Genomic DNA, 57,671 nt, shown 5'->3' on the forward strand with positions numbered 1-57,671 from the left:
CGCTGGTAGGCAAAGCCTACCAGCGGGATTTTTATAATAATTAACACATTTGCCAATTGGCTAATTATTTCTATCTTTGCCCTTCATCAATAGCAAACAACGTGTTATCACTTCGCCCCTATTATCACCCTATACAATCCGTTATTCCTGCAGAAGAAAAAGAGGTTACCTATACCGAGTTTCTTCCGTGTGAGGCTTTGCGTTCGTTTATCTATTGCTATTGGGAACTGAAATCTCCTCCACGTAACACGCCTTTCTGCTACCGAGTAGTTGCCGATGGTTGTATAGACCTATTTTTTGATTGTAACGCCCCGCAGATGAGTTCCGTTATGGGCTATTGCAATACATACATAGAGTTTCCCATAACGGGGACTTTTCATTATGTAGGAGTACGCTTTTTGCCCAGTGCTTTTCCGCTACTTTTTGGTCAAGATGCTTTTGAAATCAGCGCACAAGAAATCCCTTTGCGCGAGGTAGTACCTGCACTGGCTACTTTTATAGCTCAGCAGTTGGAAACTCCCCTTTCGTTAGCTACCATAGCACAGCATTTGGACAACTATTTTCTCCGTCACCTATCACAACGCCCTTTGCAGATGGACAACCGCTTTTTCTCAGCACTTTTGCAGATATTGCAAAGCAAAGGCAGCCTACACATCAGTGAGTTGGATACCGGCATCAGCACCCGACAGTTGCGCCGCCTTTTCGACTACTACATAGGCGATAGTCCTAAGACTTTTAGCAACATTGTGCGCTTTCAGCATATACTAAGTACAAAAGCCTACCACAACCATTCTTTTTTAGACACTTATTACGACCAAGCCCACTTTATCAAATCGTTTAAAACATTCTATGGAGATACCCCGAGTAAGGTGTTAGGCTGAAGAATGTCCGTTTTTTACAATCGTATTCCCTGCCCTTGTGGTACTTTTGCCCCCAAATAACAAATACATTATCAGAATGAAATTAAACGCAGGTATTATCACCGAGAAATTAGCCGAGAGCAAGGCTTTCTACACCCAAGTATTGCAATTTGGTGTTACTTTTGAAAACGACTTTTATTTGCTGTTGCACACCCCTAATCAGGAGGCAGAAATCAGTTTTTTGTTGCCTAATCACCCTTCACAACAACCTCTTTTCCAAAAACCTTTTACCCAACAGGGTGTATACCTCACCATTGAAGTAGAGAATGTAGACGATTATTACTGCAAGTTAAAAGAGCAGGGCGTACCCATTGCCATAGACTTACGCGAAGAGCCTTGGGGCGATCGCCATTTTGCTATTATAGATCCCAACGGCATCGGTATAGATATCGTAACCTATTGCGCACCTGAATAAAAATAAAAATCCCCTCTGAAAGAGAAATCTACCGGCTGGGGATTTTTTAATTAGCTAATTATTCACTACCTTTGCACTCATCATTCGTCATTCGTCATTCGTCATTTGTCGTTCGTCATTTGTAATTCGCCATTTGGTTAGGAATTAAACTCGATAAAATCGAACAATCCTCTAAAAATTAGCCTATGAGAACATTCCTATTCTTAATCTTTATACTTAGCTATTCTCAAAATATGTTTAGTCAAACTAAGACAGATATAGACACCATCTACAAACAAGATTTCGAGGACTTTTCTCTACAATTAGTCAGAGATGACAGTGGAGAGAAGCAGGCAGAATTCCGTACTTTATTTATAAATAAAAAAGCGAGTATTTCTACAAAAATCTTTATTTCTACTTATAAAAAAGACCTTCATTGGATTTTTGGAAAATCAATAGGAGAAGGAGCATATTATACTTATAATATTATAAAAGGATTTCATTTAGAAAATAGGCTACTTGTTTTCTATTCTTGTTGGGGAGTAGTAACCGCTGTAAGTTTTGATTTAACTACAATGACACATAAAACTTACTATATCGGTTTTTATCCTCATACGGGAGCTTTTGCAAATCTTGTACATAGTATGGTAGCAAAAGAATTTAGAAATATTTTCTATTTTCATATACAAGCAGGACAACAATACGGAGGAAAAGCTAATATATTAGGATATTTTGACCCGAAAACTAATGAAATGTACAATTATATTCCTCGCGATACCCTTGGAATAAAAGTTTCTGACATTGATAAATCTTTTGAAACTCTTAAAGAAGATAAAGAAACTTCAGTTTTTATAAGAAAATTACTCATAAGGCTCAAATTAGCCCCTGATAATGTAGCAATTTCTTATCTTTTTAGGTCTGAATATCAAAATTTCACTTATTTTTTCTATATCAAGGACAATTCATCTGTAGAGATTCTAAGATATGATATCGAAAAAAAGGAATGGTTTGTGGGTGGCTATAATGCCTCTCCTTCACTAACATCTGAAAAGCCATAAAACCTTTAGAAAACATACAAACCCCCTCCCCGCTGAAAGAGAAATCTACCAGCGGGGAGTTTTTATATCCCCAACTTATAGTGATACCTACACCTTAAAAAAATATTTATAAAATAATATATAGTAAGTTTGCTTATTATATAAAAACATATTACCTTTGCGCCCGAACAAAGAAGTAAATTTAAATTATATATGAAAGTTTTAATTATCAACGGGCATCCTACTATGGAGACGTCTAACGCCAATAAGGCTATTTTAGAAGAGGTAAAACGCTTGCTCCCTGAGGCTGAAGTAAGTAACTTGCAAGCTCTCTATCCTAACTATCAAATTGATGTAACAGCGGAACAAGCTAAACTTGTAAAAGCAGATGTAATTGTATGGCAATTCCCCGTGAATTGGTATTCGCTTCCTGCTTTGCTGAAAAAATGGTTAGACAACGTATTTTCACACGGCTTTGCTTATGGCGACAACAAGCTGATGGGCAAAAAACTCATCCTTTCTTTCACTACCGGAGCACCTGAAGAGGCTTACCAACACGGTGGCGCACAGAACTATCCGTTTACTGATTTTCTCAATATTCACCGCCAAACTGCCAATCACTGCAAACTGCTATTCCAAGAGCCTGTAATCTCTTACGGAATGAAGTACATCCCAGAAGTAATGCCCGAAGAAGTGCTTACAACCCTACAACAAAGAGCCAAAGATCACGCCGCTCGATTGGTTGCGCAAATCAAAGAATTAAGCTAATTTTGCAATTGATAAAAATCGCCGTGTGGCAGTGTGTCACACGGTTTTTATTCCATTTATAAATGAAAAACAGACCTATCAAATATTGGATTATCGTGGCGAGCAAAGACCACGTACAAATGGGCGTTGCGGGAGGCTTTGCCCAAGCCTGCCACGGAAAGGCTCAGCCTTTGAAACGTATGCAAGAGGGAGACGGTATTCTCTATTACTCTTCCAAACGCTATTTCGGAAAAGAAGACAAATGCCAAGCCTTCACGGCTATTGGCAGAGTGAAAGACGAGGAAGTCTATGCCTTTCAGATGAGTGAAAACTTCTGTCCGTTTAGGAGAAATATTACTTTTGTAGACTGCGAAGAAACACCCATAGCCGACCTTATCGAGCTATTAAACTTTATCCCCAACAAAAAGGCGTGGGGATATCCTTTTCGCTTTGGTATTTTGGAAATATCCGAGAACGATTTTAAACTCATAGCCTCTAAAATGTTACACAATGACCTCTCAGCCCTCAATTTTTAGTTTAAGAGCCGAAGAAAGCTCAGGGCTTTTACTTTGGCAGGTAAGTATGTTATGGCAACGCGGAATCAAAAAAGTGTTGCAACCTTTCGACCTCACACACCCCCAGTTTGTACTCTTGGCGAGTGCCCAGTGGTTCGCCCAACAAGGAAAGGAAATCACACAGGTGTCTTTGGCAAATTTCACCAAGATAGACCCAATGACTACCTCGCAAGTGGTGCGCACTTTGCAGAGCAAAGACCTCATCACAAGGGAAGAACACAAGACCGACACCCGCGCCAAAGTAGTTGCTATCACCGATAAAGGTGCCGAACTCATCGCGCAAGCTGTCGCTAAGGTCGAGGCTTTCGACGATGAATTTTTCAGTATTTTGGCAACCGAACAGCCCTCGTTCAACGTTCAACTGCACAAACTTTTAACGAATTAGCAGAATCGTTTTGCTCCTTGCTATCCTTAATATAGATTTTTGTTTGGGTATTAATAGAGTGAATGCTTTGAAGAAGGAAGCGGAGAATAATTGAGCAATTAGCAAATTAGAAAATTTGGAAATTAATAATTGTGTTTTATTCCGTTAGGAAAGTTCCTTTTTCAAGCACAATTTTATTTCCCCATTGGGTAAGGGCATCGAGTATGGGCAAAAAAGATTTTCCTAAGTCGGTGAGTGAATAGATAGCCACCAAAGGAGGTTTTTCGCCATAGACAACTTTAGAAATAAGCCCGTCGTTTTCCAATTGTTTTAGTTGGATACTCAGCGTAGTTTCGGTTACCGAATAGAGGTCTTTTTTCAGTTCGCTAAATCGCTTTTCACCTTCTTTAAGGTGATACAAAATCACGGCTTTCCATTTTCCTCCTATCAAATCCATCGCTACGGCAATGGTACAAGGATAGGTCTTTTCTCCTAAGCGAACGCTGGGGGCTGTACACTCTATTTTTGTTTCCATAATAGTTGAAATTATAAAGTATCTATTTAGATAGTTATTGCCAGATTGAAAGTTGTACTATAATTTTGCGCCAAAATTAAAAAATAATTTCAATATGGCATTAGTAATTTTAGCACACCCCCATTTTGACCAATCGATAGCCAATAAGGCTATCATAGAGGAGCTTTCTCGTAGCGATATAGATTTTGAAATCAGAAATTTATCAGCGCTATACCCTACCTTTCAAATAGATGTAAAAGCAGAGCAAGAAGCCTTACTCAAGCATCAAGAGGTTATCTTTCAATATCCTTTTTATTGGTATAATATGCCAGCGATACTCAAGCATTGGTTTGATGAGGTTTTCACGTATCAGTTTGCTTATGGTTCACAAGGAGATAAGCTCAAAGGGAAATATTTTATCCCAAGTTTTACCGTTGGGGCACCCGAAAGTGAATATCACACTTTGGGAGAACACCATTTCAAAGTATACGAGTTCTCTAAGAACTTAGCGCAAACGGCTTATTATGCGCAGATGAAGTATGTAGAGCCTCTATATTTTCACGGAACATCAGTAAATGCAGGTTATACCAAAGAGGATATAGAAGCAAAAGCCAAAGCGCAAGCCCAGCGATTGTTAGCATTTCTTTCTTCGCTGAAATAACACGCAAATTAGGATAAAAAAACACCCTCCCCACTGATAGGAAATACTACGAGTGGGGAGGGTTTTTATTAGTTATTCTTAATTTTCTCTATAGTTTTCGTATAGAACGTAGTAATATTAAGTCCGTATTGGGTATATTCACCTTTTTCTATAAACTTTTCGCCTGAGAAATAGATTTCTTGGGTATAAGTGGCGTTGTTTTTGGGAGTTTGTTCCTCTATTTCAAAAACGAGCTTATCAGCATCTATATATTTTCTTTTCTTGTCAAGTGAAAAAGGTAGTTGGGGTTCGTTAGTATCTACTCTTCCTAACATTTGAAGACCTTTATCATCGTATGCTGCATATAAAGTACTATAAACAGTAGTATCGGCTTCGTTGATGATAGTGCCTCCATTCATTTTTAGGCTCTTTTTGTATTTGTCCTTAGTGCTTATCATAAACACTTCCGTATCTATAAAATAATCCCCTAATTGGTCGTCTAAAAAATCTAAAATAGTAGCGATATCCCTCTTTTTGAATATTTTCTTCTTTAGAAAATGGCTGTATTCATCACTGAGTATATAACTATCTCTATTTACACGTATGATATTGGGATTTTCAAAATGAAATAGGAGTGTATCCGTACGATTTTTATCACCTATAAGGAGTTGTAGCTTATCTGTAGCTATTTTTTTCGTAGTGAGGAAGTAGGAAAAGGCATCTTTTTGCGCTATATCCTTTGGGGTATCTTTTTTATGGACAAATAAAGTATCCTTTCTACGGTTGAAGTGCAAAAAGGTATAGTATTCACGGCTTTCCTTTCTGTCGGGGAGCAGTGAATCGGTTTGATTGTCTATGGCATAGCTTTCGTATTGTGTTCTAACTAATACTGCTTTTTGCGCCAATAACATATTTTGACCCCAAAGGAGGACTAATAATAAAGGGAGTAGTCTTTTCATTTTATTTGCTAATTTTCCATTACATTGGTAACCTACTGCAATTTTTATAGAACAAAGGTGCTTCTATACCTTTTTTCTTACCTTCTTCATACACGCACTTGCATACATATAATAAGTCGGGGAGATTGTTGTGGAGAGTCATTATTTTTTGGGTGAGGATATTGTTGGCAAACATTCTTTTCATCAAAGGTGCTGAAAGAAAAGTAGGCAATTTGTAAGGTAGTAACTCGTTGTTGTAGTGTTTTAGTACCACCCCTCGTGAGGCTACTATCTTCACCGTTTCACGTACCGATTTTACAGCTTGCTTCAGTAGTTTGGCAGACTGCATTAGCTTCTCGGCTGCCTCAGTAGTTTGTGCATTATTGCTATAATTTTCCATTGTAGTACTTGCTACCGAAATAACTCCCGCATTAATAGCCAGATGCAACCATATCCATTCGAGCATATCGTAAGGGTGTTCTAAGGCTATGTGGCAATCGCTAAATAGCTTTAATAAATCGTCATAATTATCAATAGTAGTTTTTGCTTTGCTCTCCAGCATAAAATGGTCAAACAAACAAGCATTAAGGGTTTCACCTTCTAAGTTGCCTCCTGCTACAGGATAACCTAATACATAAGGACGATTGCCTAAGAGTTTTTCCAGATAATTCTTATCTTCCCAAATACCACAAGCAATGAGCAGTGTTCCTGTAATATGCTCTCTATTGAGTTCTTCTATCACACTTTCCAATTTTCCAGAAGGTACCGCAATAAAGATAAAATCATACTCTTTTTCTGTGGCGTGCTCAATAGAATAGCTATCGGTATACGAAAGTCCTTTCTTGTGTCCACGTCCGTCCAAGATATGAACGTTTAAAGTGTGTATGTTATTCTTTTTACTGTCTTTTCTAAGGTAATGTGTTACTGTGTGTCCTGCTTTAGAAAACACATAGCCGTAAATAGAGCCTATAACGCCTATGCCTATTACTAAGATTTTCATAGTGTCTTTTTTATCTAAGGACAAAGGTATAAAATTATTATCATCCCCTTCTATTTCCTCAAAATACCTATCCAAATGGCATCCTATTTCCATATCTTCATCTGAAGTATTACGCAATACCATAAAATGACAATTTTTCTCGGCATTAACGAATACAAAATTGTGTTCGCCGAAGTACGCTTGGTATCCCTCATCTACTAACGACCAAACTTCACCCGCTTTAAAGCTGAAAATATCATTTTTTACCCGATAGCTCTTTCCTACTTGCAATTCCATAATAATATGTTTTTTTTTAAGGCACAAAGATAATAATAATTAGTCAATTTGCTAATTAGCTAAATAGCAAATTATTTACTACCTTTGCCGAGTAAACACTCAGCAAAAAAGAAAAGGATATGAGCGATTTTAAACTAACACTTTTGAGAAAATGGGAATTTGACAATGAATTCTCATTTGTTTATGCTTCAATTTTACTACCCGATGGCACTGCCGTAATCCTAACTTCCGATCATACCGATTGGCATAAATATTACGTCCTTGTCCTTTCAACCGAAGGCATCAAAAAGATTCCTATTGAATACAACCCAATGTCAAACAGAGATTATCCTGTGCTCTTCAGATATAAAGAAGGGTTTGCCATCATCATTTCGGCAAAAGAAGTGCGGTATTACTCAGAGGTACATTCGTCACCAGCACTCATTCCGATAAAAAATAAATCATTACTCAGATATAACATTGTACCAGAGAAGGCAGAACAGCGGTATTTTCAAAATATATCGGATAGCCAAATAATTCCCGTTTGCTTTGAAAATGAAGTTTATTACGGCAATGCAAGATGTTTCGCCCTTTTAGAATTTGATGATACTGCCAAAACTGCCAAATGGAAATCTTTTTCAAAAATAGATAAAAAAGCATTTACGCATCATGACGACAGATGGGCAGACACTCCAAAGATAGACAGTCTTAAAATATTGGATAAAAAAATCTATGCCTTCATTCCGGGTGAAAGCGCTTCATCGGTTAATAAATGGGGAATGGATTATTATGCGCTCGCACAAATCTCTGCCGAAGGGAAGGTAATCGAGAAAGTTATTGAATCGGACAATTTGCATACCGATCATAAAAAACACGGTGTTAATGGCTGTTTCACGGAATCTGAATATGTGATACTAACACCTATTTTTAAAACCGATGAATGGAAGGGCAATCAAAAAGTCTTTTCGCTCACCACACGCGAATATGGCAATATTTTCTTACCTAAAGGAATGACAAAACACAAACTCCAAAATATCACAGGTAACCTTTGCTTGACCTCTCTTTTCGACAGAGGTTTAAAAGAAATATCTTTGTGCAATTACAATAACTCATAAAACACCTTAGGCATTTTATGTCTCAAAAAATCAAAGTTTTTAATAAATTATTAGCCCATTACGGCAAGCAATATTGGTGGAATGACCCCAATCGCATTACCGACTGGATATCGATGATTCTCATTCAGCAAACTACCCAAGAGAATACCGAAAAAGCCCTTGCTAACTTAGAGGGTAACTTATCAGTAGAAGCTTTACACGCTATGGAACTGAACACTTTACAGGAATATATACGTCCGGCAGGCTTCTACAAGCAAAAAAGCACTTACATCAAAGCCCTGATGGAATGGTATGTGTCGCACGGAGCTTCCTTACAAAAGTTTGAAGCTATCCCTACTGAGGAACTTCGCAAAGAATTGCTCTCTATCAAAGGTGTGGGCGAAGAAACTGCCGATGCTATGTTGTTGTACATCTTTGAGCGAAAGGTATTCATAGCCGACCAGTACGCTATACGACTTTTGAACCGCCTGAACCTCTCTTCAGCACAGACTTACAAAGCCCTCCGCGAAGAGTGTATGCCCTTAGTGGCTAAAATTCCCTTAGAAACCTGCCAAGAATGGCACGCTGTGATTGATGTGCACGGCAAGGCTTACCGCAAAGGTTTTACCGATGAACAGTGGTTATTAGAATAATAAATAAAAAATGATGAGCAAAATATGGAAAAATATCATTGCCCAAACACAAGAAGAGGTAAGGGCAACTTTTCAAGAATTATACGCTTCTGTAGATTTCGGAGCTTATATAGCCCCGCAAGATTACTTTGTGTCTTACATCTTTAAAACAGAGGAAGAATTGAGCAAAGCAAAGGAAACAGGCTTACTGCAAAAGATAAACGAGTATCACCAAAAACTATTGCGTGAGCAACAATACCCTGAGGAAGGTATAAAGGACTGTACTTTTGCCTCTCAGGAAGATTGCGACAAGGAATGGAACGGAAATTGGTATTATTATTACAAGTAAAATATGAATCTGCTAACAAAAAAACTCTCTAAAAAAGGACAGAAAAAGGAACAGCTTTTCGGCGAAAAGTTTTTGAAAATAGGACGTATAATCCTAATTGTATTTTTGTGTTTCTATCTGTTAGAACTTCTATGGTTAGCCAGAAACTTTACCCTTAGCAAGGAGCTTATAGACGAGATTATTATCCCTATCCTTCCTTTAGCAGTCTTAATAGGGCTATATAGCTTTTTTTACAGATGGGTGATGGATAAGCGTATGCGATACAGCCAATATACAAGAGGTGAATTACCTCCTACCATCAAGGTAAAAGCACTGAAAGACAAAACCTTTCAATGGATAAAATTTCTGTCGATTGTAGTTTTTTATATAATGATGTTCTGGCTAATAAGTGGCCAAATTATAAGTGAGCATAGAGAAGGGGTAGCCAAATATTTCTATTTACTTATAGGATTTGCTGTTTTAATATTCATTATAGTGCTTTTTGGCGAAGATCTTATAAAAAACACTCATAATACTTTCTATGCCATAGAGATAAAAAACGAGGCTCTTTCCATTTTTTATAAAGAAGAACTTACCCAAACTATCGATTTAAATTCCATTCACCATATCCATTTTTTCCTCGAAAAAGTGAGAAGAGGAAAAGATTCTGATAGAATACACCCTCGTATGCAGATTTACACCTCAAGAACAAACAGAGTGTTGCACATCAAATTGAGTATTGACAACTATCTTTTACTAAAAGCCTATTTTTCTCATAAGCATTTCAAAGTGACAGACGAATATAATCTGTCTTTTTAATTACAATGTCTAACATTCTTCAATTTATAAAAAACTAAAGGCTACCCTTTCGGACAGCCTCATCTTTTTCACTTTTTGTCTTCTTAATCTAAACATCTTTCAAAATATAAATAAGGGTGGGCTTTAATTGTTTCATACCAATCACTATCGTATACTACAATCAATTTATTGTTATTTTTATAACTTGAGATAAGAACGTGATTATCTACTTCTTTCCAAACAAGTATTCCATCTTCTGCACCTACAATACCTTTTCTATATTCTCCTAAGTAACATTTCCACTTTTTAAATGGCAACATCTCGTCCATAATTACTATAAATTCTTCTATAGTATCGGGTAGATAAAACGTAGCTGGATTGGGATCTTTTACATCATCGGCAGCACATACACTATCTCTGCTTAGGTATACCTTTATCTGCTTATTTTCCATTTGATGGTTCTTTACTTATTTTTTCACTCTCTTTGGGACTCACAAAGATAAAAATAATTTATCAATTGGCGATAATTTAAACATAATACTGATTCGCCATACTCTTCAATTTCTTTAAAATACCTATCCAAAGGACATCCTATTCCCATATCTTCATCGGAAGTATTTCGCAAGATCATAAATTGACAATTTTTCTCGGCATTAACGAATACAAAATATTGTTCACCGTAGTAAATTTGGTATCCTTCTCTTACTAACGACCAAACTTCACCCGCTTTAAAGTTGAAAATATCATTTTTACCCAATAGTTCTTTCCTACTTGTAATTCCATAATAATATGTTTTTTATGGCACAAAAATAATAATAATTTGTTAATTATCAATTATCAATTGTTTTGTACTAAAGGTGTGGGCGAGGAAACGGCCGATGCAATGTTGTTGTACATTTTTGAGCGAAAGGTGTTCATAGCCGACTAGTACGCTATACGACTTTTGAACCGCCTGAACCTTTCTACCGCACAAACCTATAAAGCCCTTCACGAAGAGTGTATGCCCTTAGTAGCTAAAATTTCCTTAGAAACCTGTCAAGAATGGCACGCTGTGATTGATGTACACGACAAGGCTTACCGCAAAGGTTTTACCAATGAACAATGGCTGTTAGAATAATTTCCTAATTTATTAATTGTTAATTGCTAATTGTTTTGTATCTTTGCCTCATAAAACTATAAAAAATAAAGTTATGTCGTATTTTTATTCATTTACAAAATCAGTAAAGCATTGGTATATTCCGCTTATTTTGGGAATATTGCTTATTATTTGTGGTATTGCGGTATTTGCAGCTCCTTTTAGAGCCTATACTACCCTATCGCTTCTCTTTGCCCTCTCGTTCTTAATGTCGGGATTATTAGACATATTTTTTGCCTTGCAAAATCGACAAGCCTTAGGAGGTTGGGGTTGGTATTTAGCAAGCGGAATTGTATCGCTACTTATGGGGGCATATTTGTTCGCTAACCCTGTTGTATCTGCTTTTATCTTGCCTTTTATAGTAGGATTTACATTGTTGTTTCGCTCATTTCAATTGTTAGGCTTCTCGTTTGAAGTAAAAGAAGCTGGTGTTTTGAATTGGGGTAACTTGGCACTATTGAGTACTTTAGGAATTATCGTGTCATTCTTGCTTATTGCTAATCCTATTTTCACCGGCATTTCGTTAATGGTGCTTATCGCACTGACTTTTATTTTCAGTGGAGTAGCTTCTATTGTATTATCATTTAACTTAAAGAAGATAAAAGGCTCTTCCGAAAAGCTTTCAGATGAACTTAAAAGTAAGATTGAAAACCTCAAACGCGAAATAAAAGACGCTTTAAGCGATAAGTAATACGTATGTTGTACACTATCCTTATCCTCGTTGTAGTAATAGGCATTGGGGCTGTTATAATTTTCAACCTACCAAGTTTTAGCAAAGCACCATCAGGCGAACGCTTGGCACGCATACAACAATCACCCAACTACCGCGAGGGTAAGTTTCAAAACTTAGAAACTACCCCGCAGTTTACTTCTAATGACAATATACTCAAAACTGCCTATCATTACTTCTTTCCCGATGTACAAGACCTCAGTCCAAGCACGCCCATCCCTGCAGTACAAACCGATTTACAGTCCCTGCCTAATAATGCGATGGTATGGCTGGGGCATTCTTCTTATTTGCTAAACGTAAACGACACCCGCGTACTTGTAGACCCTGTATTTCATTCTGCCTCTCCTTTTTCGTTTATGGTAAAACCTTTTAAGGCGACTTACAACTACTCATCTGCCGATATGCCCGATACTATTGAGGTGCTCATACTTACCCACGACCATTGGGATCATCTTGATTATACAGCGATGAAAGAACTGAAAAACCGTATTCAACACGTAGTTTGTCCGCTGGGTGTAGGGGCGCATTTAGAGTATTGGGGGTTTGACCCTGCTAAAATCACCGAGATGGATTGGCAGGACACAATCACTGTAGCAAATCTCAAATTCACTTGCTTGCCTACGCGTCATTTTTCAGGTCGCGGACTTAAGAGAGCACCCACTTTATGGGGTTCGTTTATGCTCGAAACGGGTACTTATACCATCTACATCGGCGGTGATAGTGGCTATGGCAAGCACATTGCCGAAATAGGCAAACGCTTCCCTCATATCGATTTAGCCCTAATGGAAAACGGACAGTACAACCCTAATTGGCGTTATATTCACTTCTTGCCCGAAGACTTGCGCAAAGCCTTGAACGAAATAGGCGCCAAGCGTTATTTCACAGGTCATAACTCTAAATTCGCCTTGGCGCAACACCCTTGGTATGAGCCTATGCGCAATGTTCAAGCTTATGCCAAAGAAGATAACCTAAATATCATCACTCCTAAAATAGGTGAAGTTATACATATCAACCAGCCCGATGAAACCTTTGACGTATGGTTTAATTAGCAGATTATGATGCTTAAACTTCTTCAATTTATAAAAAACTGGACGCTCCCCCTTTCAATGGGTATAGGAGCAGTAGCGTATTTGGTATTTTATTACGTACCAGCATTAGAAGGAGCTTCACAATGGCTTGCTCCCATATTCGATGCTATTTTGCCGCTTTTTATGTTCCTCATTTTGTACGTAACCTTTTGCAAGGTCGATTTCAAAAGGTTAGCACTTGTACCTTGGCATTGGTGGATGATAGCAGTGCAGTGTGTTTTGGTAGGAAGTATCACGGGGGCAATTCTCTTCTTTGGCATCCACGGTAAAGAACTGATACTCTTGGAAAGCGTATTGGCGTGCATTATAAGCCCTTGTGCGGCAGCAGCAGCGGTAGTAACTCTCAAACTCGGTGGTAATTTAGAGCAGATGACTACTTATACTTTTGTATCCAACTTGCTTTGTGCACTACTCATACCTGTGTGTTTCCCGCTGATAGAACCCGCTTCTCAAATGACCTTTTGGAGTGCTTTTTCGCTGATAATGCAGAAAGTATGCCTCGTATTAGTCGTACCGATGCTATTGGCATTGCTTACCAAAACCCTCCCCCTACTCCACCGCTTTCACCAATGGCTCATCCACATCCCCGACCTATCTTTTTATCTATGGGGTTGCTCACTGATGATCGTTACCGGCACTACACTAAAGAACATTTTTCACGCGGAAACAAGCGTATTATTTCTGTTGCTCATAGGCTTTTTAGGCTTGGCATTGTGCTTACTACAATACGCTATAGGGTGGCGTATAGGTAATTTTTTCAACTCTTCGATAGAGGCAGGACAAGCCTTAGGACAGAAGAACACCGCCTTTGCTATCTGGATAGCAGCCACTTACCTGCATCCGCTTTCTACCGTAGGCCCAGGTTGTTATATCCTTTGGCAAAATATCATCAACTCTATTGAAATATGGAAAAAAGGAAAGTATAACGCATAAAAAATCAATTAACAATTAACAAATTAGTAAATTAGCAATCACCCGTGCGGTTCATACCGGCTTGTCTCCCTTCGGGGGGACGGGGGCTAAATCGACAAATTGGCAAATCGGCAAATTATTTTTATCTTTGCAGCAAATTAACAAATAGTAATATGAAAATAGAAGATATTAAAGGTGATTTTAGTTATAAAGAAAATCCAAATTTGAGATATAGCAACGAGAACTATATCTTGGTAATCAAAGATGAGGACAACCCCGATAAATCGGTGCGCCCATTGTTATATGTAGATAAAAGAGCGGGAAAAGTAGAAAATATCGACCGTTATGATATGGATAAAATTCAGGTGCCTATCAACCACTTCAAACCTGAACAAAGTTTTGATAGATTCGATAACTTGTACCAAATCCTAAAAATTTCGTACGGTACTATCGTCGCTACCAACTACGACGACGATAAATATCCTAAATGCAAAACCTTCGCTAACAACCTCAATTTTACTTCTAAAGAGGAAATTATAGAAATTTTAGAAGGTGAAATATTAGAATCTCAAGCTAAAATAAAGGTAAAAACCCCCTTTACTTCCCTCATTTCCGATGTATACGCGCGCTACAGTCAGCCTCTTTTTATAGAAACCGAAGAAAAAATCGTTGGACCCTTTATCATTGCAAGTCAAGATGAAGACAATACCTTTTCTGTACAAAAATACTTCAAAAAAGAATATCCTTTTGGCGAATACCAAATTACCGACAATAGTTATATAGAATTTCAGAATTTTGGGTTTACCCGAAAAGTACATATCATCGGCTTTAGTAAGTTTGAATTTATCAAGGAAATAGACTTTAAAGACGACAAGGAAATACTCAACGACTTTGCCGAACGCATCAAGCATAACCCTGCCCTGCTCAACAAACGCAAACAGCAAGAAATGCTCGACCTCATCGAAACAATGCGCCAAAACAAAGCCATTGAAACTTATCTCAAGGAAAACCGCCGCGTGTACGACATCTTGGAAAAAGCCAATGAAAAACTTATTAGCGACTATAAAATCAGTGAAATATTCCCCGAAAAAGTACGCTTAAACGAGATTATCGAAAACCTCACCGAGCGCGAAAGAGAACTGAAAAGCCAAGTGAGCAGTCAGGAAAAACGCCTGCAAGAATTACAAGAAAAGGTAGACGACACTCAAAACGAGCTCGAAAACCTCACTAAAATTAAAGAAGAGAAGTTCGCCAAAGAAAAAATCGCCTTAGAACAGGAAGTAAAAGCTCTTACCGAGAAAAAAGCCAATCTCGCTGCCGAAATTGAAAGCGAAACCCAGCAAATTTCTCAACAATTAGTAGCTTTACGCAAAGAAAAAGACGATTTAACGGCTTTTGTTGATAAATTGTTGCTCGAGAACAAACACGCTCAACGCGACGCCCAGCAGGAACTCGTCAACCTCTTCAAACACAAAAAGTATTTCGACTTTTTGAGCGGTCGCAACCTCTCTCTCTACGAGGAAACACAACAAAGAACCTTTACCGACTTCAGTATCACCGATGCTTTCGATACTTATGCCGCTTTCAGAGATAAAATAAAGGAAATTCTCTCTAAAAACGGACGTGCTTTCGAAACGCATTTCATCGACAATCTGCTCATCGCTATACACCAAAATACACTCACCATTTTAGCGGGCTTACCTGGTACAGGAAAAACGAGTTTAGCGCGCTTGCTCACCCAAATATTAGCCCCTCAAGAGCGCGTTACCGAAGTATCGGTGAGCCGTGGCTGGTCATCACCTAAAGACCTTATCGGCTTCCAAAACCCGCTTACCGATAAGTTCCACTCTGCCCCCACCGGCGTATACGAACTCTTGGAGCAACTCAACTACGAGGTAGAACAACACTCGTTCTTCAGCGCTCCTTTGGCTTTCATCATCTTAGACGAAGCCAACCTCAGCCCTATAGAGCACTATTGGTCAAACTTCTATAACCTTACCGATACCATCGCTCAAGAAGGCGACTACCTCTCTATCCAGTTGGGTAACAACCACACACTCAAGTATGCGAACAACCTCCGCTTCATCGCTACTATCAACTACGATTATACCACCGAACCACTTTCACCGCGTGTAATCGATAGAACGAACATTATCCAGCTACCCGAACTCAACCAAAGCGTTCACTTTATCACCAAAGAAGAAGTAGAAACCTTGCGCATTTCGTTCCAAAAATGCATTGAGTTTTTCCACCTTCTCGATTTCCAAAAGAATGATAAAGAAGTGATTAGCTTCAGCGACGACGAGAACGACAAAGTATTTCGAGAAATTAAAGAACTATTCAAAAAACTGCGCTTGCCTATCAGCTATCGCGTGGAAATGGGCATCAAAAAGTATTGCAGTATGGCAAAACACATCGCTGGGCTCAACGAGTATGTACTCTTAGACTATTGCATTGCACAACGCCTCTTGCCGATGATCAACGTACAAGGTGAAAACCTTAAAGTTTATATCGACCGACTTTCGCAATTGCTGAACGAGAACAAGATGAAAATATCGGAAAAGATATTGGATAAAATGATTGAAATAGGCGAAAACAACGAAATTTTAGGAGGTAACTACAGCTATTTCCTCACCTTGTCGTATGCTTAGAGTTTACGAAATACAAAACGACGAACGCCGTGAAGTACTCTTGGAGGACGGTGTGTACAACGTGCAGGAATTGGGGGTTTACGAAATGGTTTTCTTCCCCGAAAACAACGACGACCTGAATCCTAATATCGAAGGCACTCCCTTGCCCTCAGAGTACTTGCGCTTGGATAGAACAAAAATCGTACTGATGCCCCAACGCTATTTTGAAGATTATTTTGGGGGTACTCAACTCACAATAGGCGGAAAAACATACCCCTTCAATGTGCGTATCAGTAAGTTGAGACTTTCGGAAATAGAAGGACTCTTCACCTATTTATGGCAAAAAGAAGACCGCCTTTTCGATGTGTTCTACTCCAAAAACAGTGTAGAAGTAAAGAACAAACCTAACGAAGTGGGGCAGATGAACAAATTCATCACTTTGATAACTCACTTTGTAACGGTATTCGAAAAACTGTTACCTTACTTTGAAAAGCAACCTCATTTCGTACTGAGAAAGAAAACTACCGTCTTGCCTTTCAATTCTAACAAAGTGAGTGCTAACACTGTACAGTGGATTATCAACAATTTAGACGAAGTGCAGTTCGACGATGCTTTTAAAGGGCATCACAAAGCAGTACAACTCGGCAACCACTACGGAATGATCGATAACATCCACACCGAAGTGGAAACCCGCGACTGTAATACTTATGAGAACCAAGTGGTGATGGGTATCTTTTTTGTGATACTAAAAAAACTCCGCTCCCTCAAACGCGACATCGAACTGAAATCTACGGTCACTAATTGGTCGGATACTGAAGATTCTGAAGAGTATTTTGTAGATTTTAAAGACCTGAAACGCTTGCCTTTCATCCGCCTATTTGAAGAAATTAGCAAGGTAGAACAGCGAGTGAAGAAATTGGAGCAGAGTTACCGTCGCATTTTTCCAGAGGTAACCCCAAAAGCCGAACACCCTGTGCTCACCTCTATATTCATTCAGCGACCGCACTACAAACGCGCCTACGAGCTAATACGCAAACTCAACGACTACAAACTCGACATCACTGGGTATTTCAAGCTGTTCAACATCAGTAAGTTGAGCAAGCTTTACGAATTGTACAACCTCTTCCAGCTGATAGATGCGTTGCGCTCGAGCCTCAAAATCGCCTTCTTCAATGTGAAGGTGGCATTGCGAAAAGACGAGCCTATTGTTGAGAAAATGGAGTTTACAAACGATTTCTTTGCAGTAAATCTCTTCTATGAGCACAAATATTACCCCGAAAGTAGCAATTACCACAGCACTTTGCTACGCCGTATCGATTGTGTAAGCCCTGAAGAGTACTACCACCCCGATTTTATTATAGAAATTATAGACAAAAAGGCGGAAGAAACCTTCTATTACCTTTTTGATGCTAAATATTCGGTGTTGAAAAATGTGAAATTCTTGCATTTACCATCATTAGAGAAGAAATACATCGCCCGCACAGGTATCAGTGGGGATCGTTACAAGAAAATTAATGGATTGTTTGCCCTTTTCCCCGATGAAGAAGGAGAAAAAATAGTAGATGACACCTTTTTTGAACCTCAAATTGCACTTATAGCCTCTAAACCTAGTGTAGAGAGTGAACTTAAAACCTATATACAACGCATTTTAAAGAAACACATAGGAGACTTTTTGCTCAGCTAAAATGTGTGAGTTCTTCCACTGTGATACCAAATACCTCAGCATATTGTTGTAGGGTTTTAGCCGATAGTTTTTTGAATACCGAAGGTTTGGCGTGACGCTTGATAACCCATTGCCAGCGGTGCATAGCATCGGCGAGGACAGCCCAATCCATACGGTTGAGAAGCATATAATACACTATGGGGCTTTTGCGCCCTGCTATGGCATCGGCTTTAGCTTCATCAATCTGCTCTTGTAACCTGCCTAAGGAGACTTCTAAAGCAATATTCTTCACCTCCCAGCCTGAACTGAGACGGGTAGTATAGTTCCCTTCGTCATCGGTTACGTAACACAATTCCGTAAGGTCGCGCAAGGCACCTTTTTCCTGAGGTAGTTCAGTTTCTTTCATTCCGTTAAGTTTTTAATCACTAAGTTTAATTCGGCTGTTGCCAGATGCACCCCATCGGCAAAGGCATTACAGCGCATTGCACAGAGGTAATACTCATCGCTATCAAAACGAGAAAGCAATTCGGCTTCGGTGCGCACAACTTCTTGTATCTTAGGCAAAGTAAAGATTTCCAACTTCTTAATCGCACTGATGTAGCCTATCACATAGTTTGACGTATCTTCTATACCAAAGAGAAACTGCCCCACAATTGCCGAACAAGTTTGTGCCATATTTTCGATGAGCCCTACTTCGGCAAACATTCCATTTTCTACAAAAATACAGCTATCAGTTACCGTAAATTCGGTAACTACGTGCGTATTACTGATGTCGGTAATGGTATCGACCATTTGCATCGGTGGGTGGTGAGGGAGATATTTGTGGATAGAGATGTTCATATTCAGGTGTCAGGGGCTAGGTGTTAGGGGTTAGGAATTGGGTGTGAGTACGGTTTTCATTTCGCCTTGTGCAATGAGGGTATCACCTATAAAGGTTTGCATTGTCACGAGGGTCACCTCCATAAACTCTTGGAGAATGGTGATGTGTGTTTTAAGCCTATCGCCTACTTTGGGTAGCGATTGTATTTCTATATTTTTAATCGCTCCTATATACCCCATAGGAGCAGGTTTTCCGTTGAGATAGTAGTAATAACCTTTGTGCAAGGCAATGCTTTGGGCAATGTGCTCTATAAGTCCGCTTTCTAAGAATATCCCTTGCTGTACAAAGAGGTTATTAGGGACAATAGTGAGCCCTGCCACTCCCTCGGTAGGGGTATATTCCCAAAGAGCATCTACCATTACAATGGGAGTGCGCTGGGGTATAAGGGTGAGAATTTTATTTTTATCTGTAATTGGTAAAACCATAGTTAAACGACCTTTAAAAAAGCGTAAGAATAGGAGAATCTACCACTCTCAGGCACTGATAGCAAAACAGTATCGCCCGTTTTGAGTTTCCCTGAATGCATCAAGGCTTCTAACATCAAATAAGCGGAAGCAGAGCCTACATTGCCTACTTCGGGGAGGTTGATAAACCAACGTTCTAACGGAAGGTCGATACCTACTGTTTTGAGGGCTTCATACAAGCGTTCTTTGAAATAACAAGACGAGATATGAGGTAAGAAATAGGTAATATCATCTGCCGACAGTTGGTGTTTATCTAAGGTAGCACGCATACTCTCAGCGCCTTTTAGCAAAATATTCTCATTGAGCAGCTTCACATCTTGCTTGATAGCAAAGATAGATTCACTAAGCCACGCTTCGGCAGGATATTCACTCCAAGCCTTGAGGTTGCCATCGGGGAGCTTGTCGCCACCGGCATACATACACGCTTCGAGCTCGTGAGCATACGAATAAGCGTCCATCCACTCTATTTGCAAAGCACCTTCACGCGGTTTGTTTTCTAACAGAAAAGCCCCTGCCCCATCGGAGAGCATAAAGCGCAAGAAATCTTTTTTAAAGGCAATCGCAGGGTGTGCTTCCAATTCAGCTAAGAGTTGTACTTCGTTTTCGTATTTATCGGCACGCAACCACGCCGATACACGTTCAGAGCCTGTGCATACTGCATTGGCACTATTGCCTGCCTTTACTGATAAGTACCCAAATTTAAGGGCATTCATTCCTGAGTTGCACACTCCTGAAGAGGCATTCAGTTCTACTGAGTGTCCGCCCAAGAGTCCGTGTACCATAGAGGTGTGCGAGGGCAAGAGCACATCGGGGGTAGAGGTACCACAAGAGAGCACCTCGATAGTATCCCAAGGCACTTCGCCATCCAATAGGTTTTGTACTGCCAAAGCCGTAAGCTGGGCATTGTTATGAGTAGGGTTACCTTGCTCATCGAGGGCATAGTAACGGGTGAGAATACCATTGTTGCGGAGCACGAGGCGTCGTGCTTTAGAGGCATTTTGGTTTATGAGACCTAAGAAAGTCTCCATTTGCTCATTGCCAATGGGATTGTTAGGTAAATATTTACTTGCTTTTGTTATATAAACGTTCATATTATTCAGGTAACAGGTTGTTATTGAAAACAACTACTACAAAGTTCCAGACCTCTTTGCTTGTTGTTCCATATAATCTTTTGCTTGTTCTGTTGTTAAAGAATTCATAAATTCTTTTGAACGTCTCGCCGCCAAGAGCCCGTCCATTGTTTGTTGTAGCCATCCAATACCGTAACTCTCGTAACCGTTCAGTAGCATATCGACTGTTAATAGGTCTTTGTGCGGTCCGAATTGCAGATTCTTATTTTCAGAAATATTTTGTTGTTCCATTTTATTATTTTCTTTGTATATGTTTATCAAAAATAGACTATATTATTCCTGATGAAATACTATTCTTCTATGTTCTTCTAAGTAAGGTTTATTTTCATCATAAACCTTAAAGAGTTCATCATTAGGACTAATACCTAAAACTTTATACTCTTCTTCTTTTATAAGAGGAGAAATAATTATTTTGCCATTATCTTCAAAAGAAATAAGCCCTTTATCAAATAATTTATCATAGTTGGGTAATAGCAAAAGTCCATTATAAGGGTCTAATCTTTCTTTATTTGTAGATTCTCTCCAAGGTTTTATGTGTGATGCTATTAATACATCTGTCATTTCACATTCAGAAACAGCACATTTCTTCCAAAGATTTATTAATTCTTCCCTATAATTCCCTTGACCTATTCTTGCAGATATTAACCGCTTTTTCTCTGTTTTAGGAATAATTTCATCTTTTATAATTGCTTCTATATCATCAATTAAATCAGATTTCGTAGCAATTAAATCAGATTTCGTAGCAATGAATTTTCTGTACTTATTGAGAGCAGCTTTAAAATCAGAATAATCATTGTTGTTTTCATTTAGATATATACTTCTCTTCGATTTATTCTTTTCAAGATGATTTATAATAGTATTATTATCAACTAAATCTCTACTAATACTGAATCCCTCTTTGGCTATAAATCGTAACCAGCTAATATAATTTCTACGAGTATTATCTTTCAACCCTTCTTTTTCCATAAAGGCCTTAAACTCATTTTCAAATTCTATATATTCCATATTCTTTAATTGTCAATTATCAATTTCTTCACGTCTTTCTCTACTTTCCAAAAGAATAATGGGTAGGTGAGCCAGTATAGCAACCATACGATGGGCATTAGTACCCAAATAGCGATATACAGATAGATGCGGAAACATTTTAGCAGGAATTTGCGCTTCTTACTGCCGTAAATCATCTTTGCCCAAATGCCAAAAAGGCGATTGCCTTTCTTCTCTGCCGAAAGGAGAAAACGCTTGTAATACACGCCTCCGTGGGCTACTATTGCTTGCTGCAGTCCTGTGTAATCACCGGTTTGCAGGTGAGAGGCGATAAGCGTACCATATACACTCGCGCCTTGTATGTCTTTATCGGCAACACCTGCTTTGGGGAATACACCGAGATAGCGTTTGTTCTTGTCGCCCGAAAAGAGCCACTGCACAATGGTAATCACACTGATATGGTTGTGGTGCCTATCGGTAAGGGCAATATTGCCTACTAAATGCGCCCCACAGTCGGTTAAGAGTTTTTTTACTTTCTGGTGCGCCATTACCCACATATTGCGAGTGCCTGAAATGGTAATGACAGGTTTGCCACAGAGGAGCTTTTTAGCTTCGGGGTGTTGCAAAAAGGAATTAAATGGGATAGAAGGCGAGAGATACCACACTTGGTAGCCTAAAATCACTAAATCGTAATCGGTATGAGGGAGGTTAAAAGGTTGTAGAGGTTGGGGGATTTGCAAATACGACTCGGGGAAAACGTCAAAGAATGTATCGTCCGTCCACGGGAAAGGAAAAGGAGTAGCTGTATCAATAGGCAAAAAGTCGATAGTTACCTCCGTGAGTGGGGATAGTACACTATCGATAATCTCTTTGAGTTGCCCCGATTGGGTATAATATACTACTAATACGCGTTTCATTGTTCATCCCAAAAGTTGAAATAGTTAAACCATTGTAGTGGGTACTTTTTGAGCATCTGCTCCATATTTTTGGTATAGGCATTAAGTAGAGTTTGGGCATCGCGATTTTTTACTTCAGCTACTTGGGCATATAGGTGGTAATGCAACCTACTTTCCTTCATCACATAAACGAAAAGCACTGGCACTTTCAAGCGGGAGGCTATAAAAAAAGGACCTGCGGGAAAGGTAGCTTCTGCGCCCAACAATGTTCCTTTGAGCGAACGCACGCCCTCAAAATATCGGTCTCCCGTGAAACACACTATCTTGTTGTCGCCAATAGCATCGTTGATTTTGAAGATATGCGACATATCTTCTTTCACATAGATAAACTGATTCGAGGGTTTATTTTTAGAAATCGACTCCAAATACTCTTTGATTACGGAGTGTTCCATATCGGTAGTTACCGTACTGATTTGCAAATTGAGGTCTATTTTTCTAAAAAAAGGTTCGGCTATTTCAAAGTTACCGATATGTGCGGAAATGAGTACGCCACTTTGTTGCTGGTCGAGGAGTTTATACAAATTTTCGACACCATCGAACTCATAAGTAAATTTATCTTCGAGTCCTGCTAAAATAGCGATTTTATCAATAATAGTTTGTCCAAAAGTAAAGTAATTGAGGTAGAGGCAAACGACAGCTTTGAGGGGGTTATATCCCAAGCGATGGCGGAAATAGTAATACATATAGCCATTGGAGCGCCACTCAAACAAAAAGTAGTAGAATGCCACAAATATTAATAGTATATAAGCAGCATAAATACCCAAGTGCTTCATCAGCCATACAAAGATACTATAACCCAGTACGGTACCTTTGGATTTTCCTTGCCATTTGGTTTTACCTTCGTCGTTAGTGTGCATTCACTTTATTTTCTAAGGTAGTGTAAAAGTCGTTGAAGGTTACGATAGGTTTGAAATCGGCTTCTACCAATTTCACACCGAATTCTTGTTCAATCATCACCACCAAATCTACGTAGTCGAGGCTATCTAATCCTAAAGATTCGCGGAAGTTAGCCTCGGGAGCAATCACGCTACCATCTACTTCAAATTCATCTACAAAAATACGGGTAGTAAGGTCTATTATTTCCTGTCTGTTCATTATTACGGTTTTTAATATACTTTTTAAAAAGGGACAAAGGTATGAATTAATTATAGATTAATCAAATTTTTCATTGTGATACTTATTTTTACTTCTTGCGAAAGACATTTGTTCTCTTATACCTCCTTGCTGTAAAAACATTTCCTGTTGTTTTTCTATTAAATGTCTAAGCATATAAGTTGCTTGTTGAATGAGAGTGATACAGAGGTTTGCCAATGCTTCATCATCACATTTAGGGAGCAAAGTAGGATACTTCCAAGAGATTTCTTGACTACAGGCAAAAGCACGAACTTTCTCAAAACGAGGATGCCCCTTTTTCCATTGAACTTTATTTCGTACTCTTAAATAATCTTCATAATCAAGCAATAGCTCTTCAAGACTCGCTTTTGCAACATTTGTTAGCTTTATTTCTGTTTCGGCAGAAGTGGTAGCTGCTTGACTTCCTTCCGCAATATTCTGTTTTCCAGAACGTGCTGCTTGCAACATTTGGTCAATGGTGCGGTCTCCTTTTTTAAGAAAGTGTTGCACAAAATAAAAGGTTATGTCATAAATAATCACTGATACTTGATAAACACGTAATTTCTTATATCCTCCTTTTTGTTTCAAAAAAGTTGTCATTTTTAAAGTGGTTTATTAATTTTGTTAGACTATTGGAACAAGTCGGACAGAGTAGAGTTATCAGACAAGGCAGACAAGTCAGACGAGTCGGATGAGGCTAACAAGTAGAATGAAAGTTTAGGGTTATTCATTTTTTATTTTTTCCCAAGTATCTTTTAAGCCGACGGTTTTGTTGAACACCAATTTTTCGGGGGTAGTATCGGGGTCTACACTGAAATAGCCCAAACGTTGGAACTGTACTGTGTCGCCTGCTTGAGCAGTTTTGAGACTTGGCTCTACGTAAGCAGTTACTACCTTTAGAGAATCGGGGTTGATGTAGTTTAAGAAACTATCTTCTTGGCGATCGGGTTCTGGAACAGTAAATAGACGGTCGTAGAGGCGCGCTTCGGCTTCTATTGCGTGAGCTACTGATACCCAATGCAATGTACCTTTTACCTTACGCATACTCGCCTCGGTACCACTACCACTGCGGCTTTCGGGGTCGTAAGTACAATGAATTTCGGTAATATTCCCTTGAGCGTCTTTCACTACGCTTTCAGCTTTGATGATATAAGCATTTTTAAGGCGTACTTCACCTCCTAATTTCAATCGGAAATACTTTTTATCAGCTTCTTCTCGGAAGTCGTCGCGCTCGATATAGATTTCACGGCTGAAAGGCACTTTGCGGAAGGTCATAGGGGTAACCTCAGGATTATTTTCGGCGTCAAGCCATTCTTCTTGTCCCTCAGGATAATTGGTAATCACTACCTTCACGGGGTCGAGGACTGCCATTACGCGGTTAGCTTTTTTATTGAGGTCTTCGCGCACGCAGAATTCCAATAGCGATACATCGATGAGGTTTTCGCGTTTGGCAATACCAATGGTATCAGCAAATTTGCGAATGGCTTCGGGGGTATATCCACGGCGGCGCAAACCTGAGATAGTAGGCATACGAGGGTCATCCCAGCCAGCCACATAATTTTCGGTTACCAATTGTAAGAGTTTTCGCTTACTTACAATGGTGTGACTGAGGTTGCGGCGGGCAAACTCACGTTGTTTAGGACGGGTACGAGTGTTGTCGTATACTTGATCTAAAAACCAATCGTACAACTCTCTGTGTGGTAAGAATTCTAATGTACAAAGGGAGTGTGATATTTGTTCAAGGTAGTCGCTTTCGCCGTGCGCCCAGTCGTACATAGGGTAGATATGCCATTTGTCGCCTGTGCGATGGTGTGAAGCGTTCATAATACGGTAGATGATAGGGTCGCGCATTAGCATATTAGGCGATGCCATATCTATTTTGGCGCGGAGTACATAGGTACCATTTTCGAACTCACCGTTTTTCATACGTTCAAAAAGGGCGAGGTTTTCCTCAGGAGAGGTATTGCGATAGGGGCTCTCGGTACCCGCCACCGTTGGGGTGCCTTTTTGAGCAGCAATTTCTTCGGAGGTTTGTTTATCGACATAAGCTTTTCCTTGTTTGATGAGCATTACCGCCCAGTCGTAAAGTTCTTGAAAATAGTCGGAAGCATAGCATTCTTTATCCCATTTGAATCCGAGCCACTCTACATCGCGACGAATTGCATCTACATATTCTTGTTCTTCTTTAGATGGGTTGGTATCGTCGAAACGCAAATTTACAGGGGCGTTGTAGCGCAAGCCCAATCCGAAGTTGAGGCAGATAGAGCTAGCGTGACCGAGGTGCAAGTAGCCATTGGGTTCTGGAGGGAAGCGAAAGCGCAAAGCGTTGGCGGGGAAACCTGCAGAGAGGTCTTCCTCAATGATATTTTCTATAAAATTATTAGACCGTTGTTCTTTTAATTCTTCTGACATTTTTTTTTAGTGTTTAGGGAGAGTATTCTTTACAAAGTGCAAAGGTAGGAATTATTAGTGAATTAGCAAAGTGCGAGGGCGAGAGTGGTGGGGAAAAGTAAGAGTTATGGGAGTTATGGGAGCAGTGGGAGTATAAAAAACTTTGCCAAAGTTCACAGCACAAGAAGTGTTTAGGACTTTGGCAAAGTATATAGGTTTTTTAATTTTTAACGAATTGCTGCGCCGAATTGCTTTTCAAAAGCATCTTGTAGGCGTTGCATCGTTTTATCGATTTGTTTATCGGTAAGGGTTTTGTTGTCGTCTTGAAGGACGAAACTAAGAGCATAACTCTTTTTGCCTTCGGGGAGTTTATCGCCTTGATATACATCGAAAAGGTTCACGCGTTGCAAGAGGTCTTTTTCAGTTGTATATGCTACTTTATAAAGGTCGGCGAAAGTTACTTTATCGTCGAGCAAGAGAGCTAAATCACGGCGTACTTCGGGGTATTTAGGTATTTCTTTATAGACTACTTTATGCCCTTGTACTTGTGCTACAATCACTTCCCAATTCAAATCGGCAACGAGTACTTCTTGCTTGATTCCAAACTCTTTGAGTACTTTGGTTTTTACAACACCTATGGTTCCTAAAAGGGTCTCCCCTATTTGCCAACGGAAACCTTCACTGTATACAACTTCATTAGCTTCTAATGGCAAGGTAACTATTTCTTTTAATCCGAGACGTTCAAAAAGAGATTCTACGACTCCTTTGAGTTGGAAGAAAGAGACTTTTTGTGCTGGACTTCCCCAGTTTTCGGGTTGGGTATTCCCTGTAAGATAGAGCGCTAAATGCTTATCTTCAGTATAATTACCATCGATATAGTGATAGTTTTTACCAAACTCAAACAATTTCAAATCGGAACGCTTGCGGTTGTTGTTGTAGGCAATCACTTCTAAACCAGAGAACACGAGATTTTTGCGCATATATCCTAAATCACTGCTGAGCGGATTGAGGAGTTTTACGGCTTGCTGAGGATTCTCGGTATAAGTAATGATTTCTTTTTCGGACACAAGGCTATTAGTCATAATTTCCAAAAATCCTTGAGCGACTAATTGTTCGGCTACTACATTCTGTATATTATGGTCGGCATACTTATCAGAATGTGCCATTGTAGCGTTCACTTTTTCGCTAATATCAATATTGTTGTAGCCATAGATACGGAGGATTTCTTCAATCACATCGGCTTCGCGTTGTACATCTACACGATAGGAAGGCACTAAGAGTCCTAAACCGCGCTCGGTGAGCGAATTGACTTTGATATCAAGGGAGTGAAGAATGGACTTAATGGTGTCGCGAGAGATTTTCTGACCGATGAGTTTATCGACATTCTCAAAAGCGAGGAATACCTGAAAATCTTCTTGTTTTTTAGGGTAAAAATCTATCACATCGGAAGAGATGACACCACCAGCAATATTTTCAATTAGTACAGCAGCATACATCAGTGCATACTTGCAATCTTCGATATTGATACCACGTTCAAATCGATAAGAGGCATCGGTATTAATTGCGTGGCGTTTAGCGGTTTTACGTACTGAAACGGGATTGAAATAAGCACTTTCTAAGAAAATATTGCGTGTAAATGGCGTAACACCAGAATTTTCACCGCCTAATACCCCTGCTATGCACAAAGGTTTTTCGGCATCACAAATCATCAAATCTTCGGCACTGAGGGTACGTTCTACTCCATCGAGGGTTTTAAATTTGGTGCCTTCTTCGGCATTTTTTACCACTATTTTACGTCCGATAATATGGTCGGCATCGAAAGCGTGGAGAGGTTGCCCCATTCCGTGTAATACGTAATTAGTAGCATCGACTACGTTATTTTTAGGGGTAATACCAATGGCTTTCAGTTTGTTTTGCAACCACATAGGCGATTCACCAACGCGTACATTGCTGATAGTTACGCCAGTGTAGCGAGGCACGAGTTTTTTGTTCTGTACCTCTATATCCATTTTTATTGAGCGGTTATCGATGTGAAATTTGGTTACTGAAGGGGTAATAAGCTCTAAAGAGGTGCCTTTCTGTATCAATCCGGCACGCAAGTCGCGCGCTACACCGTAGTGGCTCATTGCATCGGCGCGGTTAGGGGTAAGACCGATTTCAAAAACTTCATCGGTTTCTACCTCAAATACTTTACTTGCAGGAGTTCCTACTTCATATTTATCATCGAGCACCATAATACCGTCGTGACTTTCGCCTAATCCGAGTTCGTCTTCAGCGCAAATCATTCCAAAGCTTTCTTCACCGCGGATTTTTCCTTTTTTAATTTCAAAAGGCTTGTCGTCTTTATCGTATAATACAGTGCCTATGGTTGCTACGAGTACTTTTTGCCCTTGGGCGACGTTAGGAGCGCCACAAACGATTTGCAGAGGAGCATCGCCGCCTATATCTACTTTAGTGATTTTGAGTTTATCGGCATTAGGGTGCTTTTCGCACTCAAGCACGTGACCTACGACTACGCCTTTGAGAGCGCCTTTTACACTTTCGAAGTGTTCAATACCTTCTACTTCTAAACCTAAATCAGTAAGAATTACTGCTGTATCTTCAGCAGGCAGGTCTAACTTCAAATATTGTTTTAACCAGTTATAGGATATTTTCATTGAATGAACAATTGATAATTAAAATATTTACAAGGGGCAAAGGTACAAATAATTTGGCAATTAGCAAATTTGTAAATTAGCAAATTTGCGCGATGGATATTTCACTACCAAGTAATAATCTTATCTACAATAGCCTGCTGTTCTGAGGCTGTTCGCCTGAGGTAAATACGAGTAGTCTCAATACTTTCGTGCCCCATAAGGTCGGCAAGAAGAGAGATGTCGTTAAAGGCTTCCAAGAAGTTTTTAGCGTATCTATGTCTGAATGAATGTGGGTAGACGACTTTAGAATTGAGACCATATCTTTCAGCAAAAAGTTTGAGTTTTTGGGCAATACCTCGTGTAGTAATACGTTCTCCCAAGCGGTTGAGAAATAGGTAGCCCGAAGTTTTTTGCTCTTTTGTGAGCCATTTTATAGTTTCCTCGCGTAACTGAAGTGGGATGAATAGGCGGCGGACTTTACCTCCTTTAGTGTATAGATCGAAATAGCCGATTTTTACGTGTTCTACTTTTATTTGGATAAGCTCACTAACCCTTGCTCCTGTAGCTGCCAAAAATCGCACTACAAAATACCACATTGGGTTTTCTTCTTTTCGGAGTTGTTCTTTTAAAAAGAGGTAATCAGCCTGACTGATCACATTTTCTAAATAGGTGCGTTGCTGCACCTTTACTGATTTAAGTCGAAGTTTAGGCTTACCGATATGTTCCAAAAACTTATTAAGAGCCTGAATGCGCAAGTTCACCGTTTTAGGTTTAAAATGCTCGATAAGGTAGGTTTTGTAGAGCAAAAGGTTTTTCTTGCTGAGGGATTTGTACTTACCGTAGAAATCGTTTACAGCATATAGATAGGCAGTGATGGTATTTTCTGCCATTTGGCTCTCTTTGAGAGCAGTTTCAAAGGTTGTAACCATATTGTTTGAATTTTATATTATAGTGGTTACAATATAAGAAAAACTTGTTATAGACGCTATTATAGGAAATCCACCCTATCAGGTAATGGACGGAGGTGGAACAGGAAGTAGTTCTAAAGCAATTTACGGAGATTTTGTTTTACTTTCTAAAAAGATAAAACCTAAGTATATTTCTATTGTTATGCCTTCTCGTTGGATGACAGGAGGAAAAGGCCTTGATGATTTCCGTACTGAGATGATAAAAGATCGTAGTATTCGTGTACTGCACGATTATATGAATGCTTCTTTTCTCTTTTCTACCGCTCAAATAGAAGGTGGTATTTGTTATTTTCTTTGGGAAAAAGAAAAATTAGGTAAATGCAGTATTTTTACTCATTCAGCAGATAATACAATAACTCATAATGAACGTTATCTGTCTGAAGAAGGAACTGATGTGTTCATACGAGATTCTAATGCAGTTAGTATTCTCAACAAAGTTAAAACTTGTACAGATAAAGCATTTTCTACTATAGTTCTTTCAAGAAATCCTTTTAGTATCAACGATAAAGAATGTATTTTGGATGATACACCAAGTATTCATAGTCAATGGAAAATATTTGGGAGATTTGGTAAAGAAAGAGGTGTGAAGTATCTTCCTTTAGACTATAAAGTATTTAAAAACAAGGATGTAGCCAGTAAATGGAAAGTATTCATTTCTAAAGCAGATGGTGCAGCAGGACAATTAGGAAATCCTATACCTGCTAAGATCATAGGAAAAGCAGAGTTAGGAGATAATCAAACTGTTTGCACAGAAACATTTTTAGCTATTGCTCCTTTTGAAAATGAAGAAGAAGCAAAAAATGTAATAACATACACTAAAACAAAATTCTTTAGATTTATGGTAGGGATTAGGAAACTCAAAAATATGACAAGAGACACATATTCTTTTGTCCCTTTACAAGACTTTACCTCCTCAAGCAATATTGATTGGTCGCAAACCATTGAAGAAATTGATAAGCAACTTTATACTAAATATCACCTTTCAGAAGATGAAATCGCTTTTATTGAACGAATGATAAAGCCAATGGTTTAAAAACTAAAAATAGCGTACAGCTCTCCTTGCTGTATGCTATTTATTCTATCTTTTATCTTTTTCAAGTAAGACTTGAGTAATGAGATTTTGCATTTTTTTATCAATTTCAAAAAGTTTGAACAACTGCGAATTCAAATCTGCTGAAAAATCAATATACTTGTTTTTATCACTATAATCCTTTAAATCAGGAACAAGTTTAGCTAATGAAGTGAGAGCTTCATCAGTAAGTAAAAAGGCATAACGTATTAAATCTGTTTGACAGTATTCAAAAAAGTTTTGTGCCTCACGCTCCGTTTCAAATGTTTTAAGGGCAATTCTTGAACGACCAAAGGCACTATAATTATCAACAATAGCAAGTTGATTGCTGCGCTTTTGTCCCCCAGCATTGGCACTTGATACTATAACTTTCCATTTATGTAGGTATTCACGTCCAGAAGTAATTACCTCCTCATTAACTACATACCACTGCGAACGACCTGCTTTTCCTGCCTTGTCATTAGTAAAAAGTTTTATCTCATTTTTTCGTAACTTTTCACCTTCTTTATATTCTCTAACCAATGAAGGATTACGTTCAACAAAATCACTTTCAATAGAAAAAAGTTTTTGAGAAAGTATAGAATCGTGAAGATAGCTAAACCGTTCTTTTACTATATGTTGTATTCTTTCACTTATTTTTGCAGCTGTAGGATCTAAAGTCATAAGCACTTTACCCGGATTAGCAACTTGCATTTGGATAGTTGTTCCTGCTTTTGTGTAAAGATATGTAAAGCCTTGTGTTGTTTTTCTCATATCTTTAAAAACGACTGATAAACCATCAGCAATAGCAACTTCATTAAAAATTTCTGTTGAAATGGGATAAAAGTGTAGTCGAGCCAAGTGTTTATCGTTGATTTGTTTATATCCGAAATCAGCCATTCCTTTTCCTGATTGGTGTATCCATCTACCACCTGGATAGATTAGAGAAATAAAGCGAGGGGATAGTTTATCTGCTAAAGTTTGAAAGTGTTGAAAAATACTTGCGCTCCTTTTCTGTCCATTATCTGTATCTTTTTGTGCTACAGTTACCTGATAGGGTGGATTTCCTATAATAGCGTCTATCTTCATATTTTTTTTGTTGTTAAAATGCCAAAATTTGCCACTGAGCAGGGTGTTTATTACGCTTTCGGGCTTCTGGGTGAGGTTTTCAATAAGATCTCCGTAGTATTCGGCGTGGACAGCAGTGTCTCTAAAGCCTACCAATGTACGTTTGGTTATACTGCGTGCCATTGGGGTTTTACATACTACCAAGATGTTCTCTTCAAGGGTCGCATCCCATAATTGCAGTGCTAATTGTCTACCTACTTCTTCTTTATATTTTTTCTTTGCTTCTTCTATACGAGAACGGTAGATATTATAGGTAGCATACAAAGGATATAACCCACTTTTCGAGTTGATTTCCAAAATCACACTCTTAGGGGTAAATACCTCCTCTGTTACCCCTTGTTGGGTTATATAGCGGGGCACATCTAAGGACTGCTCAAAATTCTCATCCATAAAACAATAGCCTCCTAAGCAATCCGACAGATGCCTATTCACTACCCGCCAAGGAGTAAGTACCGTTTCTTTATCAGGGTTGCGAAAAGTAGCAAAGATAGCCGCTATCCTACTAATGCGCTCTTCTATGGTAAACTTGTCTGCCATACGTGCCATTTCACGAATTCGCTTACCCGCTTCGCGGAAAATATCAGAGTCGTAATAACGCTTAAAACGCCCAAAAACTTCTTTAGTTACCCCACGTGGCATAAACTCCTCCCACGAGGTATCGTCTACAAGATGCTCAAAATTGTCAAGAGCGAGCTCTTTATCTTCATCTTCTTTTATCTCAGCTCCATAAAGCAACAAAGGCATACGAATAGAAATACCCCGTAAAATAGCTATCGCTTCCCGCCGCTGACTACCAAGGGCTTTGAGTTGTTCCAAGCGAACTTGCTCTTCAGGAGTAAGGTCTTTTTTCTTCTTTTTCTCAAGCCGCTCTTTCTCGGCATATTGTTCGTTAGTAAGCCCTTGTTTATTGATGTCAATATCACCCGATTGTGGCATCGCTTTAGTCTTCCCTATAGCAGCCTTCAAATCACTAAAATCTTTGAGTTCTACTTCGGTAAGTTTCAGCAATTCATCATTATAGAGAGCCCCATCTTCAAAACCGCATTGCACTACTTTTTCTATTTGCGCTCTCTTCAGTTGCCCCAGCATTGTTTTTACATCATAAGGCTTCATTTGGCTACCTTCAATAGCTATTATAGGACAGAAGTTCAAAAAATCGCCTAATATTTTGCGGTCTTCTTCAGTTTGTTTACCTGCTTTAGCCGATACTTTAGCACTTTCGGCAAGTACGCGCAAGGTGCGATCAGGAGCAAAATCAAAAGCATAACAATCGGTTTTCATACGCCCGTTATGGGTGTAAGGTGTTTGCACGCGGAAGATTGTTTGCATATAACTCGCAGCTGAGGTACTATAAGCCCCTGCCATCATAAATACCCCTGTCCAAGGCTTGATACTCACCCCTGTAGTAAGCCTGCCGCAGGATAGAGTAATAGTATAGCTTTGGTCAGAATCTTTGCCAATAGCTTTTTCCACTAATTCCAAAGCATCTCTGCTTTCTTCTTCTTCATCGCCATCGCCTGCTACATTCACTACCTTGAAAGCCCCAAATATAGGGTGATGCTGCAACTTAGTACTGAAGGCTTTAGCGGCTTTTTCCCCTGGTAGTATCCAGAGCGTATGACGGAAAATCTTGCGAAAAGTATCGTTAGCATAAGGGTAAAAACTCTCACTATCGTCACAAAGCAAAGTTAAAAAACGGTCAATATCCTTGTCGTGTACAAAAGTACCATCCTCTCGGGTACGGAAGAACTCACGAAAGTTAAACGCTTTTTCATCATCGCTATAGTCACTCATCAGCCTGCCCAAATCGTAGGTGTAAATATGAATAGCAGGTAAGGAAGCATAGGGATTAGCATCTCCCAAGTGTGTAATTTCCCAATCTATCTTAGCTTTTTGCTCCATCACATAATCCCACGTAAAGATTTCCTCTTCCTTGTGGTCATCAAGCAGATTAAAAGGAGTACCCGAAAGGCGCAATACTTTAGTATCTGTACCTTTTAGGTGCATAATCACGGATTGTCCTAATTCAGTTTGAGTACCTTCGTGTGCCTCATCTACTATCAAAAAGTCCCAAGTAGTAGAGAAAAGCTCATTGTTTTTATCAAATTTACCACCAACTTCTTTAGAGCCCCGCATATCTTGCATCGAGGCAAAATACACATAATTACCCCCTTCGTTTGCAAGTTTTTCCAATGAAGCAAAATCATTTTCTCCTTTAGCTCTAGAACCATAGTAATAATTAGGACTATCATAGAAGATTTTCCTAAAATCCTCATACCAACCCGCATCTACTACTGGTCGATGGGTTACGATAAGGGTGCGCTTCATTTGTAAGTCTTTAGCTACTTGCAGCGCACAGAGTGTTTTCCCAAAACGCATTTTAGCATTCCATAGCATCTGCGACCCTTTTTTAAACTGATTTTCAGTACGTTCTATAGCATCAGCTTGCTCGGGTCGAAAAATGATAGGGTTTTCAGTAGTGCTAATATCCTCCGTTTTCAGACTTTTTCTACCTTGTTTTACGGCAGCAATAGCTTTTATAGCCGTAGCAAGGTCGCAACAGTACCATTCAGTAGCCCCTTTGAAAGCCTTTTTCTTTACTCCAGAACGTTCTAATACAGAGTGAACCTCCTTATCATTAAAGAGTCCTATCTTTCCCTCACGAGAAAATAGAGTGAGTTCAGTGTGTAACAATTGGTAACTGATACCAGCGGTCTGGGTATATTGTTTAATACGGTTATGGGCGGCATTGTTTAGTTCTTTGCTATTAGCCTCGGGCAATCCATCACCGTTAAAAGTAGTTTCACCTATTTTTACGCAGTCGCTATGAGCTTCATCGGCAATAGTAAAGATATAAATCAAGCGAGGTTTTAGAGAGAGTTCAAATGTAGCCATATTAGTTATAATTTATATTATAGGAACTACTAATGGCAAACGAAATTGATATAAGTGAAAACGAACTCTTTAAACAATCTGAAGATGTTTTTACGCTTTTACTAAAAGATCACACTACCCAAAAGAATATCTTTTGGGCTACAGATAGTTATGCCGCTAAAGGAGAAGGGTATACCTATTTTGATACCATTAATACAGAACATATTACGGGTGAAAATGGCAATGTGATCCGCCCCAGAGCTATCAAATCAAAAGAAGAACAAACAGAACGCACTAAAGGAATGGCAGAAGTGTTTACCCCATCGTGGGTGTGCAACGCTCAAAATAATTTAGTAGATGAAGTGTGGTTTGGTCGTAAAGAGGTTTTTAATATTGAAGATACTGAAAAACACACCTGGAAAGCAGTAAAAGCTCCTATCACTTTCCCTGAAGGAAAAACGTGGAAGGATTATGTACGTGCTACCCGAATAGAGTTAAGTTGTGGAGAAGCCCCCTACTTGGTAAGCCGTTATGACACGACTACAGGTGTATATGTTCCTCTTGAACAACGTATAGGAATGCTCGATCGCAAACTCAGGATAATTTCAGAAAATACAACCTCTTCAGGCGAATGGCTTGAAATGGCACAAGAGGCTTATAAAAATATTTACGGATTTGAATGGCAAGGTGATAACTTACTATTAGCTCGGGAAGCATTATTAGTTTCATTCATAGAGTATTACGAAGCTAAGTTTGGTAAGCGCCCTTTAGAAAAATCTATTAAATACATTGCTTACATTATCTCTTGGAATTTATGGCAAATGGACGGACTTAAAGGAGTTATACCTTGTAGCTGTAAGCATAACATTACAGAAATAGGATTTGATATATATGGACAACAAGAAAAAAGAAGAATTACTTGTAATGGTTGTCAAAAAGAAATATTCAAAGAACACAATGGTATTTATTGCCTCATAAAAGATTGGGGTAGCAAAGACCCTGACACAGGTAAAAGCAACCGAAAAATAAGATTTATTGATTTGATTAAATAATATAAATTATCGGTGCAAAATTACACATAATTTGCTAATTTCCAAACTTCTCAATTTGCTAATTTCTCTATTTTCTCTCGTTCTTCGCTATAAGGAATTTCGCATTGTAGGGCTTTTTGAAAGAGGTGGTGAGCTGTGAAGGTGTTGCCTTGAGCTTGGTAGGCTTTTCCTAAGAGGTAATAGGCTTTCCAATAATGAGGATTGAGAGCAGTGATGTGTTTTACTTTGTCTATGTTTATAGGGGTATGCTCGCGCAAATGGGTTTCTATTTGCTGTTCTAACCCTCGGTAGGCTTCGTAATCTTTGAAGGCTTGGCTGTAGAGAAAAGGGTCGGCAGGAATGTTTAAAGAGGAGTTTTGAGGGTAGGGCGTATGAGAGGAATAGTTGCTACCTGAAAATATCTTTTTCAAATCGTAGGCTACAAAAGTACCTAACTGATAAGGGGCTGTCGATACCCACACCAAGCGTTCTTGTGGTTTGAAAATAACCGCGTGATGTGCCAAGAGTTGGTTGAGAGCTTTCTCGTTGCCATAACCTATAGAATCGCCGTGTAGCCCCTCAGTACTACGCAAAAGAGCAGCCATTTTTGAAGGTGTTAGTTTAGGTTCTTGTGTTAGAAACTCCTGCATTTTGGCATAGCGATAGGCTGAGTGTGAGGTGTTTATTTGTTTGAGATTCTTTTTGTTGGTTTTATAAGGTTCACTTTGGAAATGATTGGCACAGACCACAGCATTAGGAGCTTCGTATACTCCAAACTTTTTGGGAGAGACTTCAATAATCACCGCTTTGCCATCGGCGGCACTGCCTACCATTATAGCCTCGGACACAAATACTTTGCGCTTTTTAGCAATAGCAATCGCCTCGTCTATATTTTTAGCATATTGCAAAATCTCACGACAGAGGAGTGAAATGGGGGTACGAGCTTTAAGAGGAATAGACGATTTCCCAGCATTGATAGTAACTGTAAGTCCTTCGAGATTCATACCCGAAAGCACGCCTATCATTCCGCCCCAAGCGTAACTCATAAAGGGAATACCTTCCTCAGGACGCACAAAGCGGACAATCTTTTCGGTAGCAAAATCATCGGAGAGGTAAAAATCGAAATTGCGACCAATGAGCAGCTGACCGTCTTCAGTTTTATCACCCCAAACTGCTAATGATGAACAACCTACAAGCATCAAATCTTGCAAAGCGTGCCCCAAATCGTGAGCTGAATGCAAGTAGAGCGTACGCTGATAAGCAGGGGCTAAGTAGTTGAAAATCGTATCGGAGTATTGGGCTTGCCCCCACAATTCTTGTTTGAAGGGCGGAATTATACAATTGTTGATATCGCGGTTGAACCATTTGATGAACTTGCGCAAAAAACGTTGTTTGCGTTCAGAAGGTACAAAGTGGTTCAGCTTGGTGAATAGCAAACTGTCTTGACGGTGGTACAGAGGCAGTGTAAGAGCCCCCGAATTGAGTCCTAATTGATAGGGATTCCCCGAAAGGTAGAGTTCCCACAAACCTTGTTGGTTTTTAGCAATATAGTTATCACCAAAATACCGCAGCGAGTCATTTATTGCTGTAATTTGAGGTTTCTGGTATGGATAGGCTACCTCAGGCGGTGTGATTTTCTTGTAGAAAATACCGCAGGAAGTAAGGGTAAAAAGTAAGAGGTAACAAGTAAGAGATAAGAGTTTGAGATGTTTCATTTTTCACTAAAAAATAGCCAATGAGTCAATAATGGTATTGATTCATTGGCTAATTTATTGATAGTTATTAGGATACTATAACAATTTATTTTTTATCAAATATTCGGCGATTTGTATAGTATTTGTGGCAGCACCTTTGCGAAGGTTATCGGCAACGACCCAAAGATTGAGCGTATTAGGTTGTGACTCATCGCGACGGATACGCCCTACAAACACATCATCTTTGCCGTGAGCGTACAAAGGCATAGGGTAAGTATTGGTTTCGGTATTATCTTGCACTTTGATACCTGCTGATTGCGCTAAGAGAGTGCGTACTTCATTTATATCAAAATCGGTTTTGAGTTCTACATTCACTGCTTCGCTGTGACCACCTACTACCGGTATACGTACGGCTGTAGCTGTAACGGCAATACTATCGTCGCGCAATATCTTTTTGGTTTCACGCACGAGTTTCATTTCTTCTTTAGTATAGCCATTCTCCTCAAAAACATCGCAGTGCGGAATAGCATTGCGGTGAATTTGGTAGTGATAAGCCATTTCACCTTTTTCGCCTTTGTACTCGTTCTCTAACTGACGTACAGCTTTTACGCCTGTACCCGTAATCGACTGGTAAGTAGAGACTACCACGCGCTTGATGCCATACTTGCGTTGCAAAGGAGCCAAAGCAACGAGCATTTGGATAGTAGAACAATTGGGGTTAGCAATAATTTTGTCGTCTTTGGTAAGGACATCGGCGTTGATTTCGGGGATTACCAATTTTTTGGTAGGATCCATACGCCAAGCCGAAGAGTTATCTACCACAGTTGTACCTACCTGAGCAAACTTAGGCGCCCATTCTTTAGAAACAGAAGCGCCTGCTGAAAAGAGGGCTACATCGGGTTTGAGTGACACGGCTTGTTGCAAGCCAATCACAGTATATTCAGTGCCTTTAAAGACGATTTTTTTGCCTACTGATTTTTCTGAGGCTACAGGAATTAATTCGGTTACAGGAAAATTGTGTTCTGCAAGTACTTCTAACATTACGTTACCTACCATTCCGGTAACGCCTACTACAGCTACTCTCATATATTTTAGTATTTAGTTTTTTTAGTATTCTACGAATTTTGTGTTTTTCACAGAAAAGCAATGCATAAAGATTGCGTTGATTATCAAAGTAATTTCAATATTTTTTCTATCCAAAAGGTATCAGTAGGAGAAATAATAATCACTTTAAAATCATATTGTTCTGCTTCACTTTGTACGCCTTGAGCATCATCTATATGAAGGTCAAAACCAAAAGCTTTAGGATACTTGGAAGCGCTAATTTTCAAAGATTGTAAAGTGTGCTCATTTTCTTTTTGGGTGATAATCCTCCCTATTTTGATGCCATAATATCGAAACATTCGTCTTATATAGGGTTTACTTCTCAACGAAGTAGTGTAGATATGCACCTCATTACCTTGAGATTGCAGTGTTTTGATAAGAGTTTTCGTCCCTTTGCGGATAGGCTCTATTCCCAATAACTTCGCCCACCACGATCTTTTTTCAGTAGGAAATTCATTATTGTAAGGAATAAGTGTCCCGTCTAAATCAAAACTTATCTGCATTACTATTGTCTATCACCTATTTCTCCAATGCTTGTTTGAAATCTTGAATCAAATCCTCGGCATCTTCAATCCCCACAGCTACGCGGATAAGGGTGCGCGTAACACCACGCGCCACTTTTTCTTCTTCTGGAAACTCGGTGTGAGTGAGGGTACTAGGGTGAGTTACCAAGGTTTCTACACCGCCTAAACTCACTGCAAAAAGAGCTACTTTCAAACTCTCGAAAAAGGCTTTGGCTTTAGCTTCACTCTTTACAGTGAACGAAAATACCGACCCACCTCCCGAAGCCTGACTTTCGTGCACGGCTTTGCCTTTGTTATGCGCCTCAGTAGGGTAATACACTTTCTCTACTTCGGGGTGAGAGCGCAAGAAATCAAGAAGTTTAAGGGTATTTGCTTGGGCTTTTTCAACTCTTAATTTGAGGGTTTTCATACTGCGAAGTAGCAACCAACTATCGAAAGGTGAGAGAATTGCCCCTATAGCTACTTGGGCAAAACTTATTTTCTCGGCAAGATCGTCGCGATTCACCACCACAGCCCCTGCGATAATATCGTTGTGCCCCCCGAGAAACTTGGTTGCACTGTGTAGAACGACATCTACCCCTAATTCTAAAGGGCGTTGTAATACGGGCGACATAAAAGTATTATCAACCATTGAAAGCAGGTTGTGGCGTTTAGCGATAGCTACCACGCCGCGTATATCGGTAACTTCTAAAAGGGGATTGGAAGGAGTTTCTATAAAAATAGCTTTGGTATTAGGGCGCACAGCTGCTTCTATCTGTTGTAAATCGGTAGTATCTACAAAGGTTGCCTCGAAGCCAAACTTGCGGAATATATCATTGATAATGCGGTAAGTACCTCCGTAAATATCCAAACTAAGCACAAAGTGATCACCTGCCTCGAACATTGTAAACACCGAAGAAGTCGCTGCCATCCCTGAAGAAAATCCAAATCCGTGTTTGCCATTTTCTAAAAGGGCAATCATCGTTTCGAAATCTTTGCGGGTGGGGTTAGACACGCGAGAGTACTCAAATTCTTGCCACTCGCTATAGGTTTTAATGGGAAAAGTAGTCGCCATATTTAGGGTACTTCCCCAGTTTTCAATGCCTTTTTCAGGGGTTCTCACTCCGTGAATCGCTTTAGTTTCAAACTTCATATTTTCTGTTATTTACAAAAACAGCGACAAAAGTAAGAATATTTTATCAATTACCAAATTTTTATCATTAGAGGCAAAGAAAAAAATATCAATCACTTATCGCTAAATATCAATTATTTTACTACCTTTGTGCCCTGATGAAAAAAATATTTCTATTTACATTCGTTCTCTGCCTTATAGCTTGCAACAAAAAACAAGCAATTCCTGAGGCTATGTACTTTTGGAAAACGAACCTTTCGTTTACCGAAAGCGATAAAGCGTTCTTAAAAGAACACGCCGTGAAAAAACTCTATGTGCGCTATTGTGATGTAGGGCTTAGAGATGAACAAGCCGTGCCCATTGCACCCATAGAAATCGATACCCTTAGCACACGTGGATTGGCAATTGTACCTGTAATCTACATCAAAAATGAGGTGTTTGAGGATATAGCAACCGCACAATATGCTCCGCAACGTTTTTGGGGAACAGAAACGCTCAGCGAAAATGTGGCTAAATATATTGAGCAAATCAACAACTATTATCATCTCACTGTAAATGAGGTGCAGTTTGATTGCGATTGGACGCTCAACACTAAGGAGTATTACTTCAACTTCCTCAAGCATTTCAAAGAACAAAATCCTAATTTACAACTCTCGGCAACCATACGTTTGCATCAAGTAAAATACAAAGATGATACGGGCGTACCCCCCGTAAATTACGGGGTGCTGATGTACTACAATATGGATAAAATCACCGCCACGGGGGCTAACTCTATCTACAATCGCTCAACTGCCAAACGCTATATCGGTTCACTAAAAAGTTACCCTTTACAGCTGAATATCGCCCTACCAATGTTCTCTTGGGGGGTACATTCAGTACGCGGTGAGGTGGTGAATTTGGTTAGCGGACTTACTTCTGCTGAAATCAAAACTCTTAAAGACGTAGTCGCTACCGATATTCCTAACGTTTATGAAGTAAAAACACAAACCTACTACAAGGGACGCCTTTGGCAAGCTGGCGACCGCATCAAAATAGAGGAAGTAACCGATGCTGAGCGCCAAGAAATGCAGGAAGATTTGCTAAAAAATATGAAAACAACACCCAAAGAACTGATTTGGTTTAGGTAATAAAACTCACAAAAATGACACAAAAACGAATTATCAAATTAGCTTTTTGCCTCCTTACTTCAATAGCAGGAATAGGAGCATATTTGTACGCTTGCGGATGGTTTCCGCCTGATTGGTATGTTACTAACTCGGCGTTCTCACCTGAGGTTACTGTACCTAAGGGAGTATACAACAGTCTGTTTTACAGCGTAGAACACAGTTTCAACGGCTATGTAGGATTTGATTCCGACCGTTATACTGAAGATGATTTAGCCGACTGGTGTGCTTACGTAGGCAAGGCGATGCCTCGTGAGCAAATTTGCCATTTGATGTATGACAAAGAAGTGATTGACGAAGTTTTACAACTAAAACATTCTAAAAAAATCACCGATAAACGGGTGCAGAACTTCCTTACTTTTTTAGAAATTACTCGTGGCAATGAGGTGATTACAGGCAGTAGCTATTACGACCCTTGGGATTACGAGAACAGAAACTACCAACGATTGCAAAATACTGAACCTCAGCGTGTAGAAGCGCTCTACCGCAGCCTAACCTCTGATGCTTTTTTTGCTAATCGTATATGGTTTCAAGCCGTGCGTTTGAAATTCTATTCAGAAAACAGAAGTTCCGTAATTCCTTTCTTTGAAGAAACAGCAGCTTCCCAACCTAAAAACTCGCTTTACTACCGCGCTATGCACTATGTAGCAGGAGCTTATATAGCCGAAAAACACTACCCTCAGGCTAATGTACTCTTAGCCGAAATATTTGATACCACTCCCGAATTAAGAGCTACCGTAGGGTATGATTATCGTCCGTTACCCGATAGAGAAGTTGCACAAATCGCTCAAAAACTCTCTCCTGGTGTACAATGTGCCTTATGGGCAATGCAAGGTTTCTACACGAACAACGAGGCAAATTGTTTGCTAAAAATCCTCACTATCGACCGCCAATCACCTCACGTTGAGTTCCTGCTCACCCGCTTTATAAACAAAATGGAGTACAAACTCAATGTATTCGACCGATATGGCGATGATTTGAAATCTATCAAAGCCTATCATCAACACGCTCGCAAAGTGAGCACCCAAGTTTTCTCTACCGATTGGCTATTGCTCTTAGCCCGTGAAGGCGACCGGCTTTCCAATCCCTTTTTATGGAAAGTAGCAGGGGGATATGTAGCAATGTTTAGAGGTGAATTTTCTTTGGCACGTCAGCTTTTGCAAGAAGCCGAAAAATACGTTGAGGGCAACGAGCAAAAAAGTCAGTTGTACCTCTTACAAGCGATGAACGAAGTATCGAGTTTGCAACACATTGATGCTGCTGCCGAAAAACAGCTGACTCTACCTATGCAACGCGTGTGGAACAACCTCTATTTCTACCGCGACGACGATTTTTGTTATGACGGTTCTTTAGTGTATGACAAGTACAAAGCCGAATACCTCAATTACCGCAAATTTACTAACGATTTGCGCTATGATTATGCCTTTACCTTTATGCGTAAATACCTCCGAGTGCTCTATCAGGCACAAGGCAATGCCCTAATGGCTGAACTCACTCACCCCAAACGCGGTTTTTTCATCAGTGAAGCTAACTATAAGGCTTTTGACGAACTAACTCACGACCCTCACAAAACCGACTGGCAGGCTCTTTGGCTCAACTATTACCCTTATACCAAAGGCGATATATACGAGTGTCGTGGAATTTATCTATTCCGCCAAAACCGCATAGACGAGGCGCTGGCATTGTTTGAGAAAATACCTTGGGAAACCCGCGGTGCAGAATATGATTGGGGAAAAGACATATTAGTGAATAAAAAGCGCTGCTTGAGTGAGCAAACCTTAGCCGTCAGTCCGTTTAAAGGAGGAGTGTATGATATGTATTACTACGATTATATCACCCCTCCTCGCGTGGAATACACTAAGATTTCCTTCTTGCGCAAAGCCAAGCAACTAAAAGACCGTATAGCGCAAGGTAAAGATGTATATCACAGCGCCATACAATTAGGTAACGCTTTTTGTAACACCTCGTTTTACGGCGTTTCTCGTCAGTTTTACCACAACGAAATCATAGGCGAATGGAGTGCTTTAGGACTTGAAAACAAAGAGAACTACGCGCCTCTTTTGGATATGACCGCTGCTAAAAAGTATTTTCGGATTGCTCTTACAATGGCTACCACTGATGAACAGCGCGCTGAAGCTGCCTTCTTGCTCGGAAAAGCTGAACGCAACGAGTATTTCGCTCAGTTGAATCATTACGACATCCCTGAGAAGAAACGAAAATGGGTAGACCAATGGGAAGGTTTCCACATACTCGCCAAATACCCTAACACTCAGTATTATAAAGAAGCTATTAAGGAATGCGGTTGGTTTGCAGATGTTGTATACTTGTATAATGATTAAATGATTAGAAATAAGCACTATGCTTGTAAGCCGTATTTGGCTGTATGAAGAAAAAGTATTACTTTTGCGATATAAAATAAAGATTTGTTATGTTTGATATAGATAAAAGTAAGGCTATCAATAGTATGTTGTTTGTCCTTAATCAATTAGGGGCAGAGAAATCAGATGCTCATAAGGTCTTTAAAATCTTATATTTTGCTGACCAAAAGCACTTGGTAAACTATGGTCGTCCCATCACAGGTGATACTTATGTAAAAATGGAGTATGGACCTGTGCCATCTTTTCTTAGAAATGTATCAGAAGGCAATGAAAAAGAGGGTCTTATCAATAAAACAAACAAACATTTCCTAACTACTTCTTATCAATATGATGAAGAAGACTTATCAGAATCTGAAGTAGAGTGCCTAAAGGAAGCTATTGCTGAAAATAAAGATATATCTTTTAAAAAACTTACTGAAAAATCTCACGATAGTGCTTGGCAAAATGCACAGTGGCGTATTGATTATTTAGCAATGGCAAAAGCAGTTACTAACAATCCTGATATACTAAATTACATCAAGATAAATGCTTTGAATGAACAAATGTGTTTTTAGTTATGGATTTAGGCAGTTTCTTCCCTCAAGAAATAAAAGATAATTTCGCCAAACGAAATATAGAACTTGGAAAAACACTACTCATTGAAATACCCGACTTCAATATTTCATATAAGAAATACCTGATTATTGTAGCGACTAATGAATTGTATATCGCAGGAGTTGTTATTAATACTGAAGTGAATTTAAATGTCGCTTGGAGTGAAAAAGTGAAAAATCTCCACTTACTCATCAAACAACAAGACCATTCTTTTTTAAAATACGATAGTTTTGTAGATTGTTCTAAACTGCACAAACGGCTTATCGCTGAAATATGCAATGCTATAAAAGAAAACCCAAGTATGGTAGTAGGAAATGTTACTGATAGTTTTTTAAGAGAATTGCAAATCACTATCACAAACGCTAAAACTATCTCTATCAAAGATAAAAAAGATTTTGGATTTTTATAAAAACTTTTAAAACCTATATTAAATCGTTAAAATATGTATACTATCAATTTGCAAACCCCACAGTTTTTAACCGATTCTAACGGAAATTCTTTAGCTCTAATCCCTGCTGACGAATATCGCGAATTATTAGCTTTAGTCGAAATGTATGAAGAATTAGAAGACATACGTTCCGTACGTGAAGCTAAAGCTGACCCATCGCCAGCTGAACCTATTGACGTTGTGTTTAAACGAATGGAAGCTTACAGAAAAAAAAATGGAATCAGTTAAGAATCGAATGAAAAAACACCTAAAACTCATCATTAGCCTTAGTGCCGCTACAATAGTAGGCATTGGCACTTACCTCTACGCTTGTGCCGATGGAGGAGTCTGGTACTACCTCTACAACTCTGTATTTTCACCCGAAGTTACCGTTAATAAACCTTCTTATACCCCTCTCTATTTAGAAGAAGAAAATCTTTTCTATGGCGATTACGACACTGATTCCCAAGAAAATCTCTCTTCGTCCGACCTCGATGACTGGAAGCAATACCTCGGCAAAGATTTTTGGGCAGAAGGTATTCAATATTTTATGTACAACAACGATGCTCTTGCCGATATTCGCAAATACAACGATGCAACCGACAAGAGTAGTGTACGACTTTCTCATCATACCCCAAAAACCCAAAGCGCACGCCTTACCAACTTCTTTGCTCTTTTAGACATCGCTCGTAACAACGAATCTATCACTAACAACACCGAAAGCGCTTGGGATTACGAAAAACGCAACATACAATATACCCAAAACAGCCAAATAGAAAAAGCTGAAAAACTATACCAGAAAGCAGTTGCTAATAAAGATACTTTCTTCGCCAACCGTATGTGGCTACAGGTGATGCGCCTCAAATTTTACTCTGCCAACCGCAGTGCAGCAATTGCTTTTTTTGAACAGACCCAAGCCGGTCAGCCGAAAAACAGTGTCTATTACCGCGCATTACACTATGTAGCAGGGGCTTATAAATCACAGAAAAACTATGCCAAAGCTAATGCGCTCTTGGCAACACTTTTCAGCGAAGTGCCTAAATTGCGAAAAACTGTTACTTTTGAGTACCGCGCCCTCACCGATAGTGAGACCGAAAAAATAGCCGCTTCTCTTTCCAAAGCCGAACAATGTGCTCTCTGGGCAATGCAAGGCTATTACAGCAAAGAAGAGGTAGCTATCCAAAAAATACTGCACATCGACCCTAAATCACCCCACATCGATTTTCTCCTTACCCGCTATATCAACCGCATAGAGGGTGTGGTAAATAAGTTTGGTGATCTCTATCAAGACCAGCCACTTGCCAATGTGAATGCTTATCATCAATACACTCACAAGGTGGCAACCCAAGATTTCAAAACCGATTGGCTACTGCAAACCGCTCGTGAAGGCAAAGTGAGTAATCCGTATTTGTGGAATGTAGCAGCAGGCTATGTTTCGATGTTCCGCAATGAGGCCACAGAAGCTAAAGATTTTCTCAAAAAAGCTGATGCCGTAGCCAAAAACGAAAAACAAAAAGTACAAGTGCGCATCATCGATGTGATGAATGATGTTACTGCGCTACAACAAATCACTGCTGCCGACGAAGAACGCCTCACTAAAAAAGTAGAGTGGATGTGGCAATCTGCGCTCCTTAAAGAAAGTGAATACAAATCGGCTTTGCGCTCTCGCTATGCTTTTGATTTGGTACGCAACTACCTTTCAGCGCTTTACAATGCGCAAAAGAACTTGGTAATGAGTGAAATCACTCGACCCAAAGATGGTTTTTATGAAAACAACAACCATTCAGCAGCTATTGAAAAATTCTTGTTAAAAACAAACAAAACCTCTTGGGAAGCCTTTTGGGCAAAAGAATATAGATTTACTTTAGGCGAAATCTACGAAAGTCGCGCTATCTATGCTTTCTATAAAGATAACCTTGATAAGGCAATTGCCGAAATGAAAAAAATACCTCTTGAAAGCCAAGAAGTATACGATGAACAAGCTGAAAAAATGGTCGCCAAACAGCTAAAACTGAGTGAAAGCTCACTGCCTGCTAATCCGTTTAACGGCTATATCCAAGACTGTCACGATTGTGAACACGCCAAAAAGCGCACCCCTTACACCAAAATCTCTTTCTTGCAAAAAGTGAAAGAAATGGAGGAAAAACTTGCAAAAGGTGAAGATATGTACAACAACGCACTCCTATTGGGCAATGCGTTCTACAGCGCTTCCTATTTTGGCAACAGCCGCGCGTTCTACTACAACGATATTTTAGGGGAAGCAGGGGGCTTTTTTGTAAATGCTCAGAATATGACTATGTTACTCAATATGACCCACGCCAAAAAATACTACCAAATCGCTCAGCAACACGCTTCTACCGATGAACAACGCGCTAAAATAGCCTATATGCTTGCCAAAGTAGAGCGCAATGAGTTTTACAACAAGCAGTACTATTCCGAAGGTAAAATATACGGTGTGAGTCCTTGGGAGAACGAAATTGCTTTTAAGGATTGGCAAGGCTTTAAAGAACTCCGAAAATACCCTCATACCCAATATTATAAAGACGTGATTCGCGAATGCGGATACTTCAAAAAGGAAACAGGTAACAAGTAACAGATAATGAATAAAATAGATTTCATACTGCTGATTATTTTAGGTTTTGGCTTAGTGCGTGGTTTTATGCGCGGACTTATTATTGAAATGGCATCACTTTTGGCTATTGTAGTAGGCATTTATGGAGCGATACACTTTTCATTCTTTACTGCCTCACTCTTAGACAAGATACTCCCCGCCGAAAAACAAACTTTAGAGGTCGTTGCCTTTGGGATAACCCTCATCGTATTGGTATTGGGCGTAATGCTTTTGGCAAAAATACTTACCAAAATGATCAAAGCTGCCGAACTCGGTTTTCTCAATCGATTGGGGGGAGCTTTGTTTGGTTTGCTAAAATCTATTGTGATTGTAGGCTCTATATTTGTATTTTTAGAGCGTACTTTTCAAACCGAAAAATGGCTTTCAACTTCAGCCCTTAGCGAATCAGTACTCTACAAGCCCGTAAAGAGCGTTAGCCAAGTGGTGTATGCCAATGTATTTCCCGATAAAGAAACGGAGGAAGTGAAAAGTGAAGAGTGAAAAATTACAACATACTAATACATAAAACATTATGAAAAAAATCCTTTTATTATCTCTTGCTATCCTCGCTATTACAGCTTGTGAGCGCAAAACTGCTGCCGATGCCTATAAAGGCGTTCAGGAAACCCGCCCCGCTATTGATAAAAACGGTAACCTTATTGAAGGCTTAGCCGTTGATTCATTGCAATTTGAAACCGAAGTGCGCAGCGTACTCCCTACCCAGCACCCTCAGTACCGCCTTACCCCTGTTTTCAAAGTGAACTACAGATACGGCGATCGCTCTGTAGGTGAATCTCAAAAACTCAGCAACTATAGCTACAGCGACTCCTATTATGCACGCCACAACAATGGCAACAACTGGAATGGCAATATCGTGGCAGGTTTTGAAACCATTTATGGTGACGAAATGGTGAATGTTTCCCTCTTTGATGTAGAAAAACAAGAGCAGAAACTGTTCTTTGAAAAACCCGTACTCATAGAAAATGTTTACTATCCTTCGGCTACTCGTGATACTTTGCAAAACAAAAACGTGAACCGCAACTTCTATATGATTTCTTGCTACGACGAGGACACCGATAAAGATGGCTACTACACCCGCATCGATTTACGTCGGTTTTACCTCTATCAGTTGGACGGCACTCGGGTGAAAGCCCTCATTCCTAAAGAATACGGCGTCATAGGATCCGATTACGATGGGGTGAACGATGCGCTCTACGTTTATGCGCGTTTAGACAGCAACAAAAATGGCACTATCGACCCTAAAGAGCCTAAACACATCTTCTTAATCGATTTGAAAAAGCCTGAAACTACGGCTTTATTATACAAGTAAATGGAAGGATTGGTATATAAATCTACAGGCAGTTGGTATATGGTGAAGGACTTGGCAACGGGTCATTTTCACGACTGCCGCATCAAAGGGAAATTCCGCCTAAAAGGCATTAAGAACACGAACCCCATAGCGGTGGGCGATCGAGTGGCGTTTGAATTGGAAGAAGAAAACAGAGGGGTCATTACCGAAATACACCCTCGCGACAACTATATCATCCGCAAATCGGTGAATCTCTCTAAGCAAACTCACATTATCGCATCGAATATCGACCTCGCTTTTTTGGTGGTAACACTCAACAATCCCCCTACTTCCACTACCTTTATCGACCGTTTTTTGGTTACTGCCGAAGCCTATAGTATCAAAACTGTACTGCTTTTCAACAAAGTAGATACTTATAATGAAGATGAACTCACCGAAGTAAAATACCTCGCCTCAGTATACCGCAAGGCAGGCTATGAGTGTATTGGCATTTCGGCTACTACTGGAAAGAATATCGACAAGGTAAAAGCGGCTATGGAAGGCAAAACTTGCGTAGTATCAGGGCATTCTGGCGCAGGCAAATCTACCCTTATCAACGCTATCGACCCTCATTTGCACCTCAAGACTGCCGAAATCTCTCAACTTCACCAGCAAGGACAACACACTACTACTTTTGCCGAAATGTTCGACCTCCCTTTTGGGGCGCGCATCATCGATACCCCTGGGATCAAAGGCTTTGGAATGGTTGAAATAGACAATAACTCACTAACCGACTATTTTCCAGAGTTCTTCACTCTCAAACACCATTGCAAATTCAACAACTGTCTCCACACCGATGAACCCCAATGCGCTATAAAAGAAGCCTTAGAACGCGACGAAATCGCTTGGTCGCGCTACAAAAGCTATCTGCAAATCCTTTCAGGAGATGACAAGGTATATAGAGAAGAAAACAATCAGTAGGATATGAGAAATAATTTCGACCTCATCAGTGAACTTATCGACAACCGCCTTGCTGCTATAAGCAATAAAGCGGAGAGAGAACAATTGTTTTTTTTCGTCTTTTTGTTGCAACGCAAAAAAGATATTGAGGAACTACACAAAAGTACTCATATCGTGAAAATGTATCAGATAAAAGACCGCAAGTCGTTATTAGCTAAAAGAGATGAGATTGTAAAACTCTGTGAGGTTTTTCAATGTAGAGCAATGATCAATCTCAATCCCAAGAGTTATAAAAATGTAGCTTTTGATATGCTCAAACGCCTCCCCGATTTGCTACAACAAGAACACTATGCACGCGTAGAAAAACTGTTTGCCTCTTGCGTGAGTGCTTCGGGTATAGGCAGTAAAAAACTCAAAAAGTACTGGATTATAGATATAGACAGCGACACTCATCAGGTTGATATATCTCAAATAGAAGCACAAATCAAGATAGCGACCCCTGCAGAAGAAAATAAAATTGTAGCTTATATTCCTTCTAAAACAGGTATGCACCTCATCACTACCCCTTTTGATGTAACTCAAGTAATGCTACCTACTTCCGTAGAGCTCAAAAAAGACTGCCTTACTAATTTGTTTATTTATTAAGCAAAATTCTTAAAAACATTTGCTTTTTAGCAACAGAATCAATACCTTTGCGGTGTAGTTTGTTAGGAAGGCAGGTTTTAGGAATTAGAGCTTTATCAAAAGTTCTCTGAGTTTCTCCGAAAATTCAGACACTCCTAAACAACTTTACTCAAGAAGTTCAACTAAATATGTATTAACAACGAGTTAAAATATAAAGGTACCATTTCTTAACTCTTATCTCTTAACTCTTAGCTAAATAAAATGGAAAGCAAATTTAACATAGGACAACGTGTGTGGGTTTCTCCTCAACTCACAGGAAAACCCGATTGGGTAGAAGCAACCGTTACCGAAATAGAACAAAATCCTTTTATAGGAATTGTCATTGAAGTAAAAACAGACAATGGTGAATTATTCTTTGAAAAAGAAGATATGTTTAAACCCGTTGAAGAGGAAGAATTATGCACGCTATAGCTTTTGACTTAATAGTTTCTGAACTAAAGAAACATTATAAAGATCCATATCACAACGCTTATGCTGAAATTAGAAAAGTACTTAAGCAAAATGATTTTTATTGGATACAAGGAAGTACGTATGCTACAGAAGGCGATTTGCGAACCCTTTTTCGTGCTATACAAAGCCTAAAAAATATCAAATGGTTTTGCCTCTCAGTGAGAGATATTCGCGCTTTCAAAATAGAAGACTACTCCGATTTTACTCAAGAATTTCAACTAAATATCAATTAACAAGAAGTAAAGGTATCATCTCTTACCTCTTATCTCTTAGCTAAATAAAATGGAAAGAATAGCAAGTTTTTGTATTGACCACCTCAAACTGGAGCGTGGCATTTATGTATCGCGTAAAGACTATGTAGGCAAGGAAGTGCTTACCTCTTTTGATATTCGTATGAAGCTCCCCTACCGTGAGCCCGTACTCGGCAGCCCCGAAATACACACCATCGAGCACCTCGCTGCTACTTGGTTGCGCAACAACCCCGAGTGGAAAGACAAGATTATCTATTGGGGGCCTATGGGCTGTATGACCGGTAATTACCTCATTCTCGCTGGTGACTATACTTCTAAAGATATCGCCCCTTTGATTACCGAACTCTTTGAGTATATCGCTAATTTTGAAGGTGATATCCCTGGTGCATCGGCTTTAGAATGTGGCAATTTCTACAACAATAACCTTCCAATGGCGAAGTATGAAGCTAAGAAATACTTAGAGGAAACCTTGTATCACCTCACCGATAAAAATTTAAATTATCCCAAGTAAAATATGAATACAATGATTTTACAAGAACCCACTTTTCTAACTGATAGACAAGGCAATACACTCTCGGCAGTTGTTCCTATTGAACAATACAACGAGCTTTTGAGAATTGCTGAATTATATGAAGAGTTAGAAGACTTACAACTCTATTACGAATCTAAAGCCGACCCAACTCCTGCTGAGCCTGCTGATATAGGATTTAAAAGAATAGAAGCTCACCGTAAAATCATACTTTGTTAAAATATTTGAAATAATCCATTAAATCCGGTAGCGATAGCTGCTAATCCGTGCACATCACAACTGACAATAGAAAATTATCCGTGTCAAAATTTGTGTGATTCGTGTAATCAGTGCGAGAAATTAAGGCAGCAAAGCTGCAAAAACATAAAACTATAAACAATGAATACACCCGAAAAATTATCCCTCTTGCGCTCTAAAATGCAAGAAAACCACATCGACGCTTTTGTGGTATTCAGCGCCGACCCTCACCTTAGTGAATACCTACCCAAAGAATGGCTCGAACGCGCTTGGCTCTCTGGATTTACAGGCTCTGCGGGTTTTGTAGTCGTTACCAAAGATAAAGCTGGCTTATGGACGGACTCTCGCTACTTTGTTCAATCGGCTATCGAGCTCAAAGGCTCTGGCATCGACCTCTTCAAAGACGGTGTAGAAGGCACTCCCGATTATGCCGATTGGCTCGTATCAGTACTTCCTGCTGGGGCTACTGTAGCACTCAACGCCTTAGCAACCTCTCACATCGCTTGGGAAAAACTACAAGCTACTTTAGCTGCTCACAACATCAAATTGGTGCATAAACCTCTCATCGACCTTATCTGGACAAACCGCGAAAAAGACCCTCTTCACCACATTTTCGTACACCCCGATAAATGGGCAGGACAAACCGTAGCCGAGAAACTCACCGCTATTCGCAAAGCAATGGCTACCCATCGCACTACCTTGCACCTTATCACTGCCTTAGACGATGTAGCTTGGACACTCAATCTTCGCGGTAGCGATGTGGCTTACAACCCTGTATTCCTCGGTTATATTGCCCTCACCGATAAAGAAGCAACTCTTTTTGTAGATAAAGCTAAACTCACCCCTGAGGTAGAAAATCATTTGGTAGCAGCCAAAGTAAACGTGCGTGCTTATGATGAGTTCTACAACTATTTGGCTACCGTAAAAGGACAAAATATACTCCTCGCCCCTAATACGAATCAAGCGATATTTGAAGCCCTCCAAAAGGACAACAAACTCGTGCAAGCTCCCGCTCCTGGCAACCTGATGAAAGCCGTGAAAAACCCTACCGAGCTTGAAGGATTCCGCACCGTAATGGTACGCGATGGGGTAGCAATGGTGAAGTTTCTCTACTGGCTCACTCACCAAGTAGGCAAAGAGCCAATGACCGAATACAGCATTGGCAAGAAGCTACGCGACTTCCGCGCCGAAGGCAAAAATTTCGTAGGTGAAAGTTTTGGCAGTATCATTGGTTATCAAGGTAATGGTGCTATTGTACACTATTCAGCTCCTGAACACGGCAGTAAAGAGGTACACCCCGAAGGTAGCGTTTTGGTAGACTCTGGCGGACAGTATCTTGAAGGCACTACCGATATCACTCGTACCATTCCGTTAGGTAAAGTAAGTCAGCAGTTTATTGACGATAGTACCCTCGTACTCAAAGGAATGATACAACTCGCAATGGTACAATTCCCAAGAGGTACTCGTGGCGTACAGCTCGATGCTTATGCCCGTATGGCACTTTGGAAAAACCACAAGGACTACGGTCACGGTACAGGTCACGGGGTAGGTAGCTTTATGAACGTACACGAAGGCCCTCAAAATATCCGCAAAGACCTCAACCCACAAGTACTTTTAGCGGGTATGGTATGCTCCGACGAACCTGGGGTATATCTCGAAAACCAATACGGTATTCGTCACGAGAACCTCATTACGGTGCGTGAAGTAGCGAGCAACGAGTTTGGCACTTTCTACGATTTCGAGACCCTCACCCTTTGTCCGTTTATGCCTTCAGGTATTAATGTCGCACTTCTCACCGATGTAGAACACCAATGGCTCAATGCCTACCACAAAACCTGTGAAGAAAAACTCGCTCCTCTATTAGAAGGTGATGTAAAAGAATGGTTCTTGAGTTTGGTAAAACCGCTATAATGGCATAGTTGTTTTTTAATCATAATGAAAACTGCCCCAAGAAAGTATAAGACTTTTCAGGGCAGTTTTTTTATTATCGCCTTTGTATAGCTGCACTTTGCTAAAGTCCTTAGAATTTAACAAAATCTATTATTACGTTAAAAACAGTTAATCCCTTCATTCCCTTTTCATTGAAATATCCATAATTTAAAAGATTGAAAAATAACAAGTTTACAACTCTTTTGTTAAAAAGATAATAAGTTGCTATTTTTTTAACATTAAAATTTCCAAAAATGCATTTTTTTGTTAGGGCGTAAAAATGTTAAAATTCTTCTTTTATTTGCTTTACAAAAAACCACTATCTACCTTTGTCGCAGAATTTTAATCTTATTTACAATGAGAAATGCAAGTTTAAAACTATTAGTACTGACATTAGTAGGATTATTTCTTACCAATTGCCAACGCGAAGAGGCTCCAGAAGCACCGCAACAAGAACCAGTTCCTGCCGTAGATCCTCAAGCGGTAGTGAGCTTAAACGAAGCCAAGAGCCTTTTCGAGGCTTCAGAAAACCAGAAACGCACTACTAACAGTGTGAGCCGTAGCAACTATCCGCTTATTGAGTTAGAAACCGATTGGCGGTATTTTGAGCAAATGAAAGACATAGAGGAAATGCCTTATGCCAAGGTACCTGTGAGGATCTCTAGAACAGAACTCAATGGAGAAGTACTCTTCCTTAAAAAAGATGGAAAGACTGAGCAATATCTTTTTCTTCCTCAGATAGATAGTATTACGGCAGATCGTCGCATTATAAATGCTGAATTTTATTTGCTTGATACTAAAGGGGTCTTTCTTTCGGCTTACCGAATGACGGATGGAGTTATTACTCATAAAATAGTACCCAAACGCAAAGGAAGCTATAGAATTATAGAAAATAACGAAGCCTCTGTAACCGCGAGAAGTGGAAAGCCTATATGTGTAAGTTGTCGTTTTATTATTACACCTCCTCCGATTTTTTCCCCAGGTAAAGAACCAAACGAACGAGAAGACGATGGTGATGGTGGAGGCGGAGGAAATAATTACTTTGTGTTAGAGCCTGTTACTGTTTATGGCAAATTTACTAAAAAAAGTAGAAATAATTCTGACTTCCCTCATTATACGTATTATGATTATTCACCATATAATTATGGGGACTTTTATGATGATAGAGATAGCGATGATACGAGAAAGCTAAGAGAAAAAAGGAGCGCAGGTGGCGGAGGTAGCAGTAGCAATATAGGAGCTGGTATGGCAAAAGAGGAAGAGAAAAAAGAAGAGAAAAAGCAAGACAAAAGAGAAGATACTATAAAAGATTCTCTTACCAACCGGTGTGCAAAAGCCCTTTTAGCTCAAGCTCCTAACTTAAATAACGATATTGCTAAGATTCTTAGAGAGACTTTTGGAACTAATGATAAGTATAACATTACTGTTACTGAAAAACCTCTTTCTGGGATGTCAGGTTACTCTTCTTTTCCTGAAGTCAGACAAAACTCTATAAAAGCTATTATTTACTTAAATAGTAATATGTTAGGTACAGCAACGCAAGAATATGCTTTAGCTACTATTTATCACGAAGTAATACACGTTTTTCTAAATGCAGAACACGCGAAATTAGGAGAGACTGTTTTTAATCAAAAATACCCTTCTGTTACATATCAAGATTATCCAGTAGGAAATGGACAACAAACAAGAAGATATAAGCTTAGAACAGATCATAGTAGATTTGATGCTTTCTTAGAAAAATTAGCTCAAAGTATTATTTCATTTAATCCTAATTTTACATTAGAAAGAGCACGTGCTATAGCAAAAGAGGGTATTGTAGAAGATTTTTTCATATCTCCTACTGATGCTACATTTATTCAAGAACAAAAAAACGGTACAAATGGCACAAAATGTCCTTAGGTTATGAAACAAATACTTTATTTTATATTATTTTCTTGTTGTGCTGTACAAGCACAACAAGAAAAGTATGTATTATTGGATAGTTTAACAACTAACTATAATGTAAAACAGTATACGCTCGACACTTCCCCTTATGGAACTAAAAACAGTATTGAGGTATATAATGTTTTTCTCAATCGCTATGATAAACAGTATATAATCCTTCTTTCAGTACTTCCAGATCTTGAAAGCAAGAGCAATTGGCAAGAAATAGATTTTAAAAAGGTTCAGAATAATTTATTTTCTACTAAGAAGCTTTTTGAGGAATTGGAAAACAAAGTACTTGGCTATGACATAATTAGTGAAAAGGAAATCAAACCTATACCTAATAACCTGAAGTTAGTAAAAAAAGTAAAAAATACATATTATGTAAGTAAAGAGTGTATGGCAGAATCTTTTTATTGTATAGACTCTCCTGAGCAAATGATTATTGCTACAGGAAACTATATTATCAATACCCACCAACCTATAGTGCCTATTACTTTATTAAAAGAAGTGTATCAAAAAAAGGTAAATACCAAATTTCCTCTTGATTGGAATGAGTATCCTCCTATAGAAATTCCTAAACATCAGGAACATATTTATTTAGCTAATATTGAAGAAAAAGAAGGTAATACTATCTATTATTTTTATCAATTTGCAAATGTTTTTAATAGAGGTATCTATGAATTTGCTTATATCAAAAACAAGGGAATTGTAGCCGGCACTTATGATGATTACTTTTTCCCAAAAGGAAAAGTATATTATAGAGGGGGAGACTGGCTAAAAGTAAGACGTCCTTATAAAGAAGAGTTACTTTGGGCTGAAGAACTCAAAAAAGAATGGGGTGAAAAAGAAAAAGCTAAAAAATAAGGCTTATGAAAAACTTACTTTACTTACTATTACTCTGTTCTTGTGCTATAATGGCACAAGAACAGAAATATATATTCTTGGATAGCCTTACCGCTCATTATCAAGTAAAACACTATACATTACGCCCTCATTCTTTTTATAAAGGAAAAGAAATTGAGATGTATAATGTATTCAATCAGGGAGTTTTCTTTGGCTATAATTATTTAACCCTCATCTCGGTATTACCTGATATGGATAATGCTAACTCTTGGGTAGAAGTCTCTAAGGAAGAGGTCGAAAAAGCTGTTGTTAAGATAGAAGAAGTTCGCAGAAGTAATAAAAATAAATTCTTAAACTCCTTCTCTTTAGTAAAAAAAGAAGATGACAAGTATTATAAAGCGAGATGCTGTTTAGTAGAAGTTTTTCAGTTGATGGATTATTCTTCAAAAGTACACTTGAACGATAGTAATATCATCAATACCAAACAAGATTTTGTCACTTATGCTGAGTTAAAAAAAGAATTGAACAAAGGAACACATATTACTAAATATGCTCAGCCAATGGAAGATAAAGAATCTTTCTTGGATAGTTGTTTTGAAAGTATTTACCTATCGGGTACAGAAAAACGCGGCAAAGATACTGTTTATCTGTTTTGGACGTTCACTGCTTGGAATAATCGCTCGGGGTTAGAGGCTTATCATCGTGGCATTGACCGCTTTGCTTATATAGAGGGCAAAGGTATTGTAGCAGGAAGTTATGATTTTTTGTTTGACACTCAAAGTCCGCGTCACTCACATAACAGTGAACCTGCTATAAAAAAAGAAGTAGGTAGAGAGTTACTTTGGGCAGAAGAACTCAAAAAAGAATGGGCTGAGAAGGAAAAGGCTAAAAAATAAGGTAGTGATTAAATTTTACTGCCTTTTTTCTTGCTATATTTAAAATTTTCTCTATTTTTGCACGCCGTAACAAAG

Annotated in this window: 58 protein-coding genes and 1 pseudogene; 37 read left to right on the forward strand and 22 right to left on the reverse strand. The window is 39.3% G+C overall.

Going from position 1 to position 57,671, the window contains the following annotated elements; translation table 11 throughout:
* Positions 1–101 precede the first annotated feature (101 nt).
* The 6 genes from HMPREF9073_RS14475 to HMPREF9073_RS14500 all read left to right on the forward strand — a co-directional run bounded on the left by HMPREF9073_RS14475 (position 102) and on the right by HMPREF9073_RS14500 (position 4,058).
* Complete coding sequence (locus tag HMPREF9073_RS14475; RefSeq protein ID WP_034556028.1) at positions 102–881, forward strand: helix-turn-helix domain-containing protein; 780 nt, start codon at positions 102–104, stop codon at positions 879–881.
* Positions 882–957: 76 nt separating this feature from the next.
* A complete protein-coding gene (locus HMPREF9073_RS14480; protein WP_009414375.1) occupies positions 958–1,335 on the forward strand; it encodes a VOC family protein in 378 nt (125 codons plus the stop codon).
* A gap of 185 nt (positions 1,336–1,520) precedes the next feature.
* The gene (locus tag HMPREF9073_RS14485; RefSeq protein ID WP_232213000.1) at positions 1,521–2,372 is read left to right on the forward strand and encodes a hypothetical protein; all 852 of its coding nucleotides are present in this window, start codon (positions 1,521–1,523) and stop codon (positions 2,370–2,372) included.
* Positions 2,373–2,564: 192 nt separating this feature from the next.
* A complete protein-coding gene (locus HMPREF9073_RS14490) occupies positions 2,565–3,119 on the forward strand; it encodes an NAD(P)H-dependent oxidoreductase (RefSeq protein WP_009414377.1) in 555 nt (184 codons plus the stop codon).
* Between the two features lie 62 nt (positions 3,120–3,181).
* Positions 3,182–3,634 carry an EVE domain-containing protein gene (locus tag HMPREF9073_RS14495; RefSeq protein ID WP_009414378.1) on the forward strand — a complete coding sequence of 151 codons (453 nt, stop codon included), beginning with the start codon at positions 3,182–3,184 and terminating at the stop codon, positions 3,632–3,634.
* The gene (locus HMPREF9073_RS14500; protein WP_009414379.1) at positions 3,609–4,058 is read left to right on the forward strand and encodes a MarR family winged helix-turn-helix transcriptional regulator; all 450 of its coding nucleotides are present in this window, start codon (positions 3,609–3,611) and stop codon (positions 4,056–4,058) included. Before HMPREF9073_RS14495 ends, HMPREF9073_RS14500 begins: the two co-directional genes overlap by 26 nt.
* A gap of 136 nt (positions 4,059–4,194) precedes the next feature.
* Here the strand turns inward: HMPREF9073_RS14500 and HMPREF9073_RS14505 are convergent, their stop codons facing one another.
* The gene (locus HMPREF9073_RS14505; RefSeq protein ID WP_009414380.1) at positions 4,195–4,572 is read right to left on the reverse strand and encodes a helix-turn-helix domain-containing protein; all 378 of its coding nucleotides are present in this window, start codon (positions 4,570–4,572) and stop codon (positions 4,195–4,197) included.
* A gap of 94 nt (positions 4,573–4,666) precedes the next feature.
* Between HMPREF9073_RS14505 and HMPREF9073_RS14510 the strand changes: the two genes are divergently transcribed.
* The gene (locus HMPREF9073_RS14510; RefSeq protein ID WP_009414381.1) at positions 4,667–5,212 is read left to right on the forward strand and encodes an NAD(P)H-dependent oxidoreductase; all 546 of its coding nucleotides are present in this window, start codon (positions 4,667–4,669) and stop codon (positions 5,210–5,212) included.
* 68 nt (positions 5,213–5,280) lie between these two features.
* Here HMPREF9073_RS14510 and HMPREF9073_RS14515 read toward each other — a convergent pair whose 3' ends face one another.
* Both HMPREF9073_RS14515 and HMPREF9073_RS14520 read right to left on the reverse strand, forming a co-directional pair.
* Positions 5,281–6,150, reverse strand: coding sequence for a hypothetical protein (locus HMPREF9073_RS14515; protein WP_009414382.1), 870 nt, complete (start codon positions 6,148–6,150; stop codon positions 5,281–5,283).
* Between the two features lie 19 nt (positions 6,151–6,169).
* Entirely contained in the window at positions 6,170–7,405 is a 1,236-nt protein-coding gene (locus tag HMPREF9073_RS14520) for a ketopantoate reductase family protein (protein ID WP_009414383.1), read from the reverse strand.
* A 119-nt stretch (positions 7,406–7,524) separates the two neighbouring features.
* On the opposite strand from HMPREF9073_RS14520, the gene HMPREF9073_RS14525 reads away from it, so the two are divergent.
* From HMPREF9073_RS14525 to HMPREF9073_RS14540, 4 genes are read left to right on the forward strand one after another with little or no spacing between them, the layout of a single operon-like run.
* The gene (locus tag HMPREF9073_RS14525) at positions 7,525–8,499 is read left to right on the forward strand and encodes a hypothetical protein (protein WP_009414384.1); all 975 of its coding nucleotides are present in this window, start codon (positions 7,525–7,527) and stop codon (positions 8,497–8,499) included.
* A 17-nt stretch (positions 8,500–8,516) separates the two neighbouring features.
* Positions 8,517–9,131: an endonuclease III domain-containing protein gene (locus tag HMPREF9073_RS14530; RefSeq protein ID WP_009414385.1), complete on the forward strand. Its 615-nt coding sequence runs from the start codon at positions 8,517–8,519 to the stop codon at positions 9,129–9,131.
* A 13-nt stretch (positions 9,132–9,144) separates the two neighbouring features.
* A complete protein-coding gene (locus HMPREF9073_RS14535; protein ID WP_034556047.1) occupies positions 9,145–9,459 on the forward strand; it encodes a hypothetical protein in 315 nt (104 codons plus the stop codon).
* A gap of 3 nt (positions 9,460–9,462) precedes the next feature.
* Positions 9,463–10,257 (forward strand): hypothetical protein, encoded by a 795-nt coding sequence (locus tag HMPREF9073_RS14540; RefSeq protein WP_009414387.1) that lies wholly within the window; start codon positions 9,463–9,465, stop codon positions 10,255–10,257.
* A gap of 83 nt (positions 10,258–10,340) precedes the next feature.
* Here HMPREF9073_RS14540 and HMPREF9073_RS14545 read toward each other — a convergent pair whose 3' ends face one another.
* On the reverse strand, positions 10,341–10,688 hold the full coding sequence (locus tag HMPREF9073_RS14545; RefSeq protein ID WP_009414388.1) for a hypothetical protein: 348 nt from the start codon (positions 10,686–10,688) through the stop codon (positions 10,341–10,343).
* Between the two features lie 386 nt (positions 10,689–11,074).
* On the opposite strand from HMPREF9073_RS14545, the pseudogene HMPREF9073_RS16610 reads away from it, so the two are divergent.
* The 6 genes and pseudogenes from HMPREF9073_RS16610 to HMPREF9073_RS14580 all read left to right on the forward strand — a co-directional run.
* Positions 11,075–11,353, forward strand: a pseudogene (locus tag HMPREF9073_RS16610) (endonuclease III domain-containing protein); the annotation flags it as partial.
* A 73-nt stretch (positions 11,354–11,426) separates the two neighbouring features.
* The gene (locus HMPREF9073_RS14560; protein ID WP_009414391.1) at positions 11,427–12,062 is read left to right on the forward strand and encodes an HdeD family acid-resistance protein; all 636 of its coding nucleotides are present in this window, start codon (positions 11,427–11,429) and stop codon (positions 12,060–12,062) included.
* 5 nt (positions 12,063–12,067) lie between these two features.
* On the forward strand, positions 12,068–13,150 hold the full coding sequence (locus HMPREF9073_RS14565; protein ID WP_009414392.1) for an MBL fold metallo-hydrolase: 1,083 nt from the start codon (positions 12,068–12,070) through the stop codon (positions 13,148–13,150).
* A 9-nt stretch (positions 13,151–13,159) separates the two neighbouring features.
* Positions 13,160–14,122: a transporter gene (locus HMPREF9073_RS14570; protein ID WP_034556048.1), complete on the forward strand. Its 963-nt coding sequence runs from the start codon at positions 13,160–13,162 to the stop codon at positions 14,120–14,122.
* A 152-nt stretch (positions 14,123–14,274) separates the two neighbouring features.
* Complete coding sequence (locus tag HMPREF9073_RS14575) at positions 14,275–16,752, forward strand: hypothetical protein (protein WP_009414394.1); 2,478 nt, start codon at positions 14,275–14,277, stop codon at positions 16,750–16,752.
* On the forward strand, positions 16,745–18,415 hold the full coding sequence (locus tag HMPREF9073_RS14580; RefSeq protein ID WP_009414395.1) for a nuclease domain-containing protein: 1,671 nt from the start codon (positions 16,745–16,747) through the stop codon (positions 18,413–18,415). Before HMPREF9073_RS14575 ends, HMPREF9073_RS14580 begins: the two co-directional genes overlap by 8 nt.
* Here HMPREF9073_RS14580 and HMPREF9073_RS14585 read toward each other — a convergent pair.
* From HMPREF9073_RS14585 to HMPREF9073_RS14645, 13 genes are all read right to left on the reverse strand, one after another.
* Positions 18,408–18,800: a hypothetical protein gene (locus HMPREF9073_RS14585; RefSeq protein WP_009414396.1), complete on the reverse strand. Its 393-nt coding sequence runs from the start codon at positions 18,798–18,800 to the stop codon at positions 18,408–18,410. The two genes, HMPREF9073_RS14580 and HMPREF9073_RS14585, sit on opposite strands and share 8 nt — an antisense overlap.
* Complete coding sequence (locus tag HMPREF9073_RS14590) at positions 18,797–19,234, reverse strand: acyl carrier protein (protein WP_034556030.1); 438 nt, start codon at positions 19,232–19,234, stop codon at positions 18,797–18,799. The genes HMPREF9073_RS14585 and HMPREF9073_RS14590 overlap by 4 nt, the downstream gene beginning before the upstream one ends.
* A 30-nt stretch (positions 19,235–19,264) precedes the next feature.
* Positions 19,265–19,699, reverse strand: a complete 435-nt coding sequence (locus HMPREF9073_RS14595) for a hypothetical protein (protein ID WP_009414398.1) — start codon at positions 19,697–19,699, stop codon at positions 19,265–19,267.
* A gap of 2 nt (positions 19,700–19,701) precedes the next feature.
* Entirely contained in the window at positions 19,702–20,829 is a 1,128-nt protein-coding gene (locus tag HMPREF9073_RS14600; protein ID WP_009414399.1) for a beta-ketoacyl-ACP synthase III, read from the reverse strand.
* 36 nt (positions 20,830–20,865) lie between these two features.
* Positions 20,866–21,099, reverse strand: a complete 234-nt coding sequence (locus tag HMPREF9073_RS14605; protein WP_009414400.1) for a hypothetical protein — start codon at positions 21,097–21,099, stop codon at positions 20,866–20,868.
* A gap of 42 nt (positions 21,100–21,141) precedes the next feature.
* A complete protein-coding gene (locus HMPREF9073_RS14610; RefSeq protein WP_009414401.1) occupies positions 21,142–21,873 on the reverse strand; it encodes an HNH endonuclease in 732 nt (243 codons plus the stop codon).
* A 5-nt stretch (positions 21,874–21,878) separates the two neighbouring features.
* A complete protein-coding gene (locus tag HMPREF9073_RS14615) occupies positions 21,879–22,769 on the reverse strand; it encodes a hypothetical protein (RefSeq protein ID WP_009414402.1) in 891 nt (296 codons plus the stop codon).
* Complete coding sequence (locus tag HMPREF9073_RS14620) at positions 22,766–23,665, reverse strand: lipid A biosynthesis (KDO)2-(lauroyl)-lipid IVA acyltransferase (RefSeq protein WP_009414403.1); 900 nt, start codon at positions 23,663–23,665, stop codon at positions 22,766–22,768. Before HMPREF9073_RS14620 ends, HMPREF9073_RS14615 begins: the two co-directional genes overlap by 4 nt.
* Complete coding sequence (locus HMPREF9073_RS14625) at positions 23,655–23,903, reverse strand: phosphopantetheine-binding protein (protein ID WP_009414404.1); 249 nt, start codon at positions 23,901–23,903, stop codon at positions 23,655–23,657. The genes HMPREF9073_RS14620 and HMPREF9073_RS14625 overlap by 11 nt, the downstream gene beginning before the upstream one ends.
* 57 nt (positions 23,904–23,960) lie before the next feature.
* The gene (locus HMPREF9073_RS14630) at positions 23,961–24,521 is read right to left on the reverse strand and encodes a four helix bundle suffix domain-containing protein (RefSeq protein WP_009414405.1); all 561 of its coding nucleotides are present in this window, start codon (positions 24,519–24,521) and stop codon (positions 23,961–23,963) included.
* Between the two features lie 123 nt (positions 24,522–24,644).
* On the reverse strand, positions 24,645–26,333 hold the full coding sequence (locus tag HMPREF9073_RS14635; protein WP_009414406.1) for a glutamine--tRNA ligase/YqeY domain fusion protein: 1,689 nt from the start codon (positions 26,331–26,333) through the stop codon (positions 24,645–24,647).
* 206 nt (positions 26,334–26,539) lie between these two features.
* The gene (gene pheT, locus HMPREF9073_RS14640) at positions 26,540–28,969 is read right to left on the reverse strand and encodes a phenylalanine--tRNA ligase subunit beta (protein ID WP_009414407.1); all 2,430 of its coding nucleotides are present in this window, start codon (positions 28,967–28,969) and stop codon (positions 26,540–26,542) included.
* Positions 28,970–29,073: 104 nt separating this feature from the next.
* Positions 29,074–29,877 (reverse strand): tyrosine-type recombinase/integrase, encoded by an 804-nt coding sequence (locus HMPREF9073_RS14645; RefSeq protein WP_009414408.1) that lies wholly within the window; start codon positions 29,875–29,877, stop codon positions 29,074–29,076.
* Positions 29,878–29,938: 61 nt separating this feature from the next.
* Between HMPREF9073_RS14645 and HMPREF9073_RS14650 the strand changes: the two genes are divergently transcribed.
* The gene (locus HMPREF9073_RS14650) at positions 29,939–30,949 is read left to right on the forward strand and encodes an Eco57I restriction-modification methylase domain-containing protein (protein WP_255347219.1); all 1,011 of its coding nucleotides are present in this window, start codon (positions 29,939–29,941) and stop codon (positions 30,947–30,949) included.
* 45 nt (positions 30,950–30,994) lie between these two features.
* Here HMPREF9073_RS14650 and HMPREF9073_RS14655 read toward each other — a convergent pair whose 3' ends face one another.
* Entirely contained in the window at positions 30,995–34,987 is a 3,993-nt protein-coding gene (locus HMPREF9073_RS14655) for an Eco57I restriction-modification methylase domain-containing protein (RefSeq protein WP_009414410.1), read from the reverse strand.
* A 32-nt stretch (positions 34,988–35,019) separates the two neighbouring features.
* Between HMPREF9073_RS14655 and HMPREF9073_RS14660 the strand changes: the two genes are divergently transcribed.
* Entirely contained in the window at positions 35,020–36,018 is a 999-nt protein-coding gene (locus tag HMPREF9073_RS14660; protein WP_009414411.1) for a hypothetical protein, read from the forward strand.
* Positions 36,019–36,068: 50 nt separating this feature from the next.
* Here HMPREF9073_RS14660 and HMPREF9073_RS14665 read toward each other — a convergent pair whose 3' ends face one another.
* The 4 genes from HMPREF9073_RS14665 to HMPREF9073_RS14680 form a co-directional block, all read right to left on the reverse strand.
* Positions 36,069–37,712, reverse strand: coding sequence for an acyl-CoA--6-aminopenicillanic acid acyl-transferase (locus HMPREF9073_RS14665; protein WP_009414412.1), 1,644 nt, complete (start codon positions 37,710–37,712; stop codon positions 36,069–36,071).
* Between the two features lie 75 nt (positions 37,713–37,787).
* Entirely contained in the window at positions 37,788–38,777 is a 990-nt protein-coding gene (locus tag HMPREF9073_RS14670) for an aspartate-semialdehyde dehydrogenase (protein ID WP_009414413.1), read from the reverse strand.
* A gap of 83 nt (positions 38,778–38,860) precedes the next feature.
* Complete coding sequence (locus HMPREF9073_RS14675) at positions 38,861–39,298, reverse strand: hypothetical protein (protein ID WP_009414414.1); 438 nt, start codon at positions 39,296–39,298, stop codon at positions 38,861–38,863.
* Positions 39,299–39,314: 16 nt separating this feature from the next.
* Positions 39,315–40,451, reverse strand: a complete 1,137-nt coding sequence (locus tag HMPREF9073_RS14680; RefSeq protein ID WP_009414415.1) for a PLP-dependent aspartate aminotransferase family protein — start codon at positions 40,449–40,451, stop codon at positions 39,315–39,317.
* A 137-nt stretch (positions 40,452–40,588) separates the two neighbouring features.
* Between HMPREF9073_RS14680 and HMPREF9073_RS14685 the strand changes: the two genes are divergently transcribed.
* From HMPREF9073_RS14685 to HMPREF9073_RS14770, 18 genes are all read left to right on the forward strand, one after another.
* Positions 40,589–41,557 carry a hypothetical protein gene (locus tag HMPREF9073_RS14685; RefSeq protein ID WP_009414416.1) on the forward strand — a complete coding sequence of 323 codons (969 nt, stop codon included), beginning with the start codon at positions 40,589–40,591 and terminating at the stop codon, positions 41,555–41,557.
* A gap of 14 nt (positions 41,558–41,571) precedes the next feature.
* The gene (locus tag HMPREF9073_RS14690; RefSeq protein WP_009414417.1) at positions 41,572–43,932 is read left to right on the forward strand and encodes a hypothetical protein; all 2,361 of its coding nucleotides are present in this window, start codon (positions 41,572–41,574) and stop codon (positions 43,930–43,932) included.
* 89 nt (positions 43,933–44,021) lie between these two features.
* A complete protein-coding gene (locus HMPREF9073_RS14695; protein ID WP_009414418.1) occupies positions 44,022–44,525 on the forward strand; it encodes a Panacea domain-containing protein in 504 nt (167 codons plus the stop codon).
* Between the two features lie 2 nt (positions 44,526–44,527).
* Positions 44,528–44,974, forward strand: a complete 447-nt coding sequence (locus HMPREF9073_RS14700) for a hypothetical protein (RefSeq protein WP_002677693.1) — start codon at positions 44,528–44,530, stop codon at positions 44,972–44,974.
* Between the two features lie 33 nt (positions 44,975–45,007).
* Positions 45,008–45,241 (forward strand): hypothetical protein, encoded by a 234-nt coding sequence (locus tag HMPREF9073_RS14705; RefSeq protein WP_009414420.1) that lies wholly within the window; start codon positions 45,008–45,010, stop codon positions 45,239–45,241.
* A complete protein-coding gene (locus HMPREF9073_RS14710) occupies positions 45,228–47,585 on the forward strand; it encodes a hypothetical protein (protein WP_009414421.1) in 2,358 nt (785 codons plus the stop codon). The genes HMPREF9073_RS14705 and HMPREF9073_RS14710 overlap by 14 nt, the downstream gene beginning before the upstream one ends.
* A 6-nt stretch (positions 47,586–47,591) precedes the next feature.
* Positions 47,592–48,104 carry a CvpA family protein gene (locus HMPREF9073_RS14715; RefSeq protein ID WP_009414422.1) on the forward strand — a complete coding sequence of 171 codons (513 nt, stop codon included), beginning with the start codon at positions 47,592–47,594 and terminating at the stop codon, positions 48,102–48,104.
* 31 nt (positions 48,105–48,135) lie between these two features.
* The gene (locus HMPREF9073_RS14720; protein ID WP_009414423.1) at positions 48,136–48,933 is read left to right on the forward strand and encodes a hypothetical protein; all 798 of its coding nucleotides are present in this window, start codon (positions 48,136–48,138) and stop codon (positions 48,931–48,933) included.
* Positions 48,934–49,872: a ribosome small subunit-dependent GTPase A gene (rsgA, locus tag HMPREF9073_RS14725; RefSeq protein ID WP_009414424.1), complete on the forward strand. Its 939-nt coding sequence runs from the start codon at positions 48,934–48,936 to the stop codon at positions 49,870–49,872. It abuts the gene before it with no gap.
* 3 nt (positions 49,873–49,875) lie between these two features.
* Complete coding sequence (locus tag HMPREF9073_RS14730; protein ID WP_009414425.1) at positions 49,876–50,496, forward strand: hypothetical protein; 621 nt, start codon at positions 49,876–49,878, stop codon at positions 50,494–50,496.
* Between the two features lie 240 nt (positions 50,497–50,736).
* A complete protein-coding gene (locus tag HMPREF9073_RS14735; RefSeq protein ID WP_009414426.1) occupies positions 50,737–50,946 on the forward strand; it encodes a hypothetical protein in 210 nt (69 codons plus the stop codon).
* The gene (locus HMPREF9073_RS14740; RefSeq protein WP_009414427.1) at positions 50,934–51,218 is read left to right on the forward strand and encodes a virulence protein; all 285 of its coding nucleotides are present in this window, start codon (positions 50,934–50,936) and stop codon (positions 51,216–51,218) included. The genes HMPREF9073_RS14735 and HMPREF9073_RS14740 overlap by 13 nt, the downstream gene beginning before the upstream one ends.
* Positions 51,219–51,267: 49 nt before the next feature.
* On the forward strand, positions 51,268–51,747 hold the full coding sequence (locus HMPREF9073_RS14745; RefSeq protein ID WP_009414428.1) for an S-ribosylhomocysteine lyase: 480 nt from the start codon (positions 51,268–51,270) through the stop codon (positions 51,745–51,747).
* Between the two features lie 3 nt (positions 51,748–51,750).
* Positions 51,751–51,984, forward strand: coding sequence for a hypothetical protein (locus tag HMPREF9073_RS14750; protein WP_009414429.1), 234 nt, complete (start codon positions 51,751–51,753; stop codon positions 51,982–51,984).
* 159 nt (positions 51,985–52,143) lie between these two features.
* Positions 52,144–53,913 carry an aminopeptidase P family protein gene (locus HMPREF9073_RS14755; protein ID WP_034556035.1) on the forward strand — a complete coding sequence of 590 codons (1,770 nt, stop codon included), beginning with the start codon at positions 52,144–52,146 and terminating at the stop codon, positions 53,911–53,913.
* Positions 53,914–54,288: 375 nt separating this feature from the next.
* Positions 54,289–55,830, forward strand: a complete 1,542-nt coding sequence (locus tag HMPREF9073_RS14760) for a hypothetical protein (RefSeq protein WP_009414431.1) — start codon at positions 54,289–54,291, stop codon at positions 55,828–55,830.
* Between the two features lie 3 nt (positions 55,831–55,833).
* Entirely contained in the window at positions 55,834–56,721 is an 888-nt protein-coding gene (locus HMPREF9073_RS14765) for a hypothetical protein (RefSeq protein ID WP_009414432.1), read from the forward strand.
* Between the two features lie 5 nt (positions 56,722–56,726).
* On the forward strand, positions 56,727–57,596 hold the full coding sequence (locus HMPREF9073_RS14770) for a hypothetical protein (protein ID WP_034556036.1): 870 nt from the start codon (positions 56,727–56,729) through the stop codon (positions 57,594–57,596).
* Positions 57,597–57,671 lie beyond the last annotated feature (75 nt).

The organism is Capnocytophaga sp. oral taxon 326 str. F0382 (assembly GCF_000318295.1).
Lineage (GTDB): Bacteria > Bacteroidota > Bacteroidia > Flavobacteriales > Flavobacteriaceae > Capnocytophaga > Capnocytophaga periodontitidis.

Bases quoted from the DNA above. Each gene is read 5' to 3' on its own strand.
- HMPREF9073_RS14645 (WP_009414408.1), bottom strand. From the start codon at position 29,877: ATGGTTACAACCTTTGAAACTGCTCTCAAAGAGAGCCAAATGGCAGAA.
- HMPREF9073_RS14485 (WP_232213000.1), top strand. From the start codon at position 1,521: ATGAGAACATTCCTATTCTTAATCTTTATACTTAGCTATTCTCAAAAT.
- HMPREF9073_RS14580 (WP_009414395.1), top strand. From the start codon at position 16,745: ATGCTTAGAGTTTACGAAATACAAAACGACGAACGCCGTGAAGTACTC.
- HMPREF9073_RS14600 (WP_009414399.1), bottom strand. From the start codon at position 20,829: ATGAACGTTTATATAACAAAAGCAAGTAAATATTTACCTAACAATCCC.
- HMPREF9073_RS14765 (WP_009414432.1), top strand. From the start codon at position 55,834: ATGAAACAAATACTTTATTTTATATTATTTTCTTGTTGTGCTGTACAA.
- HMPREF9073_RS14605 (WP_009414400.1), bottom strand. From the start codon at position 21,099: ATGGAACAACAAAATATTTCTGAAAATAAGAATCTGCAATTCGGACCG.
- HMPREF9073_RS14685 (WP_009414416.1), top strand. From the start codon at position 40,589: ATGAAAAAAATATTTCTATTTACATTCGTTCTCTGCCTTATAGCTTGC.
- HMPREF9073_RS14730 (WP_009414425.1), top strand. From the start codon at position 49,876: ATGAGAAATAATTTCGACCTCATCAGTGAACTTATCGACAACCGCCTT.
- HMPREF9073_RS14545 (WP_009414388.1), bottom strand. From the start codon at position 10,688: ATGGAAAATAAGCAGATAAAGGTATACCTAAGCAGAGATAGTGTATGT.
- rsgA (WP_009414424.1), top strand. From the start codon at position 48,934: ATGGAAGGATTGGTATATAAATCTACAGGCAGTTGGTATATGGTGAAG.
- HMPREF9073_RS14610 (WP_009414401.1), bottom strand. From the start codon at position 21,873: ATGGAATATATAGAATTTGAAAATGAGTTTAAGGCCTTTATGGAAAAA.
- HMPREF9073_RS14520 (WP_009414383.1), bottom strand. From the start codon at position 7,405: ATGGAATTGCAAGTAGGAAAGAGCTATCGGGTAAAAAATGATATTTTC.
- HMPREF9073_RS14595 (WP_009414398.1), bottom strand. From the start codon at position 19,699: ATGGTTTTACCAATTACAGATAAAAATAAAATTCTCACCCTTATACCC.
- HMPREF9073_RS14620 (WP_009414403.1), bottom strand. From the start codon at position 23,665: ATGCACACTAACGACGAAGGTAAAACCAAATGGCAAGGAAAATCCAAA.
- HMPREF9073_RS14715 (WP_009414422.1), top strand. From the start codon at position 47,592: ATGAATAAAATAGATTTCATACTGCTGATTATTTTAGGTTTTGGCTTA.
- HMPREF9073_RS14585 (WP_009414396.1), bottom strand. From the start codon at position 18,800: ATGAAAGAAACTGAACTACCTCAGGAAAAAGGTGCCTTGCGCGACCTT.
- HMPREF9073_RS14700 (WP_002677693.1), top strand. From the start codon at position 44,528: ATGGATTTAGGCAGTTTCTTCCCTCAAGAAATAAAAGATAATTTCGCC.
- HMPREF9073_RS14680 (WP_009414415.1), bottom strand. From the start codon at position 40,451: ATGAAGTTTGAAACTAAAGCGATTCACGGAGTGAGAACCCCTGAAAAA.
- HMPREF9073_RS14670 (WP_009414413.1), bottom strand. From the start codon at position 38,777: ATGAGAGTAGCTGTAGTAGGCGTTACCGGAATGGTAGGTAACGTAATG.
- HMPREF9073_RS14590 (WP_034556030.1), bottom strand. From the start codon at position 19,234: ATGAACATCTCTATCCACAAATATCTCCCTCACCACCCACCGATGCAA.
- HMPREF9073_RS14695 (WP_009414418.1), top strand. From the start codon at position 44,022: ATGTTTGATATAGATAAAAGTAAGGCTATCAATAGTATGTTGTTTGTC.
- HMPREF9073_RS14710 (WP_009414421.1), top strand. From the start codon at position 45,228: ATGGAATCAGTTAAGAATCGAATGAAAAAACACCTAAAACTCATCATT.
- HMPREF9073_RS14615 (WP_009414402.1), bottom strand. From the start codon at position 22,769: ATGAAACGCGTATTAGTAGTATATTATACCCAATCGGGGCAACTCAAA.
- HMPREF9073_RS14735 (WP_009414426.1), top strand. From the start codon at position 50,737: ATGGAAAGCAAATTTAACATAGGACAACGTGTGTGGGTTTCTCCTCAA.
- HMPREF9073_RS14510 (WP_009414381.1), top strand. From the start codon at position 4,667: ATGGCATTAGTAATTTTAGCACACCCCCATTTTGACCAATCGATAGCC.
- HMPREF9073_RS14690 (WP_009414417.1), top strand. From the start codon at position 41,572: ATGACACAAAAACGAATTATCAAATTAGCTTTTTGCCTCCTTACTTCA.
- HMPREF9073_RS14755 (WP_034556035.1), top strand. From the start codon at position 52,144: ATGAATACACCCGAAAAATTATCCCTCTTGCGCTCTAAAATGCAAGAA.
- HMPREF9073_RS14495 (WP_009414378.1), top strand. From the start codon at position 3,182: ATGAAAAACAGACCTATCAAATATTGGATTATCGTGGCGAGCAAAGAC.
- HMPREF9073_RS14575 (WP_009414394.1), top strand. From the start codon at position 14,275: ATGAAAATAGAAGATATTAAAGGTGATTTTAGTTATAAAGAAAATCCA.
- HMPREF9073_RS14515 (WP_009414382.1), bottom strand. From the start codon at position 6,150: ATGAAAAGACTACTCCCTTTATTATTAGTCCTCCTTTGGGGTCAAAAT.
- HMPREF9073_RS14665 (WP_009414412.1), bottom strand. From the start codon at position 37,712: ATGAAACATCTCAAACTCTTATCTCTTACTTGTTACCTCTTACTTTTT.
- HMPREF9073_RS14565 (WP_009414392.1), top strand. From the start codon at position 12,068: ATGTTGTACACTATCCTTATCCTCGTTGTAGTAATAGGCATTGGGGCT.
- HMPREF9073_RS14480 (WP_009414375.1), top strand. From the start codon at position 958: ATGAAATTAAACGCAGGTATTATCACCGAGAAATTAGCCGAGAGCAAG.
- HMPREF9073_RS14705 (WP_009414420.1), top strand. From the start codon at position 45,008: ATGTATACTATCAATTTGCAAACCCCACAGTTTTTAACCGATTCTAAC.
- HMPREF9073_RS14560 (WP_009414391.1), top strand. From the start codon at position 11,427: ATGTCGTATTTTTATTCATTTACAAAATCAGTAAAGCATTGGTATATT.
- HMPREF9073_RS14535 (WP_034556047.1), top strand. From the start codon at position 9,145: ATGAGCAAAATATGGAAAAATATCATTGCCCAAACACAAGAAGAGGTA.
- HMPREF9073_RS14720 (WP_009414423.1), top strand. From the start codon at position 48,136: ATGAAAAAAATCCTTTTATTATCTCTTGCTATCCTCGCTATTACAGCT.
- HMPREF9073_RS14490 (WP_009414377.1), top strand. From the start codon at position 2,565: ATGAAAGTTTTAATTATCAACGGGCATCCTACTATGGAGACGTCTAAC.
- HMPREF9073_RS14745 (WP_009414428.1), top strand. From the start codon at position 51,268: ATGGAAAGAATAGCAAGTTTTTGTATTGACCACCTCAAACTGGAGCGT.
- HMPREF9073_RS14500 (WP_009414379.1), top strand. From the start codon at position 3,609: ATGACCTCTCAGCCCTCAATTTTTAGTTTAAGAGCCGAAGAAAGCTCA.
- HMPREF9073_RS14635 (WP_009414406.1), bottom strand. From the start codon at position 26,333: ATGTCAGAAGAATTAAAAGAACAACGGTCTAATAATTTTATAGAAAAT.
- HMPREF9073_RS14750 (WP_009414429.1), top strand. From the start codon at position 51,751: ATGAATACAATGATTTTACAAGAACCCACTTTTCTAACTGATAGACAA.
- HMPREF9073_RS14675 (WP_009414414.1), bottom strand. From the start codon at position 39,298: ATGCAGATAAGTTTTGATTTAGACGGGACACTTATTCCTTACAATAAT.
- HMPREF9073_RS14625 (WP_009414404.1), bottom strand. From the start codon at position 23,903: ATGAACAGACAGGAAATAATAGACCTTACTACCCGTATTTTTGTAGAT.
- HMPREF9073_RS14530 (WP_009414385.1), top strand. From the start codon at position 8,517: ATGTCTCAAAAAATCAAAGTTTTTAATAAATTATTAGCCCATTACGGC.
- HMPREF9073_RS14660 (WP_009414411.1), top strand. From the start codon at position 35,020: ATGGCAAACGAAATTGATATAAGTGAAAACGAACTCTTTAAACAATCT.
- HMPREF9073_RS14525 (WP_009414384.1), top strand. From the start codon at position 7,525: ATGAGCGATTTTAAACTAACACTTTTGAGAAAATGGGAATTTGACAAT.
- HMPREF9073_RS14540 (WP_009414387.1), top strand. From the start codon at position 9,463: ATGAATCTGCTAACAAAAAAACTCTCTAAAAAAGGACAGAAAAAGGAA.
- HMPREF9073_RS14655 (WP_009414410.1), bottom strand. From the start codon at position 34,987: ATGGCTACATTTGAACTCTCTCTAAAACCTCGCTTGATTTATATCTTT.
- HMPREF9073_RS14740 (WP_009414427.1), top strand. From the start codon at position 50,934: ATGCACGCTATAGCTTTTGACTTAATAGTTTCTGAACTAAAGAAACAT.
- pheT (WP_009414407.1), bottom strand. From the start codon at position 28,969: ATGAAAATATCCTATAACTGGTTAAAACAATATTTGAAGTTAGACCTG.
- HMPREF9073_RS14630 (WP_009414405.1), bottom strand. From the start codon at position 24,521: ATGACAACTTTTTTGAAACAAAAAGGAGGATATAAGAAATTACGTGTT.
- HMPREF9073_RS14760 (WP_009414431.1), top strand. From the start codon at position 54,289: ATGAGAAATGCAAGTTTAAAACTATTAGTACTGACATTAGTAGGATTA.
- HMPREF9073_RS14570 (WP_034556048.1), top strand. From the start codon at position 13,160: ATGCTTAAACTTCTTCAATTTATAAAAAACTGGACGCTCCCCCTTTCA.
- HMPREF9073_RS14770 (WP_034556036.1), top strand. From the start codon at position 56,727: ATGAAAAACTTACTTTACTTACTATTACTCTGTTCTTGTGCTATAATG.
- HMPREF9073_RS14505 (WP_009414380.1), bottom strand. From the start codon at position 4,572: ATGGAAACAAAAATAGAGTGTACAGCCCCCAGCGTTCGCTTAGGAGAA.